Genomic DNA, 56,255 nt, shown 5'->3' on the forward strand with positions numbered 1-56,255 from the left:
TTCGCCCCGCCGCACGCGGCGATCTTCGTGCCGCTCGGGGTCTGGCACCAGCTCCTCGCGGGGGACCGCTCGATCGTGGCGCGCTCGATGGCCGCGCGTCAGACGGTGATCGACCCCGCCCCGCCGTGGCTTCTGGCCATCGTGGGGGGCGGCGCGGTCTCCGAGGCGGCCACGCGCTCGGCGCAGCTCGTGGGAAAGTTCCTCTCCTCGACGGGGATCGGCGGTCGCCTCTTCTCGGGGGGCGCCGAGAAGCTCGTGCAGACGATGGCCAACCCGCTCGAGGCGCTCGGGCTGGACCCCTGGGAGCTCTTGCGCTGGGCGCGCGACTGGGCCCGGCGCATCCGCCTCGACCATCCATAGCGCTAGAGCGTCCCCTCCATCGTCAGCCCGTCCGCGAAGCGCAGCTCGTAGTGTAGCCGCACCTTCTCGAGGCGGGTCCGGCAGGGCGTCTCGCTGAGCGTCACGCTCCCCGAGGTGGCGCAGAGGGGCTCGTGCGGCGTGCAGTCCCGGGGAGCGTCAGTTCCCCGGACGCGGCAGGCGCGGGCCTTGCCGAGCGCCAGGTCCACCTCCACCTCCAGGACCCAGCCGTAGAGGAACGAGGTCGCGCCGACGATGGCCACGAACGTGCCGGGGAGCCGGCGCTGGACGATGTCCACCCGCTCGCCGAAGCACGGGTTGTCTCCGGCGTGGCACTCGACGCTGCAGCCCCGGCAGGTGCGCGTGTTCCCGGCCGCGACGACCACCGGATCGATCGTGGCCGGGAGCACCAGGGCCCGCTCGCGGTTCCAGGGGGCGTCGCCGTAGGCGTAGCGAAACTGCGACATCGCGCGGTCCACCTCGTCGGGCGGACAGCTCTTGCCCTGGCACGGGCAGTTCGCCGCGTTCATCGGCGTCTGGTACGCCCCGCGCGGCTTTCCGTCGGAAAACCAGAGGCAGCGGCGGGGTCCGCAGAGGAGCTTCGGCGCGACGGGGCCCGGGCAGCTCGCGAAGGTGGCGCCCACGAAGCAGCCCGCGAGGCCTTCGGGGTCGGGCGCGCACGGGCCGAGGTCGCCTATCGGCGTCGCCGCGTCCGCGCCTCCGTCGGGGAGCGGTCCCTGCCGCGCGCCGCACGCGACGAGCACGAGGCCCGCGCAGGACAGGACGACCGCCAGATGGACGACGCGCGCCGCGCGAATACGGTGCATGAGACCCCCCACGGATCGGACGACTAGACTGAGTCTAGCCGCGCGGGGAGCCTACCGGTAGTGCAGGTAGCCGAACTTGGTGCCGAAGATCGGCCACGAGGGGGGCTTGATGGGTACGAGCTCGCCGTTATCGTCCTGGATGAAGAGCTTCTGATAGTGCCGGCCGTCGGGGCGGAGGATGCGGTCGGTCTTCTCCTTTTGCGCCTGCTCGTCGGCCGTGAGGCGTCGCGGGTCGGTCTGGCGACCGCGGTAGGGCTTCACCTCGAGGGCGGCCACGACGTAGCGGAAGCTGAAGGGCCCGATGCCGATGCGCGGGCTCAGGGCCACGAGGTCCATGCGGCGCGCCTCGCCGGTCCGGCGGTCGCGGGCCCACTCGCCGTTGGCGGTGAGCAAGTACTTCTGCGTCTGCACCTTCGAGGCGAAGTAGCGCAGCCGCGTGGGGATCATGGCCCAGGCCTCGCGCCGCGAGCCGTTCAAGCGGTTGCGCTCCCGCTGCGCGCGCGCCTTCGCCTGGGGCGATGGCCAGTGGAAGAAGGTCTTCGCGTAGGAGAGCGCCCAGCCGAGCGGCCCCGCCTCGGCGGTGGCCGGCGTGCCGACGAGGAGCGCGAGGGCGAGAGTGACTCCGAGGACGCGCACGAAGGATTGCCGCATGCGAGGCGCCAGAGCACCATCCGTGCCAGGGACAACCTCAAGGACTCTCGGCCCTTACGGCTCGTGCCGGATCGCTCGTTTTGCGCGGGCCGCACGCGTGCGCCTCGCGTTTTCGGAGAGGGTGTTCTCACGCGCCGCCGCGCCGCGGGCGCGCTCCTCGACCTACCGCGTGGTGCAAACGATGTGGGTGAACTGAATGAGCCGCTTGGGCGCGTTCATCCAGGTCAGCGCGAACTTTCCCCCCACCGAGATCATGTTCGGATAGGCGGCGGTGCCGTCCTTTTCGGTGGAGACGGTCACGAGCCCGCAGTCGGGACTCTCGCTGGTCAGGCAGCTCTTGCCGTCGGGGAGGAGCGGCTTGCCGCCGTCGTCGATGAGCGCGAAGACAAGCTTCGAGCCGTCGGCGCCGCACCGGTCCTGCCAGGCCACGGCGTAGCGCTCGCCGTTGAAGGCCACGGTCGGCGTGCAGGGGTTGCCGAAGGTGGTCACGGTCTGGCTGGCGAGGAGCTCCCCGGCCCGCGTGACCCGCGCGAAGCGAATCGAGCCGTTGTCCTTGTCGGGGTTGTCGGAGTAGGCGACGCCGAACTCCGGCCCGGCCCACACCAGGTCCGGCGCCGAGGCAGCGAGACCGCGGTTGACCGCCAGCGTCTTCTCCTCGGTGAGCACGCGGCCGTCCGCGGCCACGAGCGCGAAGAAGAGCTCGCTCGCGCCGAGGTCGGCCAGGTCGCGCCACACCATCGCGTACTTGGTGCCGTCGAAGGAGGAGACGGGGGTGGCCGGATGGGGCCGCGACGTGTCGGTGGTGATGCGCTGCTCGGGGAGCACCTGCGTCCCGTCCAGCTTCACGACCTTCATGAAGACGTCGTAGCGCCCCTCCTCGGGGCCGCCGGGGAAGGTCGGCGGCTTCACGTTGCGCCCGTCGCGCCAGGTCACGGCGAGCGAGGTCGTCTTCGCGCGCCCCTCGAGGCCCAGGAAACCCGGGCGCACGAGGTGCGGCGAGCTCGCGTACATCGCCGAGAGGAGGTGCACCTCGCCACACCCCGGCGCGGTGCACGGGGCGGTGCCGGCCAGGCGCTGGCCCTTGGCGTTCACTCGCGCGAGGACGAGCGCGCGCTTGTCTCCCGACTGCCGCCGGTCGGCCCATACCACGGCGAAGCCGTCGGGCACGCCGGCGATCCCCACCGGGTCGGCCGGGTTGGCGGTCCCCTTCTCGGTGAGGGCGAGCGGCTTGCCGACCGGTTCCCCCTCCGCGTCGAAGAGCGCGAGCATCGGCTGCGTGGCGTATTGGCCCCCGTTCGCGAGGTCCTGGGCCCAGGCGATCCCGTAGACCCCCTCCGACCAGGCCAGGCGCGGCATCCAGCCCGCCCGACCGCTCGCTTCCTGGTGCACCACGCGCGTCCCGACCGGCTTGCAGTTCGAACCGATCTTGCCGATGCGGTAGTCGCGCCCCGCGCCTCCGTCGCGTGCGCTCCCCCAGTCGCCGGTGCCGCTGTCCCTGAGCGGGAGGGTCTTCTCCGCGCAGCCCAGCGCGAGCAGCAGCGTGGCCGCCCCGACGAACGGCAAGGAGCAGCGAAGTGGTCGGGCGCGTCGCATGTGCTATCCCTTGGCCGCGTGAGACGCGGCACCCGAGTACCAGAGAGAACGGCGTCGGGCGGGGAACTCATTCCGGACCGCTGCCCCGCGTTCGCGCCACCCCTACCCTACGGCTTCGGCGGGGCCGGCTCAACTCCGGTCGCGCCGCGCTCCGCTGGCAGCGCCGTCGCCGTCCTCGGCTCGCCCGGGCTCTGCGCATGGCGTATAGTGACCGACCCATGACCCAACGCGCGCGCTCCGAAGAACCGATTCAGCACGTCCGCCTGAGCTCCGGCATTCCGCTCCTCGCCCAGCCCCTGCCCGGCTACCACACCGCCAGCCTGAGCCTCCGCGTGCTGGGCGGGCTGGCCAGCGAGCCCGAGGGCCTGCAGGGGCTCGCCCTGGTGCTCGGGCGCACGGTGAACAAGGGGACCACGCGACGCGACGCGCGCAGCCTGGCCGACGCCTTCGACGCTCTCGGCGTGCAGCCCGGCATCTCGAGCAACACGCAGAGCTGGGTCTTCAGCCTGAGCGCCCTGCCGGAGCTCCTTCCCGACGGCGTCGCGCTCGTCGGAGAGATGCTGCGCGAGGCCACCTTCCCCGACGACGCGGTGCAGACGGCGATCTCCCTCACCCGGCAGGAGCTCGCGAGCATGGAGGACAACGGCCGCGCGCTCCTGCGCCGGCAGATGTCGTTCCAGACCTACGGGCCCGTGCTCGGGCGCCACAGCCTCGGCACCGCCGAAGGGCTCGACCGCCTCGACCCCGCCCTCGTGCGCGCGCACTGGGGGAAGGTGCTCTGCCGCTCGGCGGTCGCCGTCTCCGTCGCCGGCGCGTACGACCTGCCGCGCGTCGTGGCCGCGCTGGAGCGCATGCTGGCCGACCTGCCCGAGGGAGAGGCCTACGGCCAGGACGCCGTGCAGACCTTCACGCCGACCTGCTCGCACATCCAGAAGCCGCTCGAGCAGACGCAGATCGGCATCAGCTACCGCGGGGTGCCCTACGATCACCCCGAGCAGCCGGTGGAGCGCGTGATGCTCTCGGTGCTCTCGGGCGGGATGGGGGCGCGCCTCTTCACCGAGGTGCGCGAGAAGCAGGGTCTCGTCTACTGGGTCAGCGCGTGGCGCGAGCACCTGCGCAACGTGGGCATGATCCACCTCGGCGCGGCCACCACCCCCCAGCGCTGCCAGCAGACCTACGACACGCTGCTGCGCGAGGTCGCGCGCCTCGAGGAGGACCTGACCGAGGAGGAGCTCGAGCGGGCGAAGATCGGCATCCTCTCGAGCGCGGTGACGAGCGGGGCTACGGTGGCCCGGCGCGCCGCGGAGCTGCTCTCCGACTACTTCCTGCTCGGCAAGGGGCTCAGGCTCGAGGAGAAGAACGCCGCGGTGCGCAAGGTCACGCTCGACGACATCCGAGGCTACCTCCGCAACCACCCGCGCGACGCGCTGTCGGTGGCCACCGTCGGGGTCGAGCCGCTGAAGGTGACGCCGTAGCCATGGAAGCCTTCATCCAGCGTCGGCTCGCCAACGGGCTCCAGGTCTGTCTCGAGCCCTTGCCGCACCTGCCCTCCGCGGCCTGCGGGTTTCTGGTCCGCACCGGGTCGCGCGACGAGGTGGCGGGCGAAGAGGGACTGAGTCACTTCCTCGAGCACATGTGCTTCAAGGGGACGCGCACCCGCAGCGCGGTCGAGATCAACCAGGCCTTCGACCGGCTCGGCAGCCAGTACAACGCCTACACGAGCGCCGAACGCACCATCTATTACGGCTGGGTGCCGGCGGAGAACCTTCGCGCGCAGGCGGCGCTCCTGGCCGAGATGATGCGCAGCACGATGACGGCCGAGGACTTTGCCACCGAGAAGGAGGTGATCCTCGAGGAGATCGCGCAGTACCGCGACAGCCTGATGAGCAGCCTCTACGAGAAGGCGATGGCGCAGCTCTTCGCCGGCTCGCCGCTCGCGCACAGCGTGCTCGGCTACCCGGAGACCATCGCTCCGCTGCCGCGCGAGCGCATGCTGGCCTATCACGCGCGGCGCTACGGGGCCGAGAACCTCGTCTTCGTGGCCGCGGGCCAGTTCGATCCCGAGCCGCTCATCGCGCACGTCGAGGCGCTCACGGCGGACTGGGGGCGCGGCGAAGGGGGGCGCAACCAGCCGCGCCCGACGCCCAGACCCGGGCGGCTCGTCGAGGAGACGACGCGCTTCACCCAGCAAGGGATGACGCTCAGCGTGCCGGGGCCGGCGGGGCGGGGGGGCGACCTGCGGCCGGGGATGCTCTCGCGCATCCTGTCGGGGGACAACAGCCGCATCTACTGGGAGATCCAGCAGCGCGGGCTCTGCCCGAGCGCGGGCATCTATTACCAGCCCTTCTCGGACGCCGGGCTCTTCGTGCTCTACGGGCTGGGGGATCCGGAGCGGATGCCGGCGGTGCTCGACGCGCTCCGCGAGCAGGCGCGGCGCATGACCGTCGACGGACCGACGGACGACGAGCTGCAGCGGGTGAAGAACAACGTGCGCACCTCGCTCGCCACGGACGGCGATTCGCCGATGAGCCGGCTCCTGCAGCTCGTCGAGGATCTCGAGACGCTCGGCACCCCGAAGACCCTCGAGGAGCACCTCGGCCGCGTGGAGGCGATCACGGTGGAGTCGATCCGCGAGCTCCTCGCCGAGTACCCCCTCACCGCCGAGGGCTTTCTGGCCACGATGGGGCCCCCGGCCGCCGGGGCGGAGACGCCTCCGGCGTAGCGGAGAGGCGCGAGCGGAGACGCGCGGCCTCGGCCCTGCGTCAGAGCTCCCGGCACCCCGAGCGCATCCAGCGCTCCAGCAGCACGAAGAGCGGCGAGCTGACCCCCTGCGCGCGCAGCGCGACCAGCGGGGCGACCGCGTCGATGGGCGTGAGCGAGAAGCGCCCCTCGTGCATCAGCGCCAGGTGTGTGGCCCACTCCTCGAGGCGGTCGAGGATGTGCGTGGCGTAGACGATCGTGGCCCCGCGGAGCTCGCTCTCCTCGCGCAGCAGCGCGAGGAGCTCGGCCCGACCGAGGAGGTCCAGGTCGCGCGTGGCCTCGTCGAGGAGCAGCACCTCGCTCGGTCGGAGGAGCGCGAGCAGGAGCTGCACCCGCCGCCGCTGCCCGTCCGAGACGCGGTGCATGCGCCAGCCGCGGTTCACGTCGAGCAGGTGCAAGAGCCGCTCGCAGCGCAAGGGGTCGAGGGCCCGCACGCCGTCAAGGATCTCCTGCACGGTGATGTCCACGTTCAGCGGGAAGGCCCCGCCGATCCAGGTCAGGTGCGCCGCGAGGCCGGTGTCGTGGAAGGCCGGCCGCCCGAGCACGCGGACGAGCGCCTGGGGGACCATGTGCTTGCCGCCGAGGATGCGGAGCAGGGTGCTCTTGCCGGCCCCGTTCGGACCGACGAGCACGCAGCGCGCACCGCGCTCGAGCGAAAACGAGACGTCGCGCACGACGGGGACCGGGACGTCCGGGTAAGCGTAGCTGAGGCCGGAGACTTCGATCGCGGGGTCGGACATCGGTGCGAGGCTCCCCTGGTTAGGGTCCTTAGCCGAGGTCTTGGCGGATGCGCACCAGCCGGATGCTGCCGGGCTGCGCGAGGAGCGTGTCCTCCCACTGCGCCTCCTCGGCGCGGTAGCGCACCCGGACACCCTTGACCTTGCCCGTCTGCAGCAAGCGCAGGGCCTCCTCGAGGTTCAGGCGCGCGGGCGCGTCGGCCTCGCTCAGCATCCCGCCCGGGCCGAGTCGGAGCGTGATGTCCAGGACTTCGGCACTGGCGCTCAGGTCGCGATAGAGCGCTTCGAGCGTTTCGTCGTCGAGATCGGCCGAGTACATCGGCGCGCGGGGAGGAGCTTCGGTCATCGATGCCTGTCTGCCAAAGAGAATGGGTCACCCTCCCCGACCCGCTGCGGGTCACGCGGTGTAGCACCGTGCGAGAGGTAAGGCAGGTATCTTCGCACACCCTCGGCCGATGGCAAGCGCGCAGGGATCGAGAGAGAGCCGACCGTGACGGAGGGGTGAAAGGTCGTGGGCTCTCGCGCGTATCAGGTGTAAGCGGCCAAGGGGCTCCGGAGCGGTCCGGCGGAGCGGCCCGGTCCTTCACAGCGCAGGCGAGGTGCCTCGGATGGCGCGCATCCATCGATGGAGACGAGCGGGTGGCGCGGGCGTGCTGCTCGCGCTCGGAGTGGCCGGGGCGGGCCTTCCGCGACCGGCCAGCGCCGCGGCCGAGGCGCCGATCGTGCAGGTCGTGGTCTACGGCGACCGCGCGCAGGTCACGCGGAGCCAGGGCGTGAGCTGTGCCGCGGGGGTGGCGGAGTTCTCGGGGCTGCCCTCCACGGTCCAGCCCGAGAGCCTCGCCGCCGAGCTCTCGGGCAGCGGCGCGCTCCTCGGCCTGGCGCACGAGGAGGAGGCCTCGGGTCCGCGTTCCGAGGCCGAGTCGCTGCAGACGGAGCTGCGGGCGCTCGATCAGCAGCTCGCCGCCTGCCGGGCCCAGGTCGCTTCCAGCCAGGCCGTGACCCGCAAGCTCGTCGCCTACCGCGAGCACCTGGCGCGGGTCTGGGCGCGCCAGGCCACCCTGGCCCGACCTCCGCTCGCGAGCTGGGACGCGGCGCTCGATCTCGTGAAGAGCCAGGCGCTCGCCGCCAGCCGGCGCCAGCGTGAGGCGGAACGGCGGGCGCGCGGGCTCGACCGCGCACGTGAGGCGCTCGCGCGGGACCTCGCCCGGCTCGAGGCGAGTCGTCGCCGCACCACCTTGCGGGTCAAGGTCCACCTGCGCTGCACGGGGCGCGCGACGGTGCGGCTCTCGTATCTGGTGCCGAACGCGACCTTTCGCCTGGCCTACCAGGCGCGGGCGGACCTCGCGCGCGGCACGGTCACGCTCTCGACGCTCGCGCTCGTGCAGCAGGGGACCGGCGAGGTCTGGCGCGGCGCGGAGCTCTTCGTCTCGACGGCGAACCTCGGTCGCAGCAACCTGCCGCCGAAGCTCGGTCGGCTGCGGGTGTCGGTGACGGAGGCCGACGAGACGCGCAAGGTGCTGAGCCGTCGGACGGAGCTCCGCGAGCACCTGCGCAGCAGCGTCGGCGATGGGGCGGAGGCGGCGAAGACCCTCGGGGGCGTGGGAGACAAGAAGCGCGGCGGCGACGGAGCACCCCGCGACGCCGAGCCGGCGCTCGCGCTCAAGCTGCGCGCCGCCGAGCGCGCGGAGGTTCCCCCCGACGGGCGCCAGGTGGCGGTGCTCCTCGACCGTCGGAGCCTCAAGGCCGAGCTCGGCCTCGAGAGCGTGCCCAAGCTCTACCCCTTCGTCTACCGGCGGCTAGAGCTCCACAACCCATTTCCGTTCCCCATGCTGGCCGGCACGGTGGAGCTCTATCGTGGGCGAGCCTACGTCGGGCGCACCGAGCTCCCCTTGCGCGCGCCGAAGGAGCCCTTCGCGCTCTCGCTCGGGGTGGAGAACGACGTGCAGGTCCGGCGCTACGTCAAGCGCGAGGCCCACGAGGGCCCGGGGACCTTCGGGGGAGAACAGAAGCTCGTGCACCACTACCGCATCGAGGTCGGCAACTGGAGCCGGCGCGCGGTGCGGCTGCGCGTGCGCGAGAACCTCCCCGTGCCGCAGGTGAAGGAGCTCCGCGTCGCGCTCGACGGGCCGACGACGCCGCCCTCTCGACGGAACGAGAAGGACGGCGTGCTCGACTGGGAGCTGAGCCTGCGGCCGCGCGAGAAGCGGGTCATCGACCTGGCCTACACCGTGACCTTGCCGCGCAGCTACGAGGTCACGGGGTATTGACGGCCTTCGGGCGAGGAGAAGAGATGATACGAGCCAGACGAGTCGTCGCCCCGGTCCTGGCGCCGGTCCTGGCCCTGGCGCTGAGCCTGACCTCGGCCGCGAACGGCGCTCCGGCCCCGAGCCCCGCGGCCGGATCGCGGGTCGATCGGGTGGTGGTCTACAGCGACCAGGCGCGCGTCGTGCGGCGCGTGGCGGTGAAGCTCGACGGGTCGGCGACGGAGGTGCTGCTCGCCGACCTGCCCGGGAACGTAGATCCCGACAGCGTCCGCGTCGCGGGGAGCACCATCGAGGTGGAGCGCGTGACGCTGAGTCGCAGCCGCGAGCGCTCGGTCGAACAGAAGCTGGCCAAGGAGCTCGCCGAGCGGGCGGAGAAGGCGCAGGACGCGCTCGAGCTGGTGCGGGACGAGGAGCAGGTATACGAGCTCGAGCGGACGGACCTCGACGGGCTAGGCCTCCATTCGCCGAAGAGGGGGCCGCGGGACCGGGTCCCCGACGCGCTCTTCGCCGGAGCCTTCGCGCAGGTGCTCCGCTGGATGGAGGGGCGGCTGGAGAAGCTCGAGCGGCGCCTCGTCGAGCTGCGCGCGCAGCGCAAGGGGTTCGAGGCCGAGCTCCACCGGCTGCGCGTGCAGGCGCGGGGGGCGAAGCTCGACGCGACGGACGAACCGGTGGTGCGCGTGGCGGCCGCCCTCAAGGGGGCCGCGGGGCGGCACGAGCTCGAGGTGTCGTATCGCGTGGAAGCCACGAGCTGGGTGCCGTCGTACGACCTGCGCTACGACGCGCGTCGCCGGGAGGTCGAGGCCACCTACTACGCGGTCGTGCGGCAGCGCTCGGGCGAAAGCTGGCCCGCGGCCCGCCTGCGCTTCTCCACGCTGGATCCCGAGGAGCGCCTCGCGGTGCCCGAGCTGCCGACGCTGCTCCTCGGGCACCACCGCCTCTTCGTCCCCACGCCGAGGCCGCGAAGCGAAGAGGTCGCGCCGCGCTGGAGCCCACCGGAGGCGGTCACCGAACCGGCCGCCGAGCACCGCGAGTGGCCCCGACGCGCGGTCGACGGCAAGCCCGACGCTGCCGCCCGCACCGACGACGATCGGCAGCGCGCGGCGCAGGCTCCGAGGCCGGCGCCCGCGCCTTCCCCCCCGTCGGCCCCGGGTGGCGCGTTCAGCGGCAAGGCCGAGGCCTCCGGCGAGGTCGAGGCGAGCTCGCGCCGCGCCCCGGCGCGCGAGAGCGTGGGGCTCCTGCGTGAAAGCGTGTTCGCCGGCCGCGCCTCCAGCACCGGCGCCTCCGCTCCGGCGCAGACGCTGCCCTGGGACGACACCGGCTACCGCCCTCGCGTCCTCGACCGGGACCTGCCCGCCGCCGCGGCGCGAGGCTACCGCTTCACGCTCTACGCCCCCGGGCAGCACAGCGTACCGGCCACCGGCGAGCCCCGGCGCGTGCCGCTCCTGACGCGTCGCTTCGCCGTCCGGCCGGTCTACCGCATCGCCGCCGCGCTCGCCCCGCGGGCCTACCTCACGGCCGAGGTCCCGAACCGCACCGGGCAGCCCATCCTGCGCGGCCACGCCCACCTCTTCTCGGGCAGCCTCTTCTCGGGCCGCACCTGGCTCAACACCGCGCTCCCCGGCGAGTCGGTTTTCTTGCCCTTGGGGGTGGACGACCAGATCAAGATCGTGCGGCGCGTCGAGCACCGCACCCTCACCAAGGGGCTGGTCTTCAAGGACGACGTCACGGAATACACGGTGGAGGTCGAGCTGGCCAACCACCGCGGCTACGGCGTGGAGGTGCTCGTCGAGGACCAGGTGCCGGTGAAGCTCGGCCGACGGGTGGAGGTCACCGATTTCGCGTCGCCATCCGGCTTCAGCGCCCCTGACGCGCGCGGTCACGTGCGCTACCGCGGCACGGTCCCGGCGGGGTCGGTGCGGACCTTGAGCTTTCGCTTCCGCCTGGTGCGCCCGCGGGACTGGCAGGTCCATCAAGTGGAGGACTGACCGCCGAACCGGCGCTCCGCGGGAAGCCTCGCCCCCCCTTTCCCCGTTGATCCCCCTGGTGACCCCGGTAAGACCTTGTGCTAGGAAAGGGCAGTCTTATCGGAGCCGCCCCGGCACTGGGGCGATGCAGCAACGGAGCAAGAGACGAATGTGTAGCTTGAATCGGTTCGTGTGGGTGCTGGCTCTCGGGCTGGTGGCGTGTTCGTCCAATAGTTCTTCACCCGACGCACGCGGCGACGGCGGGGCGGTGAGCGAGGCGGGGGGCAAGCTGTGGCCCTGCGACAACCCGGGCAAGACCTGCAACGCGCACAGCTCGTGCGCCATCAACCCGGTCTGCGCCGAGGACTTCATCTGCCGGCCCTCCTCGTTCCAGGAGTGCGACGACGGCCTCGAGTGCACGGACAACGTGTGCGAGGGGGCGGGCCTCTGCCGCTTCGCGCCCAAGGCGGGCTTCTGCTCGCTGCCGGTCAGAGATCAGAAAACGAAGAAGACCGCCAACAAGTGCTTCAAGGCCGAGGAGCGCAACCCGAACGACGCCTGCCAGGTCTGCGCGACGGAGGGGGACCGCACCAAGTGGGCCTCGGCCAACGGGGGCGCGTGCGATGACGGCAACCCGTGCACGAAGGACGACTACTGCCAGAACGGCCGCTGCACCGGGACGAGCTACCAGGACCAGTGTGCGGACAACCTGAGCTGCACCGAGGACGTCTGCGACGGCAAGGGCGGCTGCGGGGAGCACAAGCTCCGCCCGACCTCCTGCCTCATCAACGGCAAGTGCTACTCCAAGGGCGAGACCGACGCCAACGGCTGCAACGTCTGCGACCCGTCGAAGACCCAGAGCGCCTGGACCTCGCTCGGGGACCACTGCGAGATCGGCAGCAAGTGCTACAAGCCGGGCGACGCGGACTCGACCGGCTGCGGCGTGTGCGATCCGGCGACGAAGATCGACGGGTGGACGGTCAAGAAGGACGCCTGCCTCATCGGGGGCAAGTGCTACACGCCCAAGGAGCTGGACACCACCAAGTGCGGCGAGTGCGACCCGTCGAAGAGCAAGACCGACTGGACCTCTCTCGCCGACAAGTGCCTGATCGGCGCCACCTGCTACGACAACGGCAAGACCGACGACTCCGGCTGCCTGAGCTGCAACTACGCGGCGAACGCGAAGAGCTGGACGCTCCTCGCCGGGGCGCAGACGCAGCTCTACGACTTCGAGGGGGGCGCCGTGACCGGGTGGACCTTCGAGGGGTCGAGCACGGCGGTGAAGTGGCAGGCCTCGACGCGGCGGCCCGGCGCCGGGACGCATTCGCTCTACTACGGCGACCCGGCCAAGGGGAACTTCGACACGGGCTGGCTCGACTCGAACGACGGCAAGGCCGTGAGCCCGTCGGTGGCCATCTCCGCCGGCAAGAAGGCCGCCCTTCGGTTCATGCTCTACATGGATACCGAGTCGGGGGCCTACTCCGACGTGCTCGAGGTCTCCGTGGTGGACGGCAGCACGGCCACCAAGGTGTGGACCAAGACCTACAGCAACGTGAAGCTCAAGGCCTGGCAGGAGATCGTGGTGGACGTGACCAAGTACGCCGGCAAGTCGGTCAAGATCCAGTTCGTCTTCGACACGGTGACCTCCTACACGAACAGCGGCGAGGGCGTGTTCATCGACAACGTGCAGATCCACCACGGCTGCTGAGCGCCGCGTCGCCGCCTCGTCCTCTCACCCGCAGGTTCCGTTCGCCGTATCCTTGCACGTCAGGCCGGGCTTGCAGCAGACCGGGAAGCTCCCGGCCCGGCACTGCTGCGAGGTAGGGCAGCAGCACCCCGCCGCGAAACACAGCCCGCCGGTGCAGCCCTTCATGTAGTTGGCGGAGGTGCATTCGCTGTCGGCGCTGCTGCACTGGACGGGGGCCACGCAGGTGGTGCCCGAGCAACTGCTCCCCGAGGCGCACTCGCAATCCCCCTTCTGGTCGCAGTTCTTTCTCCCGCCCACGCAGGTGGCGCACTTGCCGTCAGTGCCGCAATAGGCGGTCGTGCCGCCGCACGAGCCGGCGGTCGTCGTGCTGCAGGGGGGCGGTGGCTTCTGACAGGTCGTTCCCTGGCACAGGCCCGTCGTGCACTCGCAGCCGTCGTCCCACTTGCCGTTGCAGCTCTCGTAGCCGCTCTCGCAGGCGCAGCTACCGTTGCAGGTCGCGTGCGCCCCGCACGGTCGGTCGCAGCCGCCGCAGTGGCTGCGGTCGGTCTTGGTGTTCACGCAACGGGTGCCGCAGAGGGCGAGCGGGGCCTGGCAGGTTCCCTCGCCCCCCGCTCGTCCGTCGGGTGGCGGTGTCGAGCCTCTATCGGCTGTCGGCGCGCCGCGGTCGGCCTCGGTCCAGGGGAGCGCGCTATCGCGTCGTACGGGGGGAGGGGTCTGCCCCGGCTCCACGCAACGCCCGCGCTGCGGGTCGCAGACGGCATCGGGTCCGCACGGGTGGTCCGAATCGCACGGGCGGTCGAGCGAGCTCACGCGCGAGGTCATGGGGCAGGCGAGCGCGACGGACGCCGCGAGACAGAGCAGCGCCGTCCGACCGATTCCCGGCCCCCGGTAGCTCGCGCGCATGATCAGCTCGGTCCGTGGCGTCCGGCCTCGTCCGCTTCGCGCGCGAGATCGAGCAAGAGCGCGGTCGTGCTCGTGCCGATACGGTCGGGGCGGTCGACCGCCTGCAGCGTGAATTCGAAGGTGCCCTCGTCCCAGGCGAGCAGCCGCGTGGCGAGGGCCCTCGGCGCCGCGCGACCCTGGCCGTCCTCCACGTCCACCACGCGACCGTCGCGCACGAAGAGCCGAGCTTCTTCGCCGTCGCGCGAGATGAGCAGCGCCCCGGACATGCGCTCGAGCTCGAACATCGTGAGCAGCGTCGGGATGCGGATCCGCGACAGGAGCCCCACCAGGTGCTCGCGCCGGGGCGGCGTGCCGGAGAGCGGCGGCACGATGAGGTCCGAGAAGACGCGGTCGAGCGCGTCGGTGAGCGACGAGCCTCCGACCCGGAGCTGCGATGCGCTCATCGAGCCGCGCGCCTTGGGCCGGTCGTAGATCCGCACGTCCACGTTGTAGTGCGTGGACCCGTCCGCGTGGTGCCCGGGGACCGCCTGCAGCACCTCTCCGTCGAAGCGGAGGCTGCGGTGCTCGGACGGGGACTGGATCTCCACCGCGACGGGGTCCCCCGGGTCGACGGGCCAGCTCGTCTGCAGGCGCATGCGGTGCAGGCTGTGGCGCGAGGTGGCGCCCGTCTCGACCGGGCGCAGCGGGCCCGCCGGCGCGTGCTGGAGCGTCTCCACCTCGATCTCGATCTCGCGGTCGAGCTGCAGCCCCACCACGTAGCGCACCACGCGTTCGAGCGCCTCGCGGCTCGCGGCGCTCTGCGGCATGAACTCGAGCGCGACCCCCGCCGTCACGCTGCCGGCGTGCAGGTCCTCGAGGCTGATGGTGCGGATCACCCGCGCCAGCACGTCCACCTGCTGCTGAAAGTCGCGCGAGGCGAGGCGCAGGAACTGGACCGAGCCCACCTGTCCGACGGGCCGCTCGCAGCGGAAGTAGAGGCCGCTCACACTCAGGTTCCCCTGGCGCAGGCGGGGCTCGTGGTCCACGCCCTCGAGCCGAATCCAGAAGTCCGCCGATACGCGGGCTCCGCGACGGTGTTCCATGGGGTGCCCCCTTCGTTCCCTCAGTCTATGATAGGAGGACCTCGGGTCGCTAGCCGCGCTCGCGGGACGGCGCGCGCTCATGACGAGGCCAGCAGAAGGACGATCAAGCATGTCTAAGCAGACGGTGCGGTGTTTCGGTGTGGCGATGGTCGCCCTCTTGGGCGGGTGCAGCACGCAGCTCCCTCCCTTGCCCGACGGTGCGGCACCCGCGGCCGACCGAGGCCTTCGCCCCGACGGCGCGGCGACGGACCAGCGAACGCAGGACCTCTCTCGCCCCGACGGAAGGCTCGCCGACGGAAGGCCTGCCGACGGAAGGCTCGCCGACGGGGCCCCGCCGCCGACGGTGACCGTCACCACCGACAAGGCCAAGTACGCCGAGAAGGAGGCGATCGTGGCCACGCTGCGCAACCGGACCGCTGCGCCCGTCTTCGTGGACGGCTGCACGGCGTTCCGGCGCGAACGCCAGGCCCTGGGCGGCAAGTGGGACGACCAGGGCGTCGACACCCAATGTGCGACGAACCCGCCGCAGGCCCGCGTCGTGGCGCCGGGGGCGACCTACAGCGAGACGCTCCTGCCCCGCTACGGAGGCACCTGGCGCGTCTCGGCCGACTATGCGGCGAGCTGCACGGCCGGTAAGCCCTTCAAACCGGTGAACTGCACCGGGATGCAGCAGGCCGTCTCTGCGCCCTACGACGTGGAGGTGGGGAAGTACACCGTCTGCTTTCTGCTCAACCTGGACTACGTGCTGCAGCTCGAGCCAGCCAAGAACTGCGCGCCGAGCCTGCCGGTGCTCCAGTGTCAGCGCGAGGTGCCGAACCGGCTCGACTGCCCCTGTCCGCTCTATGTCCAGGACGACACCAAGCTGCGCGCGATCGAATCGGCCTGGGTCAATAACGGGTGCGCCGGTCTGACGTGGCCCTGTCCGGGCTTGCCCTGCGTCGGCTGGAAGAAGGGCAACTGCGTCGCGCAGACCACGGGCCAGCAGGGGAAGTGCTCGCCGTAGACTCCGAGGACGGCCGCAAGGCGCGTGCCCGGACCCCGCGAGCTCTTGCAATCCCGGGGGTCGTGCGCTAGTCCTTCGGCATCCTTAGCAGTGTGCCACCGGGAGTGGGGGACAGCATGCAGCGACGGCGATACCTAGGGACCTCCGAGCTCGAGAGCGAGGAGGCGCAGGAGTCCTTGGCCCAGCGGCTCGTCGCCGGGCTCGGCAAGGTGAGCCTGGCCATGAAGAGCCAGGCCTGGCAGGCCGCGGGGCCGCGGGGCCTCTCGCCCACGCAGGCGCAGGTGTTGATGCTCCTCCGCGTGCGTCACCCGCGGCGCCTGTCGCAGCTCGCCGAGGAGCTGGCGGTCACGGCTCCCACCGCGAGCGACGCGGTGGCCACCCTGGTGCGCAAGGGGCTCGTGGGCAAGGAGCGCGAGCTCACCGACGCGCGCGCGATCGCCATCTCGCTCACCGCCAAGGGGCGACGCGAGGCCGAACGCCTGGCCGACTGGCCCGACTTCCTGCTCGATGCGGTGGCCGACCTCGAGCCGAGCGAGCAGGACCTGCTCCTGCGCGTGTCGATCAAGCTCGTGCGGTTCCTGCAGCTTCACGGGCAGATCTCCACCTCGCGCATGTGCGCGACCTGCCGCTTCTTCGTCCCCTATGCGCACGACGAGGCGGAGCGACCGCACCACTGCGCCTTCACCGACGCGGCGCTCGCCGAGTGCGAGCTGCTCTTCGACTGCCCCGATCAGGAAGCGGCCGAGCCGGAGCACGCGGACCGCACCTGGAACCGGTACGTGGCCGGCGCGCGCGTGAGCTGACCGCATGATCCAAGACTACGCGCGCTGGCGCGACGACCCGGAGGGCTGGGCGCGGCGGCTCGGCATCTCGCGCGAGGCGATCGACCTCTACGCCGCGTGCGACAGCATCGACCTGCACGTCGAGTCGTTCCTCTGGACGCGCCTCACCGGGTATCGCCTCGACCGCCGTCACGACGAGGGGCTCTTCAACGCGCGCTTCTACTCGCACGTCGACCTGCCGCGGCTCCTCGAATCAGGGATGACGGGGGCGGTCTTCAGCATCGCCACGAACCCGTTTCGTCGGCAGGCGCGGCGGACGCCGATGGCGCTCGCCAACCTGGCCCGACTCAAGGCCGAGCTCGAGGCGCACCCCGAGCAGCTCGCGGTGGTCAAAGACCACGCCGGGTACGTCGCCGCGCGCCGGGCGGGGAAGGTGGCCTGCTGGCTGGCGATCCAGGGCGGCAACGCCTTCGACAGCGGGCCCGACGACCTCGCGCGCATTCCCGACGACTGCGTGAGCCGCATCACCGTGGTGCACCTGTCGAACTCGACGCTCGGTGCGACGAGCGCTCCCTCGGGGGCGAAGCGCGACGGGCTCACCCCGCTCGGGGCGGACTACATCCGTCAGATGAACGCGCGGCACATCCTGGTGGACCTGGCGCACATCAGCGCGGACGGGTTCTGGGCGGCGCTCGCGGTCCACGACCGGAGCCAGCCCGCGATCGTCTCGCACACCGGCGTGCGCGCCGTGCACGACATGTGGCGCAACCTCGACGACGCGCAGGTTCGCGCCGTCGCCGAGCTGGGCGGGCTCGTGGGCATCATCTTCCACACCATGTTCCTCGGCCGGGAGTGGTGGAACGGCCGGTCCGAGCTGATCCTCGACCACATGGAGCACGTGATTCGCGTGGCCGGCGACGAGTTCGTGGCCCTCGGCAGCGACTGGGACGGCCTCATCGTCACGCCGCGCGACATGAAGACCGTGCTCGAGCTGCCGGTCCTCGTGCAGGGGATGCTCGAGAGGGGCTGGAGCCCCGACCGCGTGGGTCGCATCCTCGGGGGAAACTACCTGCGCGTGCTCCGGGCCGTGCGCCCCGGGGCGTGAGCCGCCGAGCACCGCTCGGGCTGAAACGCCTGCTGCGCCGCGACCCGCGCCCGCGCTTCCGCATCCCGTCCCGAATGAGTATGCTCCGGGCCTCTTTCAGCGAGAGCCCGAGGGCATGAACCCACTGCCGACCCGCATCGAACCGCGCTCCGAGACCTACCGTCAGAATCGCGCCGCGAACCTCGAGGCCGTGGCCAAGCTCGAGGAGTACCTGGCGCGCGCGCGCGCGGGGGGCGGCGACAAGTACGTGAAGCGCCACCTCGAGCGCGGCAAGCTCCTGCCGCGGCAGCGCATCGACCTGCTCCTCGACCGGGACAGCCCCTTCCTCGAGCTACTGCCGCTCGCCGGGCTCCACGAAAACGAGCGCCAGCCCGGCGGGGCGACGGTGGCCGGCCTCGGCTACGTGATGCGCACCGAGTGTCTCGTGACCGCCTCCGAGTCCACCGTGCAGGGGGGAGCGATCGGCCCCGTGGGGCTCAAGAAGGGGGCGCGCCTGGCCGAGATCGCGCGCGAGAACTGCCTGCCCACCGTGCACCTCATCGAGAGCGCGGGGGCCGACCTGCCGAATCAGGCCGAGATCTTCGTGCCCGGCGGCGCCGCCTTCCGCGAGCTCACCCAGCGCTCGGAGGCGCGCCTGCCGACGGTCTCGCTGGTCTTCGGCTCGTGCACCGCGGGCGGGGCCTACATCCCGGGCATGTCCGACTACGTGGTGATGGTGAAGAAGGCCGCCTTCATGTACCTGGCCGGGCCGCCGCTGGTGAAGATGGCCACGGGCGAGATCGTGACCGACGAGGAGCTCGGCGGGGCGGAGATGCACTCGCGCCTCTCGGGGGTCTCGGACTACCTGGCCGAGGACGAGCGGGACTGCCTGCGCCTCGGGCGCGAGATCGTCGGGCGTCTCGGCTGGCGCAAGCAGGGTCCCGCGCCGACGGGGCCCGGGGACGAGCCGCTCCACGACCCCGAAGAGCTCCTCGGCGTGGCCTCCGCCGACGTGCGCGTCCCCTTCGACTGCCGCGAGGTGATCGCGCGTCTGGTGGACGGCAGCCGCTTCTCCGAGTTCAAGCCGCTCTACGGGCCGACGCTCGTCTGCGGCTTCGCCGAGCTCGGCGGGTATCGCGTCGGCATCCTCGGCAACAACGGGATCCTCTTCTCCGAGTCGGCCAACAAGGGGGCGCAGTTCATCATGCTCTGCAACCAGAGCGACACGCCGCTGCTCTTTCTGCAGAACATCACCGGCTTCATGGTGGGGCAGGCCGCCGAGGAGACGGGGATCATCCGGGCCGGCGCGAAGATGATCAACGCCGTGGCGAACAGCACCGTTCCGTCGATGACGGTGATGATCGGCGGCAGCTACGGCGCCGGGAACTACGCCATGGCGGGGCGCGCCTATCGCCCACGCTTCCTCTTCACCTGGCCCAATCATCGCATCGCCGTGATGGGCTCCGAGCAGCTCGCCGGCGTGCTCGAGATCGTCAAGCGCGACGCGGCGGCCAAGAGCGGCAAGCCCGTGAACGAGGAGGAGCTGAAGGGGTTGAAGACCATGCTGGTGGGCAAGGTGGATTACGAGTCCACCGCCTGGGCCGCCACGGGGCGCATGTTCGACGACGGCGTGATCGACCCGCGGCAGACGCGGCGAGTGCTCGCCCAGTGCCTGTCGGTGATCCACAACGCGCCGGTGCGAGGCAGCACCTCCTGGGGAACGTTCCGCCACTGACGGTCCACTCCGAGCCGCGGCAGGCCCACCTCACGCGCACGCCACGAGACAGGCACCATGACGAAGCCGATTCAGAGTCTGCTGATTGCGAACCGCGGGGAGATCGCGCGACGCATCCTCCGCACCTGCCGCGCGCTCGGGATCGAGGGGGTGGCGGTCTACTCCGACGCCGACCGCGAGCTGCCCTTCGTGCGCGAGGCCGACCGGGCCGTCCGCCTCGGGCCACCTCCCGTCGGGGAATCGTACCTGAAGGTGGAGGCGGTCCTCGCGGCCGCGGCGCGCGCCGGGGTGGACGCGGTGCACCCCGGGTACGGCTTCCTCTCGGAGAATGCGGCCTTCGCCGAGGCGGTGGTGCAGGCCGGCCTCACCTGGGTGGGTCCGCCGGCGGCGGCGATCCGCGCCATGGGGGACAAGGCGGCGGCGCGGCGCCTGGCCTCGGGGCACGGCCTGCCGGTGGTCCCCGGCTTCGACGACGCCGGCGCGAGCGACGCCGAGCTCACCGCGGCGGCGGGGCGCGTCGGGTACCCGCTGCTGGTGAAGGCCGCGGCGGGGGGCGGCGGGCGCGGCATGCGGCGGGTCGACGGGCCCGAGGAGCTCGCGGCGGCCCTCTCGTCGGCGCGACGCGAGGCGCTCTCGGCCTTCGGCAGCGACGCCGTGCTCCTCGAGCGCTACGTGGAGAGGCCGCGGCATGTGGAGGTGCAGGTGCTGGCCGACGCGCACGGTGGCGCGGTGCACCTCTTCGAGCGCGAGTGCTCGATCCAGCGGCGGCACCAGAAGATCCTCGAGGAGGCGCCGTCGCCCGCGGTGGACGAGCGGCTGCGCGCCAAGATGGGCGAGGTGGCGCTCGAGGTGGCGCGGCTCGCCGGCTACGTGGGCGCGGGCACGGTGGAGTTCTTGCTCGACGCGCAGGGGAGTTTCTACTTCCTCGAGATGAACACGCGGCTCCAGGTGGAGCACCCGGTGACCGAGCTCGTGACCGGGCTCGACCTCGTGGCGCTGCAGCTCGCCGTGGCCGAGGGGAAGCGGCTCCCCTTCGCGCAGCGGGAGCTCCGCCTGCGAGGGCACGCGATCGAGGCGCGGCTCTACGCGGAAGACCCCTTGCGCGACTACCTTCCGTCGAGCGGCGAGCTGGTGCGCTTCGACCTTCCGCTGGAGGAAGGGGTGCGCGTGGACGCCGGTTACGAGGGGGGCTCGCACGTCGGGGTCTTCTACGACCCGATGCTCGCGAAGCTCATCGCCTGGGGGGAGGACCGGGCGCAGGCCAGTCGGCGCCTCTTGCGCGCGCTGCGGCGGGCCTGGGTGCCCGGGCTGGCCACGAACCTGCCGCTCCTGCGCGAGGTGCTCGCGCACCCGGCCTGGAACGCGGGCGAGCTCGACACGCACTTTCTTCCGCGGCACGGGCTCCCCACTGCCCCGCCGCTGAACCTGGCCGAGGGGACGATCGCCGCGGTGGCTCTCGGCTGGCACGAGCGTCGGGCGAGCGCCCCCTATCCGGCGCAGATGCAGCCGGGCTTCCGTCTCGGGGCCACGGGCGTGGAGCGGGATCGCTTCGTCAGCTTCGACGCCGAGCTGCTCGCCGAGTGGCGTACCGTCGGAGCGCGGGAGCTCGCGTTGCGGCTCGTGCAGGGGGAGACGCTCCTCGGGGAGCACGCTCTCGAGGTGCTCTCGCGCGAGGGGGACGAACTGGCGGTGGTGCTCGATGGGGTGCACCAGCGCTGGCGCGTGGCCTGCCGGCCGGCCCCGGGGGCGGCGGGGGTCGAGGACGGAACGACTGTTTACGTCCACCTCGGCCACGGCGAGGCGATGGTCACGCTCGTGCCGCGCTTTCCGCTGCCGCAGCTCGAGGTGGAGCCGGGGAGCTGCGTCGCGCCGACGCCGGGGAAGGTGGTGCGCATTCACGTCCGCCCGGGGCAGCAGGTGGAGCGCGGTGAGACGCTGGTGACGCTCGAGGCGATGAAGATGGAGCACCGGGTGAGCGCCCCCGAGGCGGGCGAGGTGCTCTCCATTGCGGTCGAGGAGGGGGAGCAGGTGGAGCAGGGCAAGGTGCTCCTGCACCTCGCGCCGGCCGAGGAGGGCTAGAGGCGGCGGGTCCGGGTCGCGGTCAGCCCTGCGGCTCGGTGGGCAGCTCGACGCAGAAGAGGCTCCCCTGCGGCTCGTTCGGCTCGATCCAGATACGCCCCTGGTGCGCCTCGGCGGCCAGCCGACAGTAGAGGAGGCCGAGCCCCCGCCCTCCGGCACCGGTGGGGCGCTCGAGCTGCACGTACTTCTCGAAGACCCGTTCGCGCAGGTTTGCCGGGACACCCGGCCCCTGGTCGCGCACCTTCAGCGTCCAGTGCGCCTCGTTCGTGGCGCCGAGCTCGAGGCCGACCGTGCTCCCCTTCGGGGCGTAGCGCAGGGCGTTGTCGAGGAGGTTTTCCGCCACGCGGCGCAGGAGGTCCCGGTCGCCGGTGACCTCGAGCCCCTGCGCGACCTGCACGGAGAGCTCGACGTTGCGCAGCGCGGCCCGGCGCGCGGTCTCCCGGACCACCTCGTCGACCAGCTCGCGCACCGAAAAACGCGTCGGGTGCGTGCGGAGGCTGCCGTCCTCGCCGCGGCTCACGTCGAGCAGGTTCAGCACCATGCGGTGGATGTTCTTCGCCGCCGAGCCCGCGTCGAGTAGCGCCTCGCACCCCTCCGCCGACACGCCGGTCTCCAGCTCCAGGAACTCGAGATTCGAGAGGATCCCCGCGAGCGGGTTCTTCAGGTCGTGCACGATCAGATCGGTGAGCTGCTGCTTTTGGGCCTGCTCGTGCTCGAGCGCCGCATTCTTGGCCACGATCGTTTGCACGGAGGCTTCGAGCTCTCGGCTGAAGCGCCGGATGCGGAGCAGAGACTTCACGCGCAGCAGGAGCTCGGTCCGGCGGATGGGCTTGGTCAGGTAGTCGTCGGCCCCCGAGGCCATGGCCTGCTCGTGCGACTGCAGGTCCTCGAGCGCCGTGAGGAAGCAGATGGGGGTCTCGGGCCCGGCGGGGAGAGCGCGCAGGCGCTGACAGGTCTCGAACCCGTTGAGCCCCGGCATCAACACGTCCAGCAGGACCAGGTCGGGGGCCTCCTCGGCGAAGCGCTCGATCGCCTGCGCTCCGCTCTCGGCTTGCAGCACGCGGTAGCCCACGCTCGCGAGGTGTCCCTCGGCCACCAGGCGGTTCTGCAGGTTGTCGTCCACGACCAGGATCGTCTCGACGCGAGGACTCGCCTCGCCGCTAGCGTTCGGTTCGGTCATCTCCATCCCCCGTGCGTGGTCTGAAAAACGATTCGACGTAGGGACCGAAGGCGCGCGTGTCGATGGGCTTGGGCACGTACCCGTCGAACCCGAGCGCCAGGAGCCGCGCCTCGTCGGTAGGCATGGCGAGGGCGGTCACCGCGATCACCGGCAGGCGGGCCCAGTCGGGGCGCGCGCGCACCTCTCGCAGCAGGCGCTCGCCGCCGCCCCCCGGGATCTGGACGTCGAGCAGCACCACCGCCGGCAGCCGCGCCGCCAGGGCCTCGCGCGCCGTCTCCACGCTGTCCGCCTCGCGCACCTCGTGCCCCCGGCACTCCAGCACCGCGCGGACCAGATCCCGGTTGAGCTGGTTGTCCTCGACCACGAGAATAGACGCGGCCATCGGAACCTCGCTCCTCGAGGGCGTTCGATGCATGACGGAATGATCGGCTGACACCAGCGCGTCCCGCCCTTTCCCCCCACCCCGCTCCTGCAAAAGCAACTGTACCGCCGGCCAGGGGGATCTACAATGGGGCCCGGATGTCGCGGGGTCCCGGGGCCGACGTGGGGCCCGAGGTTACGGCGACCGTCTAAGCCGGCGCAGCACCAGCAGGACCAGCGGCGGGAGGGCCAGGGTGAGGGCCATGGCCAGAAGCCCGACCCGGGGCATGCCGGCCAGGCGGTGGTCGGGGAGCTCCCGCAGGAGCTTGGCCGAGAGAAAGGCCCCCGCCGCGGCGGCGCTGTGCTGCACGGCTGACTGCAGCGACATGAAGCGCGCCCGTTCGGCCGGGGCCGGCACGCGTGAGGTGAGCGTGTTCCAGGCCACCCCGCGCAGCCCTCCGCCGAACATGAAGCCCGTGAAGAGCAGCATCGCCGGAATCACCGGCGCGTCGCCGAGGAAGCTCGTGCCGAAGACCGCGAGCTGTACCAGCGTGCCGGCCGTGGCGAGCGGGGTGGTTCCCAGCCGATCCACCAGCGCGCCGCTCACGCGCACGGTGAGGAGGCTGATCACGCCGCCGATGAGGTAGAGCAGGCCGAGGCGCGAGCGGGGATAGCCGGCGTTGTACTGCAGGTACGACGCGAGCGTCGGGACGAGCAGAAACGAGGCGATGAAGGCCGTGGCCGTGCCGACGAGCGTGAGGAGCACCTCGGGGCGCAGATAGAGGCTCGAGCCGCGCGGCGCGTCGCGCTGCCCCGGCGCGAGGTGGTCGCGCATGGGGGGCATGCGCAGCATCGCGAGGACGACGACTACCAGGCCGAGGGCCGCCACCGAGAAGAGGGCGCTCCGCCAGCCGGCCAGGCGGGCGAGCTCGAGCCCCGCCGGCACGCCCAGGATCGAGGCCAGCGAGAAGGAGGCCATCACGGCGCCGAGCGCCTTGCCCCGTCGGGCTACCGGGACGAGGTCCGCCACGATGGAGAGCGAGAGCGCCGATGCCGGGCCACCGAAGGCGCCGGCCACGACGCGCGTGAAGACCAGCTCGCCCAGATTACGGGCCAGACCCCCGGCGGCGGTGGCCAGCACGAGCCCGGCCATGATCGCGGCCAGCGCCGCGCGGCGGTCGAAGCGGTCGAGGAAGAGGGACCCGAGGAGCCCCGCCACCGCGGCGGCGGCGGTATACGACCCACCCACGAGGCCGAGCTGCTCGGCGGGGATCCCGAGCCCCGCGGCGAAGTCGGGCCCGAGGGGCATCACGATCATGAAGTCGAGGATGTTCACGAACTGCACGGCGGCGACGAGGAAGATGATCGTGCGCTCGCTCGGCGCGTCGGGACGGAAGGGGGGCGAGGGAGCGGGTGGCGACGAGGAGGTCAAGGGCACAGCACTTTGACGGAGGGCACGCGCCCGGGGGGTCGGCGTTCTAGTTGTTGAAGATCTGCTTCGTAGGCCCCACGAAGATGGGCGTCCCGTTCTGCATGCGCGGTAGCATGCTATAGCGTACCCGCCGCGTGGTGGAGGTGCAGGACTGATAGCGGTCGGCGTAGATCTGCCCGCTCAGATAGTTCGGGTTTCCGTTGAGGCTATCCAGGTGATAGTAGTAATAAAAGCGCGGTTTATCCCCCGGCTCGAAGAGCAGCATGGACCAGATAGGCGCATAGCTTCCGGTCCTGAAGTTCGTGAGCTGGGCGGCGGTATAGGGCCCCCCTTGTGTGCATGCGGTATAGGCGCTCGTGCCGGAGCTAATGGCCGACCCGTGGCACATCCCGCCGAAGGTGTTGGTGCACGAGACGGAGCTGGCGACGGCGGGAGCCTGCCCCTCGTGCCCCTCGATGTAGGCGCGGGCGCCCGAGGCCAGCTTCTGGATGTTGTGCACCCCCTCGAGGTCCCGCGCCGACTCCACGTAGCGCAGGTAGGCGGGGATGGCCACCGTGGAGAGGATGCCGCTGATGGCCACGGCGATCATCAGCTCCACCAGCGTGAATCCCGTCTCGGTGCGGGGGCGTGCTCGGCTACGACTCATGAGCGACCTCCTTGGGCTGAGATGCCTATCGACGTCTCGGCGGCGGAGCGGGCTTGTAGGCCACCTCCGCCGTGGTGAGCCGGGTGCTGCGCTGCTGTCCGTCCGACGCGCGGACGGAGGCCTTGTACTTCGCGCCTTCCTGTAGCAGATCCTGGGGGAGCTTCACCACGAGCTCGCCGGCGCAGGGCTCGGTGGTCTCGCGAATCACTCCGCCGTTCTTGTACCAGGTGATCTCCACCCGCAGGTCGCGCCCGCGCGGGCTTCGGGCCATCACCACCAGCGCCAGGCCGCCGGCTTCGTTCGCCAGCTCCACTGCGTCGACGGCCGGCTCGTCTTCCTTGGGCTCGCTCTTGTTGTGGACCGCCGCCGCGTGCTCCGAGTGGACGTGCTGCTCGGGCACCGCGGCCGCCGGCGGGCTGTCGTCCGACAGCTCGAAGGGCAGATACGCGAGGCGCGCCACGACGAGCACGGCGAAGACGATCAGCATCGTCTTGCGCCGGTCCGGGGCCTCCGACCGGGGGGCCGCCGGGCGGAGCTCCTCGGCCGGAGCGGCCTTGGGAGCCAGGGTGCTGCGCTTCGGCGCGAGCGTGGCGCTCACGGCGGCCTGGAGGCCGCTCACCGTCGGAGAACGCTGCGCCAGGTCCAGCAGGCGCTGCAGGCGGAAGAACGCGTCGAGGAGCTTGTCGCGGGCCTCGCCTCCGCCCGTCGCGGCCCGGGCCACGTCCACGAAGGGGGTCTCGTGCTCGAAGACCGCCGCCCCATCGTCGATCGCCTGCCGCAGCTCCGCCTCGTCGTTGAGCTTGCTCGCGCCGACCAGGCGCTGGATCGCGCGTTCCAGCCGTTCGAGCCGCTGCGCCGCGATCCCCTCGTCGATCGTCGTGGGGGGCGCCACCTCGGTGAGCGGGGTCTCTCCCGTGGTGAGTCCGCGCGCCTCGTCCTGTGTTTCCTCGAGGTCGAAGAGCAGGGCCGCGTTCAGGCGGCTCGGGCTCGGGGCCAGCGGGCCGGTCGCGTCTCCCGGTTGGAAGGTGTCCTCAGCCTCGGGGGCCTCGGGGGCCTCGGGGGGCTCCGTCGCCGCGCGGCTGGTTGCGCGGATGGCCGGGAGGGCGGGGCCGGTGCGCAGCGCCTCGAGCCCGCCTTGGTGTGGCTGACCTGCGCCCCCCGCCTCTTCGTCGAGCACCGGAACGATCTCGTCCGACGCGTGATGATCTGTCGCCATAGCGTAATCCAGTCTACCAAGTAGTTTGCGCACCCGTCGAGGGCACGGCAAGTTCTGCGGTCTTCTGGTTTTGGTCCCTCGTGGCGGAGCGGGGGCCGAGGCCCCCTGCGTTCTCGAAGGCGCTCCGCTTCGTGCTAGCCTGCCCGGGCATGACCGTCGCGCTCGTCACCTGCCGGGACTGGCCCCTTCTGACCGACGATGACCGCCTGCTTCAGCGGGCCCTCGGCCGGCGCGGCGTCGCGACCGAGCCCGTCCTCTGGGACGAGCCTTCCATCGACTGGTCGCGCTACGCCGTGAGCCTGATTCGGTCCACCTGGGACTACGTCCGCCGCCTGCCCGACTACCTGGCCTGGGCCGAGCGGGCCGGCGCACGCACCAGGCTCGAGAACTCCGCCTCTCTCGTGCGGTGGAACACCCACAAGGCCTACCTTGCCACCCTCGCCGAGCGCGGGGTCCCGGTCGTGCCCACCGTCTGGCTTCCCGCCGGTGCGCCGGCGAAGCTCGGCCCATTGCTCGCGGCGCAGGGCTGGCCGGCGGGCGTGCTCAAGCCGGTCGTCTCGGCGGGGGCCTGGGAGACGGTGCGGGTCGACGCGCACGAGGTGGCCTCGGGCCAGGCGCACCTCGACCGCCTGCTGCCGGGGCACGAGCTGATGCTCCAGCCCTACCTCGACAGCGTGGCCGCCGAAGGCGAGCTCTCGGCGATCTTCTTCGACGGCGCGCCCTCGCACGCCGTGCGCAAGCTCCCCGCCGGGGGAGATTTCCGCGTGCAGCCCCAGCACGGCGGCAGGGTCGTTCCCTGTCCGCTGGACGGCGAGCTTCGCGCGGCAGGCGGCCGCGTCCTCGAGGCGCTCGAGAGCTCGCCGCTCTACGCCCGGGTAGACCTCTTGCGCGACGCGGACGGAGTCCTCCGCCTCGTGGAGCTCGAGCTGGTCGAGCCCTTCCTCTACTTCGAGGGGAGCGGCGGCGCCGAGGAGCGACTGGCCGACCTCCTGGTGCAGCGCGTCGCAGAAACGGAGCCAGGCCAGTGAACGAGCTCGGCGTCTACCGCGCGCTCCTCCTCGGCTGGCTCGCGCTGGCCCTCGGGACCTTCGTGCTCCTCTTCTTCGTCGTGGCCCCCTACGGGCGACACAGCCGGACCGGCTGGGGTCCCTCCGTCTCGCAGCGGGTGGGCTGGATCCTGATGGAGGCGCCGGCCTCGCTCCTCTTCGGGCTCTTCTTCGTGCTCGGCCAGTGGCCCGCAGCCCCCACCTCCTGGGTCTTTCTCGGCCTCTGGGAGCTCCATTACGTCTACCGCGCGTTCGTCTATCCGGCGGTGATCCGGCCGAGCCCCAAGCGCACCCCGGTGGTCGTGGTGGGGATGGCGATCCTCTTCAATAGCGTGAATACCTATCTCAACGGGCGCTATCTGTTCACGCTCTCGGGCGGCTATCTGTCTAGCTGGCTGCACGACCCGCGATTTCTCGCGGGCAGTGCGCTCTTTCTCCTCGGCATGGTGGTCAATCACCGAGCCGACGCCATCCTCCGCGGGCTGAGGCGGCCCGGGGATGCGGGCTATCGCATCCCCGAGGGGTTTCTTTATCGCTATATCTCCTGCCCCAACTACGCGGGAGAGATCCTGGAGTGGACGGGCTGGGCCCTCGCCACCTGGAGCTGGGGGGGCGTCTCGTTTCTGGCCTGGACCGTGGCGAACCTCGCGCCCCGGGCCTGGGCCCACCACCGCTGGTATCGCGAGACCTTCCCCGACTACCCCCGCACGCGGCGCGCGCTCATCCCGGGCCTCTGGTAGCGGGGCGTCGCCCCGGGCTATGCTGCGCGCCATGCGCACCTTCTTCGACGGCACCCGCCCCGGACGCCCGGTGTCGGTGGGCTCGGCGAGCTTCGAGCTCCCGATCCAGTACTACCGCGACGACGCCTTCGTGCTCTTCTTTCCCGCCCCCCTCGCGGCGCTCGAGCGGGCCCTTCCCACGCCGCGGCTGAAACCCGTACCGCTCCTGCCCGGCCGGGGGGCGGTGGCCATCGCGGCCTTCAACTACCTGAACACCTCGATCGGTCCTTACGGCGAGGTGGCGGTGGCCATCCCGGTGACCCTGGATCGCCGCGCTCCGCCGCTCGTGGGGGCGCTACTCGAGTCCCGCTTCCCGAGTCTCGGGCTCTTCGTCTGTCACCTGCCGGTCACGCACCTCGTGGCGCGTGACGCGGGGCGCGGCATATGGGGCTATCCGAAGTTCGTGGCCGATATGCGGTTCGAATACACGCCCGAACGGCTCGGGTGCAGCCTCTCCGAGGAGGGCCAGCACATTCTCAGCGTGGAGGTGGCGCGCGGAGGCCTGTGCGTGGAGGAGCGGCGTCCCATCGTGACCTATACCGTTAAAGGACGCGAGCTCGTGCGCACCATCATCCCGGCGCGCGGCACGGCCCGCCTGAACCTCGGGGCGCGCGGCTGCTCTCTGCGCCTCGGAGAGCACCCGGTGGCCGAGAGCATCCGGGCGCTCGGCCTCGGGGCGAGACCCGTCTTCGCCCGCTACTACGTGGAGCGAGCGGCGATCCTGCCGGTCGGGGAGGTGGTGGACGGCGACGTGGCGCCGCACGAGGGCTACCGGGGGCGCGAGCGCCAGGGGGTCCACGACACCGTCTATCTCGGTGGGGAGTAGGCGCATGGAGCGCGAGGCGCTGGAGGCGGCGCGGGGGAGCGCGGTTCGCTTCGCCCGGCAGGAGGTGGCGCCTCTGCTCGCGCGGGAGGGACGCGACGGGGACCTGACCCGGCTGCCGGGCGTGCTCGCGCGGGCCGAGGCGGCCGGGCTCCTCGGGCAGGGGGAGGACGCGGCCTTCGCTCTGTGGGGCAGCGCGTGCGAGCCGCTCGCGGCGGTGGTGGCGCTCGAGGCGGTGGCCGAGGAGTGCGCGGGCGTGGCGCTCTGCCTGCACTACGCGGCGGTGGCCCAGGCGGTGTTCTCCGCGCTCGGGGACGAGGCCGAGGCGCGTGGAGCCGGCGAAGGCGCGGTGGGTCTCTTCGCGCCGCCGGCCCTCGGGTGGCCGCTCGCGAAGGGGATCCGGGTTCGCGCCACCGGCGACGAGGCGCGCGTCGAGGGAGAGCTCTGCTTCGTGCACGGCCCGCCGGACGCGGCGCGCTACGCGCTCTTCGCGGACGACGGGTTTGCCACCGCGGTGGTGGTGCGAGCCGGCGCGGAGGGCCTCTACGAGGGGGCGACGGAGGAGAAGGTGGGCCTGGCGGCGCTCTCCACGCGCGGCCTGCGCCTCGAGCAGGTGCTGGCGCTTGCCGTGGGGCCGTCGCCCTGGCCGGATGCAGCGGGCGTGCTCGGCCGGATCTGGCTCGGCGTCGCGGCCGCCGCGGTGGGGAACGCGCAGGGGGCGCTGACGGCGGCCACGCGCTACGCGAGCGAGCGCTATCAGGGAGGGGGGCTCATCCGCGACCACGCCGCGGTAGAGGAGCTCCTCGCCGAGGCGGGTTCGCGCGTGGCGTGCGCGCGGGCCTTCCTCTACGCCGCGGCCGAGCGGTGTCCCGCGGGCGGGCTGCGCGAGCTGGCGCAGCTCAAGCTGCGGGCGACCCTCGACGCCGCGCAGGCCGTCTCGGACAGCCTGCAGGTGCTCGGGGGCTATGGGTACATGGAAGACTATCGCCTCGAGAAGCGGCTGCGCGATGCCCTGGCCCTGAAGGTTCTCGCGGGCCGTCCCGCGGACCTGCGGCGCGCGACGCTCTCCGAGCGCACGTGAGAGGCGTTCCGATGAACCCCTTGCACCCGCGCGACGCCTCCGGACGCCTCTCCTCCCTCGGTCGCCTCCTCTTCGACACCGAGGCGCGCACCCTCTGGGAGCGGGACACGGAGACCCTGCCGGCTCCCTTCCGCACGCTCCGGCGGCACTACCGCGCCTTCGCCGAGGAGCACCTCGCGCCCCGCGCGCTGGCCGCGGACCGGGACCCGCACGGCGTGGACGGACGCGCTCTCTTTCTCGCAGCGGCGCGACACGGGCTCGAGACGGAGCTCCTGCCTCCCCCCTTCGGCACGATGCCTCCGCGGGCCCTTACCTACGGCCTGGTCTTCGCCGCGGCGCTCAAGGCGGAGGAGCTCTCCTCGGCCTGCGCGGGTCTGGCCCTGGTGCTCCTCGGGCACGACCTCGGCATCGCGCCGCTCTTTCTCAGCGGAGATCCCCGCGCGCTCCTCGGCTGGCAGCGCCGCATCTACCGGGAGATCCGGCGCGGCGAGCCGGCCCTCGCGGCCTTCGCCATCACCGAACCCGGCGCGGGCTCCGACGCCGAGGAGACCGAAGGCGCGGCGCGGGCCCGCGTCTCCGCGACGTATCGGGCGGTCCCCGGCGGCTACCTGCTGAACGGGCGCAAGTGCTTCATCAGCAACGGGGCGATCGCGCGCTGGGTGACCCTCTTCGCCGCCCCCGAAGGGGGAGGATTTTCGGACTGGACCTGCTTTCTCCTCGACGAGAGCCTCGCCGGCCTCTCCCGCGGACGGAGCGAGCGCAAGCTCGGACAGCGCGCGAGCGACGCCACGGAGCTCCTGCTGGAAAGCGTCTTCGTGCCCGAGGAGCGGCGCATCGGGCCCCTCGGCGGCGGCTGGGCCATCAGCCGCAACGTGCTCAACTACTCGCGCCCCTGCGTGGGAGCCATCGCGGTGGGGATCGCGCGTGGCGCCCTCGCGCACGCGGTGGCCTTCTGCCGCGAGACGATGCTCTCTGGCCGCTCGCTCCTCGCGTATCCGGAGGTGCAGCTACGGCTGGCCGAGCTGCTGACCCAGGTCCAGGCGGCCCGCGCGCTGGTCTGGCAGGCCGCGCGCTACCGGCGCCCCTTCCAGACGGCCGGCTCGATGGCCAAGACCTTCGCCTCGGACACGGCGTGGGCCGTCTCGAGCGCCGCCCTCGAGCTCCTCGGCGAGCACGGCTACCTCCCCGGCCACGGGGTAGAGAAGGCCGCGCGCGACGCGCGTCTGACGCAGATCTACGAGGGCACGAACCAGATCAACCGCCTGGCCATCTTCGAGGGCCAGCTCGGCGCGGAGTTCTGAGCGCCGTCACGCGTCAACCTCGTTGACGGCGGGTGTCGAGGACGGTCGGTAGAGCCCGATCGTCCGCCGTTGGGCGTTCGGCGTCTTGCGGCGCGCTGCCCCAGGCGTCATGCTGAACGCACGTCCTCGGGGGACTTCGCGACAGGGGGAAACGAACGCATGGGGATGAAGCTCGTCGGAGCAGGCCTGCTGGCGCTCGGCCTCGCCTGTGGGCGCCCGGCGCTGCCCGAGGCCGAGCTGCCACCCGCGACCGGGTTGCGGATTCGCGTGCGGAACGACGCCGCGAGCCCGATCTATCTGGACGGCAACGCGCGCTGGCTCTTCTCCGTCACCGACGCTGCGGGCGGCCCGCTCATGATCGATCATCCCGACCTCTCCGGCTGCGATCGGTGCAGGACGATCTGCGAGCTGGGCCGGACGGTGAGTGACTCGGGGATTGGCTTCGTCGAGCTGGCTCCGGGCGCGTCCGTGGTGGAGGAGTGGCCGGCGGAGGTCTTCACGCGTGGCGCCTGCGCCTGTGGGCATCCCTGCGTGTCGGCGGCCTCCTTGGCTCCGGGGCGATACGGTCTTCGGGTTCGCTACGCGCGCGATCTGCCCAAGGAGATCTACGGGCGCCCCGCCCGCTTCGACAGGTTCTCGTTTCACGACCGCACGTACCGCACCAGCGAGCAGTGGGGGAGCTGCGAGAGCTATCTCGATCGGACGCTCGAGCGGCCGTTCGATTTCACGGGCCCCGGAATCGTCGAGCTCGTGTTCCGGTAGCGCGGTCGCGGCGCCGGGGCTACTTCGAGCCCTTCTTCCCTTTGCGGCCCGCCTTCGGCGTCTTGCTCCTCGCCCTCGAGCTCCTCCACTCTTTCTATGCACGCATCTATGCATATACTATGCATGATGCCGACCCTCGAGCGCCTTCTCGAGCTCCTCGCCCGCGGCCCGTGCTCCTCACGAGAGCTGCAAGGGCGGCTTGGCGTGAGCCAATCGACCGTCTCCCGCCTTCTTCGAGACGCCGGGAAACAGGTGGCTCGTCTCGGTCAGGGCCGGGCCGTGCGCTATGCAGGAGTTCGTCAGGTCTTTGGCCTGGCGGAGTCGCTCCCGCTCTACTGGGTGACCGCTTCGGGCCAGGTGGAGCAGGTGGCGTCGCTCCGGGCTCTGTCCGGGGGGCGCTACCTCGTGGAGGGTGGGGGCCTGCCGTTCTGGCTGCGGGGCGAGGCGGGCACGGGGCTCTTCGACTCCCTCCCCTACTATCTCTACGACCTGCGGCCCTCCGGGTTTCTCGGGCGGCAACTGGCGCGGAGGGCCGCGTCCGAATGGGGCTGTCCGCCGGACCCGCGCCTCTGGTCGGACGACCACATCGGACAGTATCTCGTGCGGCGAGGAGACGATCTGCCGGGGAATTTGATCGTGGGAGAAGCGGCGGCCGAGCGGGTGAACGCCCGGACGGTGGACCCGGCAGGGGCGCGGCGCACCGCGTATCCCGGGCTCGCCGAGGCGGCGTGTCGGGACGAGGCGCCGGGATCGTCCGCCGCGGGAGAGCAACCGAAGTTCGCCGTCCGACATGCCTCCGCGGGCCCCGTGATCGTGAAGTTCTCCCCCAGGGGCACGAGCGAAGAAGCCGGGCGCTGGCGCGATCTGTTGCGCGCGGAGTACCACGCCCTCGTCTCGGTCTCGAAGACGGGGATCGCGGCCAGCGCGGCCACGCTCCACGACCTGGGTGGTCGGCTCTTTCTGGAGGTTCGACGGTTCGATCGGCAGGGGCCGTGGGGGAGGCTTCCCGCGCTATCTCTCACCATGGTCGATGCCGAGTTCGCCGGCCAGGGAGAGCGCTGGAGCAAGGTCGCCCAGGCGCTGCGCGCGCGAGAGCTTCTGGACGATCGGTCGTGGAGGGCCATCCGGTGGCTCGAGACGTTCGGCACCTGGATCGGCAACACGGACATGCACCTTGGAAACCTCTCGCTCTCTCCAGTGGCAGAGGGCTTCCGGCTCCTGCCGGTCTACGACATGCTGCCGATGGCGCTCGCCCCGGTTCGTGGCGAGGTACCGAGGCCGAGCGTGCGCCCGCCCCTGCGGACGCTGGAGAACCGGGAGCTCTGGGGAGCGGCGGGAGAGGCGGCTGCCGCCTACTGGTCGAGCGTAGCGGACGATGGGCGCTGTTCGATGAAGTTCCGCGAGCTGGCGCGCGCGTTGCGGCTACAGACGGAACGCGCACTCCGGGATTGACCGAGGGAAGAGGAGGCGACGAGGTCGGCCTACCGCACGGCGCGCTACCTCGGGACGGCCTTCCCCTTGCGGGACCGCTTGGCACCGCCCGCCGACGGGGGCTGGGTCGCGCTCGCCAGCGCCCGCTCGAGCCAGGTGAGCTTGGCCTCCTCGAGGAGGATGCCGAACTCGAGCGCCTGGAGCTTGGGCTCGGAGAGGCCCTTCTCGCGCATCCTCTCGCGCGTCGAAAGGTAGCCCTCGAGGCGCTGGCGGTGGAGCGCGAGCTGAGCCTGGAGCTTTCCGGCCAGGGCCTTGCGCCCGAGCGGCCGGAAGAAGGGGTACTTGGTGAGAAACGGGAAGGCGCGGAAGAAGTCGAAGGGGGGCCGGCCTTCGTAGTCCTCTCCCTCGGAGCTGGTGAGCCAGCGCAGAAACTCCGCCCTGCCGGCCTCGGTGACGTGCACGACCTTGCGTGCGGGGCCCGTGCCGGTGTCCTCGAGCCGCTTCTCCACCAATCCCTGGCGCTCGAGCTCCTTCAGCAGCGGGTAGAGCTTCGCGTCCCCGAGCTTCTCGTCGGGGTTGATGAACTCCCGGTAGCGCTTCTTCAGCTCGTAGCCGTGGGTCGGCGAGGCGGCGAGCCAGCCCAGGATGTAGTGGGGCAGGGACACGGGTCAGGCGGCGATCGCTCGGCCTCCGCTCATGCGGGCGGGGCCTCGTCGAAGGAAAAGGTGTATTCGCGCGCGCACGCGCCGGTCTGGTGCATCAGACAGCCCTCGAAGGCGGGGGCCACAGTGTAGCGGACCCCCAGGGTCTCGAGCCAGGTCTCCATGCGCGGAAAGATGCCGCAGTGGTACTGCGCGGCTGCCCCGAGCTGGCTCACGCCGTCGAAGGCGAAGCAGCGATCGGTCTCCCAGCGCAGCACGTTCGGCCGGGGATAGGTCAGCCGGAAGCCCATGAAGTCGGCGCGGATGAGCTGCCAGGCGCCGTCGAGCAGCGCCCTGAGCGCGTTCATGTCCCGCACCTCGCCCAGCCCGAGAGCCTTCACGAGCCGGCGGATCTCGACCGCGGCCATGGAGCGCACGGCCTGCAGGTTGAGCTGGTTCGCCCGTTCGAGGCCCAGCGCCTCGGCGCAGTGGCGGAACCACATCGCGTCGTGGGTCAGCCAGGACTTGATCAGGAGCTCCTTGAGCTCGGCCGGCTCGAGGGTGCGGACGGGGGATGCGGGGGCGATGGACATGGCCTTCCTCCTCGAATCAAACCATGCAAATAACTATATCCGATACGATATAGCTCGGTCAAGCGCGAGCGGAGGCCGGAAGGCCGCGCATCTGCAAGACCTCGGGCTCCGGGCGAGGCACCGGTCGGGGTGGTATTCTACGGACCGGCATGCGGCGCATCGCGCTCCTCACGTTGACCCACGACCGGGGGAAGATGGCCGCGGCGCTTGCGGGGGTGGCCTTCGCCACGACGCTGGTGCTGGCCCAGATCGGCCTCTACGTGGGCTTCCAGCAGAACGCGTCCTCGCTCATCGCCTACGCGGGGGGCGACCTGTGGGTCATGCCGCGCGGGACCGAGGTGCTCGAGACGGCGGACAAGCTCTCGGCGGTGAGCCGGACCGTCGTGGCCAGCCAGCCCTGCGTGGCGCGCGTGCGCGGCCTCACCATCACGTTCGTCTTCAGCCGCAAGGGGAACGGCACGCAGGACGCCGTGATGGGGATCGGCATCGAGCCCGCGAGCTGGCCGCTGCTCCCCTGGAGCCTCGGCGTGGGACTGCCGCAGGACTTGCTCGCGCCGAACCGCGTGGCGGTGGACCGCCTGGACCTCGCGAAGCTGCAGATCGTGGGCGACCCGCGCAAGGCCACCCTCGAGGTAGGGGGCGAGACGGTGCACATCGCCGGGGTCACCGAGGGGATTCGCTCCTTCACCCTCACGCCTTACGTCTTCATGACGCTCCAGAACGCGCGCCGCCTGATGAGACTGGCCGACGACCAGGCGCACTACTGGCTGGTGGACCTCAAGGATCGCCGCTGCGCGAAGGACGTGGTCGCGGCGCTCGAACAGCGCCCCGACCTGCAGGTCCGCACGAACGACGAGTTCCGCCAGATGACCGAACGCTACTGGGTCACGGGCTCGGGAGCCGGCACCGCGCTCGGCTTCGCGGCGCTCCTCGGCCTCATCGTGGGCGTGGTGATCGTCGGGCAGACCCTCTACACGCTGACCAAGGAGCACATGCGCGAGCTGGCCACGCTCAAGGCCGTGGGCGCGACGCAGCTCGAGATCGTCCTCTTCGTGGCCTGGCAGGCGCTGTTCCTGGCCGTGATCGGTGGCGCGGTGGGCGTCGGGATGGCCAAGGGGATGGAGCACTTCATCGCGCAGGCGGGGCTCAACATCGCCATCGACGGCGGGGTGCTGCTCCTCGGCGCCGGGTCGATCCTGCTCATGTGCGGACTGGCCAGTCTCTGGAGCATTCGCGCCGTGCTCAAGCTCGAGGCCGCCGAGGTCTTCAAATGAGCGCGCTTCCGGAGGTGCTGGTCCGCGCCGAGGCGGTGACCAAGGTCTACCGCGAAGGGAAGGTCGAGACGCCCGTGCTCCACGGCGTCAGCCTCGAGGTGCGGGCGGGTGACCTGGTGCTCATCATGGGGCCCTCGGGCTCGGGCAAGACCACGCTGATCTCGCTCCTCGCGGGGCTTCTGCGCCCGACCACGGGGCAGGTCGAGCTCTGCGGCGTGCCGATCACCGAGCTCGGCGAGGCGCGCGCGACGCAGGTGCGGCGGACGCACCTCGGGTTCGTCTTTCAGACCTACAACCTCTTTCCGGCGCTCTCGGCGCTGGACAACGTGGCCGAGGTGTTGCGCATGAAGGGGATGACGAGCCGGGCGGCACGCGAGGCCTCGCAGGTCGCGCTCGCGCGGGTGGGGCTCGCCCACCGGCTGCACCACCGCCCGGGGGAGCTGTCGGGCGGACAGAAGCAGCGGGTCGCGATCGCGCGGGCCATCGCCGGCGAGCCGGTGCTGATCCTCGGGGACGAGGTCACCGCGGCGCTCGACACGACCACCGCGATGAGCGTGATGCAGCTCCTCCGTCGGCAGCTCGGGCCGGAGAAGGGGATCGTGATCGTGACCCACGACCGGCGGCTCGAGCAGTTCGCCGACCGCGTGATCGATATCGAGGACGGAAGGCTGGTGCGCGACGAGCGGCGGCAACCCGCGACGATGGCGACCTCCGTGGCCGGGGAGGCAGGTTGATGTCACGCGGACGACGCTACGCCCTCGTCGGAGCGGCGCTCCTGGCGGGGATCTGGGGGGGGCTCTGGGTGCGGGGGCGGCTCGCGGCCCAGACCACGGAGGTAGTGGCGGGGGAGCTGCGCCTCGAGCTCATCGCGCGCGCCATGGTGGTGCCCATCGACGGGATCGCCGAGCTGCGGGCTCGCACCGACGGACGGGTGCTGGCCGTGCACGTGCGCGAAGGGGACCGGGTCAAGGCCGGTCAGCTGCTGGCCGAGCTCGAGGGGGACGCGATGCAGGCGGAGGTTGCGCGGCGAGAGGCGCAGCGGCAGGCCTTCGCGGCGAGCGCGCGTGTGGTGGCGGAGGGCTCGCGCCCCGAGCAGCGGCAGGCCCTCGCGGCGCAGGCGGCGGCGGTGCGGGAGCAGGTGGCGCTGGCCGAGGATCGCGCGCGGCGCGTGCGGCGGCTGCGCGAGAGGGGGGCCGTGGCGGAGGCGCAGCGCGAGGAGGCCGACCGCGAGCTGGGGGTGGCCAAGGCGCGGCTCGAGCTGGCGGAGGCGGAGCTGCGCCTCGGACGCGCGGGGGGGCGGGCGACGGAGGTGAGCGCGGCGCGGGCGCGGGCGACGGCGGCCGAGGCGGCGGTCGCGCAGGCGAGGAGCGAGCTTTCGCGCACGCGGCTCGTGGCGCCGATCGACGGCGTGGTGCTCGCGCGGCGCGTGGATCGCGGCGACACCGTCTCGGGGGTTCAGTCGGGGGGCAACACCCCGCTCTTCGAGCTCGCGGACACGACCCGCGTGGAGCTGCGCGTGGAGGTCGAGGAGGGGGAGGCAGCGCGCCTCGCAGTGGGGCTCGCCGTGCGGATCTCTCTCCCCGGGGGAAGGACGACCCTCGGGCGCGGACGCCTCGCTCGGCTCGGGCATCGCCTCGAACGGCCGACCATCGGGGCCCACGACGGGCGCGAGCGGGCGGAGGGGTGGATTCGCGCGGCCTGGGTGAACCTGGAGCCCGGCTGGAACGCCGCGGGGAACTTCCCCGTCGGGCAGCGGCTCGAGGTGGCGATCGAGCTCCCGCCGCGCAAGGTGGCGGCGATGGTGCCGCGCGAGGCGGTGCGCGTGGTGGGTGGCCACGCCGAGGTGGAGCTCGCCAAGGGGCCCTTCTTCTCGGCGCTGACCGTGGAGCTCGGCGCGGCGGACCCGCGCTTCGTCGAGGTGCGCGGCGTGTCGGCGGGGCAGAGGGTGCGGCTGGGCAGGTAGGCTGCGGCCGACCGGGTGGCGGCGTGCGGGCGCTGACCTACTTGCCTGGCGGCCAGTACCCCGCGATGCCGTCGATGGCCTTGCCGAGGGCCGTCACCTCGGCCTGGGCGCTCGACTGCTTGGTCTTCATCGCCGCGACGAGGACCGCGTGGTGTCGGGCGAGGCGCTCCACGTAGTCCGCCTGTGCCTTCTTGTCCCCGGGCGGCGGCAGCTTCACCTTCTGCGCCAGGAAGTAGTCGGCGACGATGCGCATCGCGCGCTCGGCGTGCTGCTCCTTGGTCATCACCCAGCGCACGAACTGCTGCTGGCTCTGCACGTCGCGCTTGCCGGCCAGCGCGGCCAGCTCCGTCACGGCCTTCCGGATGGTCGTCAGATCCTCGCGGAGCTGCTCGACGCGGGCGTGGTCGGAGAAGATGCCGCAGGGCACCTGGCAGTGGGCGGAGGCAGCTCGGGCGCCGAGGATCGTTCCGAGCACGAGGACGACGAAGGACGAGATCGTACGAGTGGGCATAGGGTGCCTCCTTTGAGGGTCGCGTAGCTAGGCTGCGTCGGGCGACCGAGGACAGTCCGCCGGCGCGGTTGCCGCGGCAAAGGGTGCGCCCACCTTGCCGGTCTGGCAACTGAGGAGCAGCTTGCGTTCGGGGGAAGGGCTGGTTTCGCGCGGGAAGCGGGAAGCGGGAAGCGGGAAGCGGGAGCGTGGAGCGCGGAGCGTGAGAGCGTGGAGCGTGAGAGCGTGGCCCGGCGTGGTCTACTTGTCGTCCAGCGCGCGCTCCATGCCGACGTCCACGAGAGCGCCCACTCCCGCAGCGGTCGCGCCGGCCTCGGCGCCGCCGCGCGCGCCGTTGATGGCACCGCGGAGCCATCCGGTCGCGAGGCCCCAGCCGGCCCGGACGCTGGCCCAAAGGAGCGGACCGGCTACGGCGGCCTTGAAGGCCGTGCCGACCCAGGGAGCGATCTCGGTTCCCTTGTCGCCCACCCAGCCGATGGCCTGGCCGATGACGGGGAGCTGCTCGGGCTGGCCGGCCATGAGGGCGGTGGTCAGCACGCCGAGGGTGAGGATCTTCGCCCCGGGGTTCTTCAAGAACTTGCCCTTGAAGGTCACGGACTGCTTGAGCCCGCCGAACCCGTCCTTGATGGCGTAATAGGGAGAGCCGAAGACGAAGCCGACGAGCCCGCCGACGAAGCCGCCCTTCTTGGCGCCGCCGATGAGCGAGCGCTTCACGTGGGCTTCCTCGGTTCTCGAGAGCGCCGGTTGCTTGGCGACAGCCGGCTGCGCGGCGTGAACGAGGAACAAGGCAACAAAGGACCCCATCAATGCGTGGCGCATCGCTTCATCTCCTGACTGCGTGGTGTCCGCAGACAGTGCAAGGCGAAGGCCAAGCCGCCTCGGGGCCTAACTCCGCGAGATGCGTGGGGCGAGGATCCGGCGGGGGAATGAGCCAGACTGGCTAGCCTGGCCGATGGGGAGGTGGCAGCCCGCAGAGGCTACTCGCCGAGCTTGAGGTGCGCGCTGGCCGAGGCCGTCGTGGTGGAGGACTTCTTCAGCTCCGCCTTCACGGACTGGATGAAGTCCCGGCCCCCGAGGACGACCTTCGTGCCGAACTGGCCCATGACGCCCGCGAAGCGGCTGCCCACCCCTTGAACGGCAACGAGCGCACCGGCCTGAAAGATGTGGCTATTGAGGTTGTGGAAGAGCCCGGCGAGGCCCGCCGACAGGAGCGTTCCGCCGCCGATCGAGGCTGCTTCCCGAATGACCTCGCCGCGCGTGAGGCGGCGGGATCGCGTGATGGTGAGCTGATTCACGGCTTCGCCCGCGATGTACGAGCCGCCGCCCGCAATGGCCGGGTTCACGCCGTTGGCCGTGAGGTAGCCGTAGGTGCCGATCGTGGCGCCCCAGCGCGCGGCGAACTTCACGACCCCGGGGAGCCGCTGCGGGGAGGTCACGACCGCGTGCGTGATGCGTCCTATCCCGTCCCCGACCTGCTTCAAGCCCGCGCGAAACCCTCCGCCTTTTCCGTCGGCGGCGAAGGCCGGCGAGCTCAGAGCCACCATCACCGTGAGAGTTCCCGTCATCAGCGTCGTGCGCATTGTGTCCTCCGTGTGTTCGAAGGCCGACGAATGCAACGGCAGGGCCAACAGTCGCTGGCGCGCAAGCCGCCGAAATGACGGAATCGGCCGCGCTGGCCGGGCTGGCGCATCGGTTGGCCGCTAGCGTTCGCAGCAGCGCGAACGCATGTGGGCAAGGGACCTGGGCTTCAATGAAGGAGCGAGCGACGAGCCCCCGAACGCGCCGACGCTGAAAACGCGTCGACGCGACGAACGCGCCGACGCTACGGACGCCCCTGATTCATGCGGTTGCCGAAGCGCTTGGGCCAGCCGGTCGTGGCGTGTCCGGCCACGGCGCCGGTGGTCACGGCCCAGAGCGACTTGGCTGCGCCGACCCACAGGATGCCGTCCTTCGAGAGCGAAGGAGACGAGGCGAAGGCGTCGGCCACCTGCAGCGTCCAGAACTCCGCCCCCGTGCCGGAGTCGAGCGCCTTCACGCTGCCGTTGCAGCCGTTGACCGCGTAGAGGCTGCCGTCCGAGCCCACGGCCACGGAGGAGTGGTAGCAGCCGTTCGGCCCGTAGACCCAGTTGGCGTTGCCGTTCGAGGCGAACGAGCGGATGCGGCCGTCGGAGAGCGCGACGATCACGCTCCCGTCGGGGGCCACTACCGGCGCCGCGTTGGTGATCGTGACGCCGAGGGGCTTGCTCCAGATGATCGTCCCGTCGGCGGAGTTCACCTTGTAGAGCGAGTTCGACGCCGAGGTGACGGCGTAGACGTGCCCGTCGGTGCCGAGCGCCACGGCCACGTTGTTCGTGCAGCAGCCGAGGTCGCGCGTCCACTTCTTCAGGCCCGTGGAGGTGATGCCGTGCAGAAGCCCCTTCGTGCCGAGCGCGTACACGCTGCCGTCCTTGGCCACCGCCGGGCCGCCGGTCCGCGTGTCGCTCCCCGTCCCGTCGGTCAGGTCGAAGCGCCACTTCTGCGTACCCGTCGAGGTGAGCGCGTGGACCGACTCCCGGTAGGCCCGGTCGAAGTGCGGCACGCCCCAGGCGTAGACCGTGCCGTCTGCGCCGATCGCGCCGTTGTTATAGGCCGACCAGCCGTCGCTGACCTTGAACTCCCACTGCTTGGCGCCGCTCGCGGTGTTGATCGCGTAGACCGCGGCAGGACCGGCCGTGGTGGTGACGTAGACGACGGTCTCGTCGTTCGAGAGCATCGGGCTCGCCGAGGTGTAGTGGAAGAGAGACAGGGTCCACTTGATCACGCAGTCCTTGCTCACCGCGCGGAGCTTGCCGTCCGTCGTCGTGGCGTACACGGTGCCGTCGGAGGCCACCGCCGGCGTGGAATAGATGTCCGCCCCGAGCGAGACGCTGCACTTCACCTTCGCGTCGCAGAGGGAGTTGTTGCAGAAGGTGGAGCAGCCCTTGCCGCAGGCGCCGCAGTTGTCCTTGCTGTTGTTCAGGTTCACGCAGCCCGAGGCGATGCTGCAGCAGGTCTCGCCGCTCTTGCACGCCGCGCAGGTCGTGCCGCAGCGGGCGGCCTTGTCGCAGGGGACGCAGGCATTGCCGTCGCAGTCGTAGCCGAGCGGGCACTGGCTCTTGGTCAGGCACTGCACGCAGCGCTCGCCGTTGAAGCAGTAGGGAGTGCTCCCCGAGCAGGAGGCGCAGGTCAGGCCGCAGTGGTCGTTCCGGTTGCACGCCGCGCACGAGGTCCCGTTGCACCACTGCCCCGGCTGGCAGATCGCGCACGAGGGCCCGCAGCACCCCACGCAGGCCTGCCCGTTGCAGAAGAGGTTCGACGCGCACTTGATGCAGAAGGTGCCGCAGTACGCGTCGGTCGTGCAGGGGACGCAGCTCCCGGCGTTGCAGTACTTGCCGGACCCCTGGCCGCAATGCAGGTTGTCGGTGCACTGCACGCAGGTCGTGCCGGCGGCGTTGCAGTACGGGGTGTTCCCCGAGCAGGTCGTGCAGGCCTGGCCGCAGTGGTCCGCCGTGTTGCAGGGGGTGCACTTGCCGTCCTTGCACCAGTTCCCCGACGGACAGTGCGCCGTGGCGCGGCACTGCACGCAGGCCGTCCCGGCGTCGTTGCAGTAGGGGGTCGGCGTCCCCTGGCACTTGGTGCAGTTCTCCCCGCAGAAATCGTCCGTGTTGCACTGCACGCAGGTCCCGGCGCTGCAGCGGCGGCTCTTCGGACACTGCGTGGAGTTCAGGCACTCGGCGCACCCCGATGGGTCGCAGTAGGGCATGGCGGTGCCGACGCACTTGGCGCAGAGCGGCCCGCAGTGGTCGGGGGTCGTGCAGGCCGTGCAGGTGTCGGCCTCGGAGCAATACTTGCCGGCCGGGCAGTGGTTGTCGTTGCCGCACTCGCCGCACGAGCTCCCCGAGGCGTTGCAGTGCGGCAGCGCCGTCCCGGTGCAGGTGGCGCACTTCGCGCCGCAGTGGTCGTTCGTGTTGCAGTCCTTGCACTTGCCGCCGTCGCACCACTTGCCGCTCCCGCACTCGGGGTCGGTCTTGCAGGTGATGCAGGTCTGCCCGTTGCACGAGAGCCCCTCGGGACAGGTGATGCAGGTCGGCCCGCAGTGCAGGTCGTTGGTGCACGGCGTGCAGACGCCCTTGTCGCTGCAGAACTTGCCCGCCGCGCAGTGCTCGTGGCGCGAACACTCGGCGCAGGCGCTCTTGAAGCAGCGAGGCTTCGACCCGCCGCACGGCGCGCACTTCGGCCCGCAGCGGTCGTCCTCGTCGCAAGGGAGGCACTGACCCCCTTTGCAGCGGGTCCCCTGCGCGCACTCGTTGCCGCAGGTGCCGCAGTTCTTCTCGCTGTGCTCCATGCAGCGGCCGAGGCAGCAGAGCTGTCCCGGCGGGCACATGCGATTGCACGCGCCGCAGTTCTGCGGGTCCGAGGCCAGCGCCGTGCACAGCCCCCCGCACTCGGTCTCCGTGGCGCGGCAGACGGCGCCCCCGGCGCACCCCGCCATCCCGAGGGCGAGCGCGGCCAGCGCCATATATAGGTAGAGCCGGGGGGTCGAACGGGGAGGGACGGTACGTCTTTGGCCGGACAGCCACCCGGCCCGAGCACAATGCTTCATGCGTCCTCGCAACGACCGACATTGCCATCCGTCGGCGCGGGGCGTCAAGTTCGGACGGGATCCGGCTCAGGGTGATCGCGTTCTCCGGATGGAAGAGCCCAGGGAGGTCGTAGGGCGCTCGTGACGCGGGCCCTGGCGGACGCCGCCGCTTGCATGAGCCGGCAGCGGCGCGAAGTGGGCCGGCGCAAGCGGCGGCTCGGGCCCTCGCGCCAGCCGCGGATTGGGGAGAGGGAGGGCGGCTGGCACTCGGGACGCCGCCCGGGCCTCGCGTCACCTCGCGCCCCCCGTGGCTCGAGTGATCGCGGCGTTGGCGCGGCCGGTGGACCGCGAGCGAGGGCTCGAGGGAACCGAGGGGTGCCAGGAGTAGCGGTCGCCTTGATACTTGGCGACGGTCTGTGGCTGCGAGGACGCGGAGGCGATGGAGCTGTGGGCAGAGGCCAACGCTACGCGCTTGGCCTCGTTCGCCCTGCACCTCCTCATGGGTGGTCACGCCTAGCTGCTTTCCTCGGCCCGTCCGAGCTCGCCGCCCCCTCCATACCCCAATGTCCGAGAACTCGACCGCCCCGGGATCCGTCCTGCGGGCACCTACGGCGCGCGGGCCCTGACTTACTTGAGGTGGCGCGCGACCAGCGTGCGGAGCTCGTGCGGGGTGAAGGGCTTCTCGAGCAGCGGGTTCGGCACCGACTCGAGGAACTGCCGGGCCCGGATCCAGTCCGCCGCCCCCGAGACGAAGACGAAGCGCTCGGCCTGCTCGGGGGCGAAGGCCAGGACCGCCTGGTAGAGCTCCACCCCCGTGAGCTCTGGCATCGCCAGGTCGGCGATCACCAGATCGAAGCGCTCGCCGCCGTGGAGGCGGGCGAGAGCCTCGGTGGACCGGGTGAGGGCCACCACCTCGTAGTCCTCGACGAGCAAGCGCACCACGACCTTGCCCACGCCCACCTCGTCATCCACCACCAGGATGCGCGGCTTGTGGGGCAGCGCGATGACCGGGTCGCTCGACTCGTGCTCCTCCATCTGGTCCTCTCCTTCCGTCTCGATGGCCGGCAGACGCAGCTCCACCGTCGTTCCGACCCCTTCTTCGCTGCGCACCTGGAGCGTGCCGCCGAGCTCGGTCACGAACTGCTGCGCGATGGGCAGCCCGAGGCCGGTCCCCACGCCGGGCGGCTTGGTGGTGAAGAAGGGCTCGAAGATGCGCGGCAGCACCGCCTGGGCGATCCCGAGCCCGGTGTCCGTGACGGTCACCGTGACCCAGCCCGGCTCCGCAGAGAAGACCGCCAGCCGCACCTCGTTCTCCTCGGGAAAGCCCGGTGGAATGGCCTGCGCGGCGTTCACGAGCAGGTTCACCAGCACCTGGCCCAGGCGAAGCTCGCTCCCTCGCACGAAGAGCCGCGTCCGGTAGTCCCGGACCACGTGTGCGCGCCCCCGGAGCTCGCTGCGCACCACGCGCAGGGCGGACTCGGCCACGAGGTCGACGAGCAGAGGCCGCTGGATCTCCGGCGCCTCCGCGTCGGAGCGCTTCAGCGCGCCGAGCAGCTCGCGCGTGCGGCGGGCGGCTTCTTTCGCGTCGCGGACCGCCTCCTGCACCTGCTCGAGCCGCACCGAGGGACCGATCTGCGCGGCGAGCGCGGCGAGGGCCTCGGTGACCAGCTCGAGGTTGCCGAGCAGCAGCGAGAGCGGCGTGCCGAGCTCGTAGGCCGTCCGCGAGGCGAGCGCGGAACCGTCGGGGCCCGGATCCTGGCGTTCCGTGGAGAGCATCATCCACCCTGCCTCGTCGGGGCCACGACGACGCGCGCCCGCCCCGCATCCTTGGCCGCATAGAGCGCCCGATCGGCGACCGCGTAGAGGCTCGAGAGGTCCGCTCCGTCCGCGGGGAACTGGGCCACTCCGGCGCTGAAGGTCACGCTGAAGGTCGTGCCGTCGGGGGCGAAGAAGTGCTCGGCCGACAGATCGTCGAGCGCGTGCTCCAGGCGCACCGCCGCCTGCTCCTTGGTGGCCGGGTAGAGGCCGACGAGGAACTCCTCGCCCCCCCAGCGCGCCACCACGTCCTCGCTCCGGAGCGAGCTGCGCAGGAGCTCGGCCAGTCGCTGCAGCACCTGATCCCCGGCTGCGTGACCGAACCGGTCGTTCACCGACTTGAAGTGGTCCAGGTCGAGCAGGCACAGCGCCATCGGCTGACCGTGCCGCCGCGCCAGCCCGAGGTAGCGCTGCAAGAGGTCCCGGCCGCGCCGGCGGTTGGCGGCGCCGGTGAGGGGATCGGTGTCCGAGACGGCGCGCAGCACCTGCAGTCGGCGCAGCCGGCCCGTCACGCGCGTGACGAGCTCGCCCGCCACGATCGGCTTGGAGATCACGTCGTCCGCGCCGGCGGCGAAGGCCTCGCGCACGGTCTTTCCCTCCTCGTTGGCCGTGAGAAAGAGGATCGGGATCGACCGCGACGAGGGGTCGGCGCGCAGCACGCGGCAGAGGTCGATCCCGCTCACCTCGGGCATCGTCACGTCCAGCACCACGAGGTCGGGCGCCACGTCGGTGAAGACCTCCCAGAAGCGCATCGGGTCGGCCAGGGTCGTGATCTTGACCCCGTACGATTCGAGCAGGCCGCGCACCACGGAGAGGATCGCCGGGTCGTCGTCCACCACCAGCACACGGTTCGCGGCCGGCTGCTGCCCGGCGTGCACGGCGGAGACCTCGTCGAGGACCTGCCCCGGGGCGAGCGGCTTCTGCAGGAAGCGCTGCACGCCGAGGCGCGTGGCCTCCACGCGGGCCGAGAGGTGTCCGCTGGCCGTCAGGGCCAGGACGGGGATCGGGGGCTTGGCGGCGGCGAGCTCGCGCAAGAGCTCGAGGGCCTCGGGCAGGCCTTCAGTGAGGTGCAGGTCGAGGACCACTACATCGGGGCGCTCGCGCGCGATGGCGTGGCGCGCCTCCTCCGAGCCGCGGGCCGCGCGGGCGAACATCTGGCGGCTCGTCGCCTCGGCTACCAGGAGCTCTGCGGCGGTCTCGTCGTCGTCCACCACCAGCACGCTCTGCGGCACGATCGAGCTGAAGGCCGCGGCGGGGCGGCGGGGCTCGACGGCGCCGTTGCGACGCCCGCGGCCGATCTCGCGCCGCACCTTCCCGACGAGCTCGAGCAGGCGCGCCCGTTCGGTCGGCCCCGGCCCCGCGCGCAGGAGCTGCTCCATCTGCCGGGCCAGAGCCGTCCCCTCCGGCAGCCCGAAGGTGCCGAGGCTCCCGGCCAGGCTGTGGGCCTGTCGCAGCGCGCGCTCCCCGAGCTGGGGTTCCAGAGGACCGAGGCCGAGGGCCTCCGCCGCCTGCTCGAGCACGGCCAGGCGCTCGGGGAGGGTGCTCTCGAAGCGCGCCCAGCCCTCGGCCAGCACGGTGCGGATGCGCTCCTGGGCCTCGTGACGGTCGGGTCGCGTGGGGTGCGGCATGGTCAGGTGTCCTTTCCTTCCCAGCCGAGCTCCTCGGCCAGCAGGCGCGGCAGCTCGAGCGGGTCGAAGGGCTTGGTGATGCGGTGGGTCACCCCCAGCTCCTCGAGCGCGCGGCGGGCGGCCAGCGCGGGCGTGGCGCTGAGCAGGACGACCGGGATCTCGCGCGTCGCCGCGTCGGCGCGGAGCGCGGCCACGACCTGGTAGCCGGTCATCTCCGGCATCATCACGTCGAGCAGGATGGCCTCGGGCCAGCCGCTGCGCGCCACGAGCAGGCCCTCCTCTCCGCCGCCGGCGGTCCGGACCTCGTAGCCGCCGATGGCCTCCAGGCTCACGCGGGCCACCTCGCGAATGTCGGTCTCGTCGTCGACCACGAGTACCCGGCGCGCATTCGGGCGGGGCATGGGCTCAGGCATGGGTGTTCTCCTTGGTGGACCGCGTCACGTGCTGCACGAGGTCGCGGAGCTGGCGTTCGAAGGCCCCCGGCGCATCGACGGCGCGCTGGGCCGCGGGCTTGGTCAGCCAGCCCACGACCTCCTCCGCGTGCGGGTGCGCGAGCTGCGGCTCGAGGGCCGAGAGGATCGCCACCGGAATGTGGCGCGTCACGGGGCGCGAGCGGAGCGCGGCCAGCGTCTGCCAGCCGTCCATCTCGGGCATCATCATGTCGAGCAGGATGATGGTCGGCTGCTCGCGACCGGCCAGCATCACGGCCTCGGCCCCCGACGAGGCGGTGAGCACGCGGTAGCCCCGGTGCTCGAGGAGCGCGCGCATGGCCATGCGCGTGGTCGGGTCGTCGTCGCAGATGAGGAGCGTGACGGACTCCTCGGGCACGGTGGCCTGCGCCCCCAGCTCGCGGGGTGGCGCGGCGGGGAGGCTGAAGGTGAAGGTGCTTCCCTGGCCGAGGACGCTGTCCACCCACATGCGCCCGCCGTGGAGCTCCACCAGGCTCCGGCTGATGGCGAGTCCGAGCCCCGCCCCCCCTTTGCCCCGGGCGTCGCCCTGGTCCACCTGCTCGAAGCGCTGGAAGAGCATCCCGAGCTTCTCCTCGGGGATGCCGCGCCCTTCGTCGCGCACGGAGAGCTGGAGCTCCCCCTCGTGCTCGGCGGCGGAGAGCCACACCCGTCCCCCGCGCGTGGAGAACTTGATCGCGTTGCCGATGAGGTTCGTGAGCACCTGCCCCACCCGGTCCGCGTCTGCATAGGCCCACGCCGGCTCGCTCTCCACCACGAGCTGGATGCCCGCCTGCTCGGCGAGGGGAGAGAGCGACTCGGCCGCCTGCTGGAGGAGGGACCCGACCTCGTAGGGGGCGAGCACGAGGGTCACGCGGCCGGCCTCGAGACGCTCGAGGTCCAGAATGTCGTTGATCAGGCGCACCAGGCGGTCCGTGTTGCGCGCGGCGATCTCCATCATCTTCTGGACGCGCTCGGGGAGCTCTCCGAGCGCGCCGCTCGCGGCCAGCCCCACGGCCCCGTGAATGGAGGTGAGGGGGGTGCGCAGCTCGTGACTCACGAGCGAGATGAACTCGCGCTTGGCGCGCTCGAGCACGTGGCGCTCGGTCACATCCTCGATGGTCAGGAGCACCCGGGCCGGGGGCGGGGCCATGAGCGGGAGCGAGCCGTTGTAGGCGCCGAGGATCGGCCGGACGCTGGGCTGCTGCGGTCCGGTGCGCGGAGTCTCTGGCTCCTCGCACTCGAGAGGGACGATGGTCACCTCGAGGTGCCGGAGCCCGTCGGGGCGCGGCAGCTGCACGGGGATCTTGGCCGCTGCAATCTGCCCCCGCAGGCAGGACGCGATGCCGTTCGCGAGCCCCTCGTCGCCGATGAAGGTGCCGAGCTCGTGACCGAGGAGGCGGTGCTCCGGCACCTGCAGGAGGCGCGAGAGCGCGGGGTTGACGCTCAAGATGCGCGAGTTGCCGTCGAGGGTCAGGATCCCCACGGGGAGGCTGCTCACGATGGCCTCGTTCAGGGCCGTGGCGTGCGCGAGACCCCGCACGAGGTGCTCGAGCCGCTCGGCTTGCCGGCGCACCTCGCGCTCCATGGCGTGGCGGTGCAGCGTCATCTCGATGGCCGCCAGGAGCTCGCGTCGCTGGAAGGGCTTGAGCAGGTAGGCGTGCGGGGCGGTGCCGCAGGCGCGCTTCAGCGTCTCCTCGTCGGAATGCGAGGTCAGATAGACGACGGGCACGTCGAAGCGCCGGCCGAGCTCGGCGGCGGTCTGGATGCCGTCCATCGCGCCGTCGAGCACGATGTCCATCAGGACCAGGTCGCAGCGCTCTTGCTCGACCTGGGCCAGGGCCTCCTCTCCCGAGGCGCAGGTGCCGGCCACCTGATAGCCGAGGCGCTCGAGCGTCAGCTCCAGGTCCATGGCCACGATCGCCTCGTCTTCGACGATGAGGAGGCGCCGGGGCGGCTTCTCGCTCCCGTTGGCTCGCTTGGGCTCGGGCGAGGCTGCGCCGGGATGCGCCTCGGCTTCCATGGTCGTGGTCATGCTCCCCTCCGTCTGCCTTCCGCGGGCCGGTCCGGCAGGCGCACGCACACCCGCGTGCCGCCTTCGCAGTGCGTCTCGCTCTGTCCGCGAAGCTGCCGCACCAGCACCTCCACGAGCCGCAGGCCGAGCCCCGTTCCGTGCGCGTCCCGCGCCGCGGGGTCGAAACCTGGCCCCTCGTCCGCGACCTCGAGCAGCCGGCCGTCCGTGGAGCGCCGGGCCCCGATGCGCACCGTGCCCGCGCTCTCCGCGCGCCGGCCGTGCTGGAGCGCGTTCGCCACCAGCTCGCGCAGGATCAGCGCCACCGGCGCGGCGGAGTCGAGGGGCAGCGTCATGCCCGGCTCGACGTCGAGCTCCACGCGCGCCGCGGAGGCCGAAAACGTGCGGCGCAGGTCGGTCACCAGCCCCTCGAGGAACGCCTCGAGCGGCGCCTCCTCGAGCGTGCTCGATTGATAGATGAGCTCGTGCACTAGCGCGAGGGTGCGGACCCTCGAATCGCTGCTCTGCAGGGCGCGGTGGGCGGGACCGTCGCCGCGGGGGTCCGTCTGCAGGTGCAGCAGGCTGCAGACGAGCTGCAGGTTGTTCTTCACGCGGTGATGGATTTCGCGCAGGAGCACGCTCTTTTCGGCCAGCTCGCGCTGCAGCGCCGCGCGGCTGGCCTCGAGCTCGGCGGTGCGCTCGGCCACGCGCGCCTCGAGCTCGGCGTTGGCCCGCGCGATGGCTCGACCGGCGCGGCGGGCCTCGGTGACGTTCACGAGGTAGCCGACGATGTGCAGCGGCCGGCCGTCCGGGTCGCGGCAGAGCTTCTGCTCGTCCCGAAGCCAGACGTACCGACCGTTCGCCGCGCGAAGGCGGTACTCGGTCACCTGCTGCCCCGACGCGAGGAGCTCCTGCACGCTGCCGAGCACGGCCGGCAGGTCGTCCGGGTGGACGCGGGAGATCCAGAAGCCTCCCCCGCGCAAGAAGAGCTCGGGCGGGTAACCGAGGAGCTCGGCGAGGTTTGGCGTGACGAACGAGGGCTCGTGCGCCCCGAAGGCCTGCAGCGCGTAGATCACGGCCGGGCCGTGGGTCAGGAGCTGCTCCAGGCGGGTGCGCTGCGAGGTCACGCGCGCGAGCTCTGCACCGAGGCGGTCGCATTCGGCCCGCAACGGGCCGAGGTCGTCGTCGTTGCCTTGGCTCGGCTGCGCGGAGCCGTGGCCCGGCTGGGCGACAGAGGCAGCCCGGGTGAGGGCGGTGGCGTCGACCGAGGCGGTCATGGGAGTCCCGCCGGCTCGTCGAGGGGGGCGGCCGGGATGCACAGGTGGAAGGTGGTCCCCTCGCCGCGCTCGAGCGTCACCGTGCCGCGGAGCTGGCGCGCGAGGCTGCGCACGAGACGGAGGCCGAGGCTGCGCTCCTCGAGCACGGCGAGATCCTCCGGCAGTCCCACCCCCCAGTCGCGCAGGAGCAAGTGGAGCTCGCTACCCTGCCGCCAGCCCACGAGCTCGGCCCTCACCGGCGTGCCGGCTGGGAAGGCATGCTTGACCAGGTTCGTGAGCAGCTCGCTGACGAGGAGCGCCACCGAAACCGCGGCGTCGATGGGCAGGACCACGCCCTCGGGGACCACGACCGGGATCCTCCGCGGGTCGATTCCCGACGAGCGACTGACCTGCTGCACGAGCGCGCGGGCGTACTCGGCCAGCGAGATGCGACCCAGCTCGGGGTTCTGGTAGAGCAGCTCGTGCACGAGCGCCATCGAGCGGATGCGCGTCTCCGTGTCGGCGAGCATGGCGCGCTGGGCCGGGTCTTCGAGCCGGCCGTACTGGAGCTTCAGCAGGCTCGAGACCACCTGCATGTTGTTCTTCACGCGGTGGTGGACCTCCTTGAGGAGTGCGTTGCGCTCGGCGAGCTGGGTCTCGAGGGCGGCGCGGCTCTCCTCGAGCGAAGCGGTGCGCGCGCGCACGGTCTCCTCGAGCTCGGCGTTCAGCTTGGCCACGGCGAGCTCCGCTTCCTTTCGCGCCGTGACGTCGGTCCAGTAGCCGACGAGCTCCTGCGGCTCGCCCGCCTCGTTCCGGTGCAGCACGAGCTCGTCCCGCATCCAGCGGTAGCTCCCGTCGGCGCACAGGAAGCGGTACTCGTGCATGTGGTGGCCCTCGGCGAAGAGGCGGGTCAGCTCGTGGAGCACGCGCGGGCGGTCGGCCGGGTGCACGCGGTGGAGCCAGAAGCCCGCGTCCTCGGTGAAACGCTCGGCCGGGTAGCCGAGCTGCTCCTTCACGTTGGCCGTGACGAAGGTAGCCCCGAAGTCCCCCGCTGGGCGACAGGCGTAGACCATGGCCGGGCCCTGGGAGAGGACGCGCTCGAGCCGCTCCACCTGTTCGCGCCCCGCCTGCAAGGCCACCTTCAGCCGCGCGAGTTCGTCCCGCAGCGCCTCCGCCTCGGCGTTCGTTGCCACGCGGGTGGTGCCGGCAGGTTTGCTTCGTTCCGATACGTGCATCTGCTGCTCCCTTCGGCGCCCTCGGCCCCGTCGCGGGCCGTCACGCGCGGCCCTCCTGCTCTCGACGTTGCATGGCTCGGGCCAGGGTTCGCACGGGGCGGGCCGAGCGCGTCCGACGGGCCAAGAAAGCTTCGATCCCCGCGATTTTGGACCGCGCCGGGGAGGGCCGGCCGGGGAGGGCGAGGGGAGGGCAGGGGCGAGGGTGCGGGGGCGCTTTCGACCTCCGGAGGTCGCGTTTGACCCCCCGAGGGGGCGGGGCGTAGGCTGCGGAGATGGCGAGCGGTGAGCGGGAGCCTCTGCGGGCGCGCCGGGGCGTGGTGGTGGTGGTGGACGACGACGAGGACCTGCTCCTCACGATCGCGCGCATTCTTCAGATCCATCACTTCGAGGTGCTCCCTTTCCTGAGCGCGCAGGAGGCGCTCGAGACCCTGGAGCAGCGCCGCGACGAGGTGGACGTGGTGCTGAGCGATCTGCGCATGCCCGAGATGGACGGCCTGACCCTCATGGCGGCGGTGCACGAGCGCGCCCCCGGGGTGCCGGTGCTGGTGATGACCGCGCACGCCACCGTGGAGTCGGCCGTGGAGGCGATGCGCCGGGGCGCCTACCACTACCTGCAGAAGCCTCTCCCGCACCCCGAGGAGGTCGCGCTCACGGTGGCTCGCGCGGTGGACCACCGGCGGCTCCTCTCCCGCACCCGCCAGCTCGAACAGCGGCTCGTGCTGAGCGAGCGCTTCTCGGGGATCGTGGGGGTGACGCCCGCGATGCGCGAGGTCTACCAGCTGGTCGAGACGGTGGCCGGCACGGACGCGACGGTGCTGGTGCTCGGCGAGAGCGGGACGGGCAAGGAGCTCGTGGCGCGCGCCATCCACGAGCGCTCTCCGCGACGCATTCGCGCCTTCATCGCGGTGAACTGCTCCGCCCTGAGCGAGAGCCTGCTCGAGAGCGAGCTCTTCGGGCACGTGAAGGGGGCCTTCACGGGGGCCATCGCGGCGCGGCGCGGCCTCTTCGAGGAGGCGAGCGGCGGCACCCTCTTTCTCGACGAGATCGGCGACGTCTCGCTGGCGCTGCAGGTGCGGCTCTTGCGCGCGCTGCAGGAAGGCGAGGTCAAGCCCGTCGGGGCCTCGGAGGCGCGGAAGGTGGACGCGCGCGTGATCGCCGCGACGCACCGCGACCTGCACGCGGCCATGGGCGCGGGGACCTTTCGCCAGGACCTCTACTACCGCCTGAACGTGCTCTCCATCGAGCTGCCGCCCTTGCGCCGCCGCCCCGACGACATTCCGCTCCTCGTGCAGCACTTCATCCAGAAGTACGCCGCGCGGCACGGGCGCGCGGTGAATCGCGTCGAGGATGCGGCGCTCGAGCGGCTCCTCGCCTACGCCTGGCCGGGGAACGTGCGGGAGCTCGAGAACGTGGTGCAGCGCGCGGTGCTCCTCGCGCAGGGGGAGGCGATCACGGCCGAGCTCTTGCCGCGGCCGCTGCGGGGAGAGCTGCCGCCGATGGAGGTCGCCGCCTCGGACGAGGCGCTCTTCACCGAGGCGCGCGCGCAGGCGCTGGCTAGCTTCGAGCGACGGTACCTCGAGCGCGTGCTCGCGGCCGAGCAGGGCAACCTGGCGCGGGCCGCGCGGCGGGCGGGGCTCGACAAGTCCAACTTCAGGCGCATGGTCCGGCGGCACGAGGTGGACCTCGGTCGCTTCCGCGGAGGCTCGGGCTCGGGCGGGCCGGGCTCGGGCGGGCCGGGCTGAGCGGGGGCGAGCCGCTTCATGCCTGCGCCGCGGCGCCGCCTCGACGAGCGCTACACCGAGGAACAAGCTCGAGCTTACGCGCGGCACCGCCCGCTCCCCGAGGCGATCGGAGAGCGAATCGCGTCCGAGGCTGGGATAGAGGCCGAGACGTCCGTGCTCGATCTGGCTACCGGGACCGGCGCGCTGGCGCTCCAGCTCGCGCGCAGAAGTCGCCGCGTGGTGGGGGTGGACCGCGCGCCCGCCATGCTCGAGGCCGCGCACGTGCGGGCGACGGAGCTCGGCCTGCCGCTCGTACTGCGCGCCGCGTGCGCGACCGCGGCGACCGAGCGAGGAGAGAGGTACGCCGTCGTCACCGTGAGCGAGGCTTTTCACCGGCTGGGCGGGCTTCCGGCGGCGCGGGCGGTCTACCGGGCCCTCTGCCCCGAGGGGTTCTTCTTCGTCGTGCTCGGCAAGCGGCGTTACCCGGAGGCGCATCCCCTGCGCGCGCTCGCTCCGCGGCTCAAGGGCGAGGCGGCGGCGCTCTTCGAAGGCCTGGATCGGCACCTCGACTGGCTCACGCGCACTTTCGCGGCGTCGGCTCCCGCGGGGGAGGAGCCCCTCGCCCCCGTCGAGAGCTGGCTCTACGCCTGGCGGCGTCCGCTCGACCTCGGGTTTCTGCGGGCCTTCTTCGACGACGCGAGCCTCGCGCGGCTCGTCGGCGCGAGCCCTCCGTGGCCGCTCGTGGAGCGCGCCCTCGCGGCGGCTTCGCCCGAGGACCTCCTCGGCGAGGAGCTCTTCGCGCTCTGGCGCTTCGAGCGCTGCGGCGCGGGGCGCGAGCCCCTTCGGCGCACGACGCGGGAGGCGCTCGAGGTCCCATTCGTTGAGCCCTCGACCTGAGGCCCCGGCGCCGACCGGAGGGTAGGGCCGCCAGCAGAGGCTACCCGGCACGCCGCCGACGCGGTGGTCCGGAGAAGCGCGTCGGAAGGATTCCCGCCGGTTGGCGGCGTGGGGTCTCCAACGTCAGTTGGCATACTCCCTGCTCTGTTGCTCGCGACGTGAGGAACGCCGCCCGCTCCGTCCGCTCGTCTGCCGTCCTCGCGCTCGGGGCTCTGCTCCTCGCGGCGTGGCCCGACGCGGCGCTGGCTCGCGGCCCCCGCCTCACGGTCCTCGAGACCGTGGGCGAGGGGATCTCGTCGCGCGTGTATCGCGTGCGGGTGGACGACCCGGCGCTCCGGCACCTGACGATTGCCAAGGTGGTGAAGCGTTATTCGCTCACGCGTGCGCCGCAGCTCGCGAAGGCCCGGGTGCGGAAGTACCTGGCCGACGACGCGGTGGCCACGGCGCAGGTGTTGCGGGGGAGCGAGACCTTTCGCCGCCGCTTCGGGCAGATCGTTCCCGACGCCGTCTCGCCGCGCCCCGGCGTGATCTTGCAGGAAGAAGCCCGCGGCACGCCGTACGAGCGGCTCGCCCCCGCGCAGCGCGCGGTCGCGCGGGCCGAGATCGCCGAGGCGGCGCGGATGGCCGAGGAGCTTTTGCCCGGACGCACGGCCAGCCGCGCGACGGTCAACTTCCTCTTCGACCGCGACACGGGGAAGATCTCCGCCTGGTACGATCATCTCTCGAGCGGCGACTACGGCCAGAACCGCCTGCGCCGTCTCGGCAGCGGCGCGGTCTCCACGGCGTGGCGCATCGGCGACTGGGTGGTGAAGATCGTCAAGCCGCACGGCATGTGGATGCCGGAAAACGACGCGGCGAAGCGCGGGGCGCTCGCTGCCGACGAGGTCCAGGTGATGCGGACCCTGCGCGAGAGCCCCGTGCTCCGGGCTCGCTTCGGCGCCATCTTCCCCGAGACCTATAGCCCCCGGCCCGGGGTGATCCTTCAGCGCTTCGTGAAGGGGCGGCGCTTCGCAGAGCTCGGGGCGCGCGAGCAGCTCTCCGCGATCCAGCAGATGCACGACATCTATCAGGCGGCGAGCGCCCTCGTCCCCGGGCACACGCTGGACGCCTTCAACGGCTGGAACGACAACTTCGCCTTCGACGCGCGGGGCAAGGTGGTGGCCTGGTTCGACGTCACCCATCCGGACTGGATCGTGAACTGGCGGCCAGGCCTGCCCCTCGGCCTCGGCGGTCGAGGGCGAGACGACCTGCTGGGCTACGCCGCCAACATCACGCGCAAGCTGACGAGCGCCCCCACCTTCGGGCACCGCACGGGCGTGCTTCACCGCCTGCTCGACGGCTTCGCGCAGGCCTACACGGCCAACGCGCCCGACTGGGGGACGAAGCTCCTGGTCAGCAACCCGCGCACCGGCAAGGCGTGCCTCGTGCAGTGGGGCTTCGCCGCGAAGTACGTCTCCACGACGGAGCCGCGCTCGCAGGGACGCCCGCTCTACGAGCTCCTCGGGCTACCGCTCGACGATCAACAGAGCGACGGGAGCGGCGGGGCCTACCAGCGCTTCGAGCGAGGCGAGCTGACCTGGACGCGCGGGCGCGAGGTGCAGGTGCGCCTCGACGGCGAGTGAGAGCCCGGCGTCGTCGCACCGGGCCCGCAAGCGAAAGCGCTACTTGCCCCCGGCGAGGAAGAACATGACCAGCGCGGTGCGGCGCACGCGCTCGTCGGGGTCGCGCACCGAGGCCAGCTTGATCACCGTGCGGGCCATCGGGTCGCCGATGCGGGCCAGGCCCCGCAGAGCCGCGGCGCGCACCTTCGCGTCGGGGTCGCACATCCCCGCGCGCAAGAGCACCGGCAGCACCTTGCCCGAGGCGCGCAGCGAGAGCGCGTCGGCGGCGTCGAGCCGGGTCTGCGCGTTGCCCCCGAGGAGCTGCTGGGCGAGGTCGTCCTGGCTCACCTTGTCGATCACGAGGTACTTGCGGGCGGCGGCGCGCACGCGCTCGCTCGGGTCCTTGGCCGCGGCGCGCTTGAGCGCGGCCTCGCCTCCCTCGCTGGCCATGAGCACCAGCGCCCACGCCGCGGCGAGGCG

General features: G+C 71.8%; 49 protein-coding genes (2 of these 49 running past the window's edge). 24 read left to right on the forward strand and 25 right to left on the reverse strand.

The window, feature by feature from the left end; translation table 11 throughout:
- Nucleotides 1–360: the 3' end of a hypothetical protein gene (locus IT371_28460; GenBank protein ID MCC6751618.1), read on the forward strand. The gene continues 708 nt to the left of window position 1, outside the view; 360 of the gene's 1,068 nt are visible here — the last part of the coding sequence; its start codon lies beyond the left edge, outside the window; it ends in the stop codon at nt 358–360.
- A 2-nt stretch (nt 361–362) separates the two neighbouring features.
- Here the strand turns inward: IT371_28460 and IT371_28465 are convergent, their stop codons facing one another.
- The 3 genes from IT371_28465 to IT371_28475 all read right to left on the reverse strand — a co-directional run bounded on the left by IT371_28465 (nt 363) and on the right by IT371_28475 (nt 3,428).
- The gene (locus IT371_28465; GenBank protein MCC6751619.1) at nt 363–1,184 is read right to left on the reverse strand and encodes a hypothetical protein; all 822 of its coding nucleotides are present in this window, start codon (nt 1,182–1,184) and stop codon (nt 363–365) included.
- Between the two features lie 51 nt (nt 1,185–1,235).
- Nucleotides 1,236–1,835, reverse strand: coding sequence for a hypothetical protein (locus tag IT371_28470; protein MCC6751620.1), 600 nt, complete (start codon nt 1,833–1,835; stop codon nt 1,236–1,238).
- Nucleotides 1,836–1,997: 162 nt separating this feature from the next.
- Entirely contained in the window at nt 1,998–3,428 is a 1,431-nt protein-coding gene (locus IT371_28475) for a hypothetical protein (protein MCC6751621.1), read from the reverse strand.
- Nucleotides 3,429–3,646: 218 nt separating this feature from the next.
- Here IT371_28475 and IT371_28480 point away from each other — a divergent pair, with 218 nt between their 5' ends.
- Nucleotides 3,647–4,903: an insulinase family protein gene (locus IT371_28480; protein MCC6751622.1), complete on the forward strand. Its 1,257-nt coding sequence runs from the start codon at nt 3,647–3,649 to the stop codon at nt 4,901–4,903.
- 2 nt (nt 4,904–4,905) lie between these two features.
- A complete protein-coding gene (locus IT371_28485; protein MCC6751623.1) occupies nt 4,906–6,150 on the forward strand; it encodes an insulinase family protein in 1,245 nt (414 codons plus the stop codon).
- Between the two features lie 40 nt (nt 6,151–6,190).
- Here IT371_28485 and IT371_28490 read toward each other — a convergent pair whose 3' ends face one another.
- Both IT371_28490 and IT371_28495 read right to left on the reverse strand, forming a co-directional pair.
- Nucleotides 6,191–6,928, reverse strand: coding sequence for an ATP-binding cassette domain-containing protein (locus IT371_28490; GenBank protein ID MCC6751624.1), 738 nt, complete (start codon nt 6,926–6,928; stop codon nt 6,191–6,193).
- Nucleotides 6,929–6,956: 28 nt separating this feature from the next.
- Nucleotides 6,957–7,271 (reverse strand): hypothetical protein, encoded by a 315-nt coding sequence (locus IT371_28495; protein ID MCC6751625.1) that lies wholly within the window; start codon nt 7,269–7,271, stop codon nt 6,957–6,959.
- Between the two features lie 262 nt (nt 7,272–7,533).
- On the opposite strand from IT371_28495, the gene IT371_28500 reads away from it, so the two are divergent.
- From IT371_28500 to IT371_28510, 3 genes are all read left to right on the forward strand, one after another.
- A complete protein-coding gene (locus IT371_28500; GenBank protein MCC6751626.1) occupies nt 7,534–9,192 on the forward strand; it encodes a mucoidy inhibitor MuiA family protein in 1,659 nt (552 codons plus the stop codon).
- Between the two features lie 23 nt (nt 9,193–9,215).
- Entirely contained in the window at nt 9,216–11,174 is a 1,959-nt protein-coding gene (locus IT371_28505) for a DUF4139 domain-containing protein (protein ID MCC6751627.1), read from the forward strand.
- Nucleotides 11,175–11,331: 157 nt separating this feature from the next.
- Nucleotides 11,332–12,861 carry a choice-of-anchor J domain-containing protein gene (locus IT371_28510; protein MCC6751628.1) on the forward strand — a complete coding sequence of 510 codons (1,530 nt, stop codon included), beginning with the start codon at nt 11,332–11,334 and terminating at the stop codon, nt 12,859–12,861.
- Nucleotides 12,862–12,885: 24 nt separating this feature from the next.
- On the opposite strand, the gene IT371_28515 is transcribed toward IT371_28510, so the two are convergent.
- Both IT371_28515 and IT371_28520 read right to left on the reverse strand, forming a co-directional pair.
- Nucleotides 12,886–13,764, reverse strand: coding sequence for a hypothetical protein (locus IT371_28515; GenBank protein MCC6751629.1), 879 nt, complete (start codon nt 13,762–13,764; stop codon nt 12,886–12,888).
- Between the two features lie 2 nt (nt 13,765–13,766).
- Nucleotides 13,767–14,846 carry a DUF4388 domain-containing protein gene (locus IT371_28520; GenBank protein MCC6751630.1) on the reverse strand — a complete coding sequence of 360 codons (1,080 nt, stop codon included), beginning with the start codon at nt 14,844–14,846 and terminating at the stop codon, nt 13,767–13,769.
- 109 nt (nt 14,847–14,955) lie between these two features.
- On the opposite strand from IT371_28520, the gene IT371_28525 reads away from it, so the two are divergent.
- The 5 genes from IT371_28525 (at nt 14,956) to IT371_28545 (ending at nt 21,529) form a co-directional block, all read left to right on the forward strand.
- Entirely contained in the window at nt 14,956–15,849 is an 894-nt protein-coding gene (locus tag IT371_28525; GenBank protein MCC6751631.1) for a hypothetical protein, read from the forward strand.
- Nucleotides 15,850–15,965: 116 nt separating this feature from the next.
- Nucleotides 15,966–16,652, forward strand: coding sequence for a winged helix-turn-helix transcriptional regulator (locus IT371_28530; GenBank protein MCC6751632.1), 687 nt, complete (start codon nt 15,966–15,968; stop codon nt 16,650–16,652).
- Between the two features lie 4 nt (nt 16,653–16,656).
- Nucleotides 16,657–17,736, forward strand: coding sequence for a membrane dipeptidase (locus IT371_28535; GenBank protein MCC6751633.1), 1,080 nt, complete (start codon nt 16,657–16,659; stop codon nt 17,734–17,736).
- A gap of 115 nt (nt 17,737–17,851) precedes the next feature.
- Complete coding sequence (locus tag IT371_28540) at nt 17,852–19,450, forward strand: acyl-CoA carboxylase subunit beta (GenBank protein ID MCC6751634.1); 1,599 nt, start codon at nt 17,852–17,854, stop codon at nt 19,448–19,450.
- Nucleotides 19,451–19,507: 57 nt separating this feature from the next.
- Nucleotides 19,508–21,529: a biotin/lipoyl-binding protein gene (locus IT371_28545; GenBank protein MCC6751635.1), complete on the forward strand. Its 2,022-nt coding sequence runs from the start codon at nt 19,508–19,510 to the stop codon at nt 21,527–21,529.
- 22 nt (nt 21,530–21,551) lie between these two features.
- On the opposite strand, the gene IT371_28550 is transcribed toward IT371_28545, so the two are convergent.
- From IT371_28550 to IT371_28570, 5 genes are all read right to left on the reverse strand, one after another.
- Nucleotides 21,552–22,709 (reverse strand): hybrid sensor histidine kinase/response regulator, encoded by a 1,158-nt coding sequence (locus IT371_28550; GenBank protein MCC6751636.1) that lies wholly within the window; start codon nt 22,707–22,709, stop codon nt 21,552–21,554.
- The gene (locus IT371_28555) at nt 22,690–23,091 is read right to left on the reverse strand and encodes a response regulator (GenBank protein ID MCC6751637.1); all 402 of its coding nucleotides are present in this window, start codon (nt 23,089–23,091) and stop codon (nt 22,690–22,692) included. The genes IT371_28550 and IT371_28555 overlap by 20 nt, the downstream gene beginning before the upstream one ends.
- Nucleotides 23,092–23,265: 174 nt before the next feature.
- Nucleotides 23,266–24,387: an MFS transporter gene (locus IT371_28560; protein ID MCC6751638.1), complete on the reverse strand. Its 1,122-nt coding sequence runs from the start codon at nt 24,385–24,387 to the stop codon at nt 23,266–23,268.
- A 160-nt stretch (nt 24,388–24,547) separates the two neighbouring features.
- Nucleotides 24,548–25,147, reverse strand: a complete 600-nt coding sequence (locus IT371_28565) for a pilin (GenBank protein MCC6751639.1) — start codon at nt 25,145–25,147, stop codon at nt 24,548–24,550.
- Nucleotides 25,148–25,172: 25 nt separating this feature from the next.
- Nucleotides 25,173–26,363, reverse strand: coding sequence for a hypothetical protein (locus tag IT371_28570; GenBank protein MCC6751640.1), 1,191 nt, complete (start codon nt 26,361–26,363; stop codon nt 25,173–25,175).
- Between the two features lie 131 nt (nt 26,364–26,494).
- Between IT371_28570 and IT371_28575 the strand changes: the two genes are divergently transcribed.
- The 7 genes from IT371_28575 to yjjJ all read left to right on the forward strand — a co-directional run bounded on the left by IT371_28575 (nt 26,495) and on the right by yjjJ (nt 33,607).
- A complete protein-coding gene (locus tag IT371_28575) occupies nt 26,495–27,391 on the forward strand; it encodes a hypothetical protein (protein ID MCC6751641.1) in 897 nt (298 codons plus the stop codon).
- Nucleotides 27,388–28,149, forward strand: a complete 762-nt coding sequence (locus tag IT371_28580) for a DUF1295 domain-containing protein (protein ID MCC6751642.1) — start codon at nt 27,388–27,390, stop codon at nt 28,147–28,149. Before IT371_28575 ends, IT371_28580 begins: the two co-directional genes overlap by 4 nt.
- A gap of 31 nt (nt 28,150–28,180) precedes the next feature.
- Nucleotides 28,181–29,014, forward strand: a complete 834-nt coding sequence (locus tag IT371_28585) for an acetoacetate decarboxylase family protein (protein MCC6751643.1) — start codon at nt 28,181–28,183, stop codon at nt 29,012–29,014.
- A gap of 4 nt (nt 29,015–29,018) precedes the next feature.
- Nucleotides 29,019–30,092, forward strand: a complete 1,074-nt coding sequence (locus IT371_28590; GenBank protein ID MCC6751644.1) for an acyl-CoA/acyl-ACP dehydrogenase — start codon at nt 29,019–29,021, stop codon at nt 30,090–30,092.
- 11 nt (nt 30,093–30,103) lie between these two features.
- Complete coding sequence (locus tag IT371_28595; protein ID MCC6751645.1) at nt 30,104–31,393, forward strand: acyl-CoA dehydrogenase family protein; 1,290 nt, start codon at nt 30,104–30,106, stop codon at nt 31,391–31,393.
- Nucleotides 31,394–31,558: 165 nt separating this feature from the next.
- Nucleotides 31,559–32,155 carry a hypothetical protein gene (locus IT371_28600; protein ID MCC6751646.1) on the forward strand — a complete coding sequence of 199 codons (597 nt, stop codon included), beginning with the start codon at nt 31,559–31,561 and terminating at the stop codon, nt 32,153–32,155.
- A gap of 123 nt (nt 32,156–32,278) precedes the next feature.
- Nucleotides 32,279–33,607 (forward strand): type II toxin-antitoxin system HipA family toxin YjjJ, encoded by a 1,329-nt coding sequence (gene yjjJ, locus IT371_28605; protein ID MCC6751647.1) that lies wholly within the window; start codon nt 32,279–32,281, stop codon nt 33,605–33,607.
- A gap of 44 nt (nt 33,608–33,651) precedes the next feature.
- Here yjjJ and IT371_28610 read toward each other — a convergent pair whose 3' ends face one another.
- Nucleotides 33,652–34,251 carry a PadR family transcriptional regulator gene (locus IT371_28610; GenBank protein MCC6751648.1) on the reverse strand — a complete coding sequence of 200 codons (600 nt, stop codon included), beginning with the start codon at nt 34,249–34,251 and terminating at the stop codon, nt 33,652–33,654.
- Nucleotides 34,252–34,280: 29 nt separating this feature from the next.
- The gene (locus IT371_28615; GenBank protein ID MCC6751649.1) at nt 34,281–34,820 is read right to left on the reverse strand and encodes a hypothetical protein; all 540 of its coding nucleotides are present in this window, start codon (nt 34,818–34,820) and stop codon (nt 34,281–34,283) included.
- Between the two features lie 149 nt (nt 34,821–34,969).
- On the opposite strand from IT371_28615, the gene IT371_28620 reads away from it, so the two are divergent.
- From IT371_28620 to IT371_28630, 3 genes are read left to right on the forward strand one after another with little or no spacing between them, the layout of a single operon-like run.
- Nucleotides 34,970–36,094 (forward strand): ABC transporter permease, encoded by a 1,125-nt coding sequence (locus IT371_28620; protein MCC6751650.1) that lies wholly within the window; start codon nt 34,970–34,972, stop codon nt 36,092–36,094.
- Nucleotides 36,091–36,828 (forward strand): ABC transporter ATP-binding protein, encoded by a 738-nt coding sequence (locus IT371_28625; GenBank protein MCC6751651.1) that lies wholly within the window; start codon nt 36,091–36,093, stop codon nt 36,826–36,828. Before IT371_28620 ends, IT371_28625 begins: the two co-directional genes overlap by 4 nt.
- A complete protein-coding gene (locus IT371_28630; protein MCC6751652.1) occupies nt 36,828–38,057 on the forward strand; it encodes an HlyD family efflux transporter periplasmic adaptor subunit in 1,230 nt (409 codons plus the stop codon). The genes IT371_28625 and IT371_28630 overlap by 1 nt, the downstream gene beginning before the upstream one ends.
- A gap of 37 nt (nt 38,058–38,094) precedes the next feature.
- On the opposite strand, the gene IT371_28635 is transcribed toward IT371_28630, so the two are convergent.
- The 10 genes from IT371_28635 to IT371_28680 all read right to left on the reverse strand — a co-directional run bounded on the left by IT371_28635 (nt 38,095) and on the right by IT371_28680 (nt 51,556).
- Nucleotides 38,095–38,568, reverse strand: a complete 474-nt coding sequence (locus IT371_28635) for a superoxide dismutase (GenBank protein MCC6751653.1) — start codon at nt 38,566–38,568, stop codon at nt 38,095–38,097.
- 237 nt (nt 38,569–38,805) lie between these two features.
- Complete coding sequence (locus tag IT371_28640; GenBank protein MCC6751654.1) at nt 38,806–39,279, reverse strand: hypothetical protein; 474 nt, start codon at nt 39,277–39,279, stop codon at nt 38,806–38,808.
- 263 nt (nt 39,280–39,542) lie between these two features.
- Nucleotides 39,543–40,145: a hypothetical protein gene (locus IT371_28645; protein ID MCC6751655.1), complete on the reverse strand. Its 603-nt coding sequence runs from the start codon at nt 40,143–40,145 to the stop codon at nt 39,543–39,545.
- 242 nt (nt 40,146–40,387) lie between these two features.
- A complete protein-coding gene (locus tag IT371_28650) occupies nt 40,388–43,186 on the reverse strand; it encodes a PQQ-binding-like beta-propeller repeat protein (GenBank protein ID MCC6751656.1) in 2,799 nt (932 codons plus the stop codon).
- Between the two features lie 606 nt (nt 43,187–43,792).
- Nucleotides 43,793–44,944, reverse strand: coding sequence for a response regulator (locus tag IT371_28655; GenBank protein MCC6751657.1), 1,152 nt, complete (start codon nt 44,942–44,944; stop codon nt 43,793–43,795).
- Entirely contained in the window at nt 44,941–46,608 is a 1,668-nt protein-coding gene (locus IT371_28660) for a diguanylate cyclase (GenBank protein ID MCC6751658.1), read from the reverse strand. The genes IT371_28655 and IT371_28660 overlap by 4 nt, the downstream gene beginning before the upstream one ends.
- Nucleotides 46,609–46,610: 2 nt before the next feature.
- On the reverse strand, nt 46,611–47,009 hold the full coding sequence (locus tag IT371_28665) for a response regulator (GenBank protein MCC6751659.1): 399 nt from the start codon (nt 47,007–47,009) through the stop codon (nt 46,611–46,613).
- 4 nt (nt 47,010–47,013) lie between these two features.
- Complete coding sequence (locus IT371_28670) at nt 47,014–49,089, reverse strand: response regulator (protein ID MCC6751660.1); 2,076 nt, start codon at nt 49,087–49,089, stop codon at nt 47,014–47,016.
- Nucleotides 49,086–50,342, reverse strand: a complete 1,257-nt coding sequence (locus IT371_28675; GenBank protein ID MCC6751661.1) for a PAS domain-containing protein — start codon at nt 50,340–50,342, stop codon at nt 49,086–49,088. The genes IT371_28670 and IT371_28675 overlap by 4 nt, the downstream gene beginning before the upstream one ends.
- On the reverse strand, nt 50,339–51,556 hold the full coding sequence (locus IT371_28680) for a PAS domain-containing protein (protein MCC6751662.1): 1,218 nt from the start codon (nt 51,554–51,556) through the stop codon (nt 50,339–50,341). The genes IT371_28675 and IT371_28680 overlap by 4 nt, the downstream gene beginning before the upstream one ends.
- Before the next feature lie 272 nt (nt 51,557–51,828).
- Here IT371_28680 and IT371_28685 point away from each other — a divergent pair, with 272 nt between their 5' ends.
- From IT371_28685 to IT371_28695, 3 genes are all read left to right on the forward strand, one after another.
- Nucleotides 51,829–53,298: a sigma-54-dependent Fis family transcriptional regulator gene (locus IT371_28685; GenBank protein MCC6751663.1), complete on the forward strand. Its 1,470-nt coding sequence runs from the start codon at nt 51,829–51,831 to the stop codon at nt 53,296–53,298.
- A 153-nt stretch (nt 53,299–53,451) separates the two neighbouring features.
- Complete coding sequence (locus tag IT371_28690) at nt 53,452–54,174, forward strand: class I SAM-dependent methyltransferase (protein MCC6751664.1); 723 nt, start codon at nt 53,452–53,454, stop codon at nt 54,172–54,174.
- A 158-nt stretch (nt 54,175–54,332) separates the two neighbouring features.
- Nucleotides 54,333–55,796: a hypothetical protein gene (locus tag IT371_28695; protein MCC6751665.1), complete on the forward strand. Its 1,464-nt coding sequence runs from the start codon at nt 54,333–54,335 to the stop codon at nt 55,794–55,796.
- A gap of 39 nt (nt 55,797–55,835) precedes the next feature.
- Here IT371_28695 and IT371_28700 read toward each other — a convergent pair whose 3' ends face one another.
- A protein-coding gene (locus tag IT371_28700) for a HEAT repeat domain-containing protein (GenBank protein MCC6751666.1) crosses the window boundary here: on the reverse strand, nt 55,836–56,255 show its 3' end. 1,584 nt of this gene lie beyond the right edge of the window; 420 of the gene's 2,004 nt are visible here — the last part of the coding sequence; the start codon falls outside the window, past its right edge — the gene reads right to left on this strand; its stop codon occupies nt 55,836–55,838.

It is taken from the genome of Deltaproteobacteria bacterium (genome assembly GCA_020848905.1).
Taxonomy (GTDB): domain Bacteria; phylum Myxococcota_A; class Polyangia.

Bases quoted from the DNA above. Each gene is read 5' to 3' on its own strand.
- IT371_28560 (MCC6751638.1), bottom strand. From the start codon at position 24,387: ATGATCGTGATGCCCCTCGGGCCCGACTTCGCCGCGGGGCTCGGGATC.
- IT371_28475 (MCC6751621.1), bottom strand. From the start codon at position 3,428: ATGCGACGCGCCCGACCACTTCGCTGCTCCTTGCCGTTCGTCGGGGCG.
- IT371_28650 (MCC6751656.1), bottom strand. From the start codon at position 43,186: ATGAAGCATTGTGCTCGGGCCGGGTGGCTGTCCGGCCAAAGACGTACC.
- IT371_28555 (MCC6751637.1), bottom strand. From the start codon at position 23,091: ATGGCCGCGTCTATTCTCGTGGTCGAGGACAACCAGCTCAACCGGGAT.
- IT371_28565 (MCC6751639.1), bottom strand. From the start codon at position 25,147: ATGAGTCGTAGCCGAGCACGCCCCCGCACCGAGACGGGATTCACGCTG.
- IT371_28570 (MCC6751640.1), bottom strand. From the start codon at position 26,363: ATGGCGACAGATCATCACGCGTCGGACGAGATCGTTCCGGTGCTCGAC.
- IT371_28630 (MCC6751652.1), top strand. From the start codon at position 36,828: ATGTCACGCGGACGACGCTACGCCCTCGTCGGAGCGGCGCTCCTGGCG.
- IT371_28625 (MCC6751651.1), top strand. From the start codon at position 36,091: ATGAGCGCGCTTCCGGAGGTGCTGGTCCGCGCCGAGGCGGTGACCAAG.
- IT371_28520 (MCC6751630.1), bottom strand. From the start codon at position 14,846: ATGGAACACCGTCGCGGAGCCCGCGTATCGGCGGACTTCTGGATTCGG.
- IT371_28635 (MCC6751653.1), bottom strand. From the start codon at position 38,568: ATGCCCACTCGTACGATCTCGTCCTTCGTCGTCCTCGTGCTCGGAACG.
- IT371_28620 (MCC6751650.1), top strand. From the start codon at position 34,970: ATGCGGCGCATCGCGCTCCTCACGTTGACCCACGACCGGGGGAAGATG.
- IT371_28615 (MCC6751649.1), bottom strand. From the start codon at position 34,820: ATGTCCATCGCCCCCGCATCCCCCGTCCGCACCCTCGAGCCGGCCGAG.
- IT371_28645 (MCC6751655.1), bottom strand. From the start codon at position 40,145: ATGCGCACGACGCTGATGACGGGAACTCTCACGGTGATGGTGGCTCTG.
- IT371_28685 (MCC6751663.1), top strand. From the start codon at position 51,829: ATGGCGAGCGGTGAGCGGGAGCCTCTGCGGGCGCGCCGGGGCGTGGTG.
- IT371_28525 (MCC6751631.1), top strand. From the start codon at position 14,956: ATGTCTAAGCAGACGGTGCGGTGTTTCGGTGTGGCGATGGTCGCCCTC.
- IT371_28680 (MCC6751662.1), bottom strand. From the start codon at position 51,556: ATGCACGTATCGGAACGAAGCAAACCTGCCGGCACCACCCGCGTGGCA.
- IT371_28600 (MCC6751646.1), top strand. From the start codon at position 31,559: ATGAAGCTCGTCGGAGCAGGCCTGCTGGCGCTCGGCCTCGCCTGTGGG.
- IT371_28535 (MCC6751633.1), top strand. From the start codon at position 16,657: ATGATCCAAGACTACGCGCGCTGGCGCGACGACCCGGAGGGCTGGGCG.
- yjjJ (MCC6751647.1), top strand. From the start codon at position 32,279: ATGATGCCGACCCTCGAGCGCCTTCTCGAGCTCCTCGCCCGCGGCCCG.
- IT371_28490 (MCC6751624.1), bottom strand. From the start codon at position 6,928: ATGTCCGACCCCGCGATCGAAGTCTCCGGCCTCAGCTACGCTTACCCG.
- IT371_28655 (MCC6751657.1), bottom strand. From the start codon at position 44,944: ATGATGCTCTCCACGGAACGCCAGGATCCGGGCCCCGACGGTTCCGCG.
- IT371_28480 (MCC6751622.1), top strand. From the start codon at position 3,647: ATGACCCAACGCGCGCGCTCCGAAGAACCGATTCAGCACGTCCGCCTG.
- IT371_28500 (MCC6751626.1), top strand. From the start codon at position 7,534: ATGGCGCGCATCCATCGATGGAGACGAGCGGGTGGCGCGGGCGTGCTG.
- IT371_28670 (MCC6751660.1), bottom strand. From the start codon at position 49,089: ATGACCACGACCATGGAAGCCGAGGCGCATCCCGGCGCAGCCTCGCCC.
- IT371_28585 (MCC6751643.1), top strand. From the start codon at position 28,181: ATGCGCACCTTCTTCGACGGCACCCGCCCCGGACGCCCGGTGTCGGTG.
- IT371_28470 (MCC6751620.1), bottom strand. From the start codon at position 1,835: ATGCGGCAATCCTTCGTGCGCGTCCTCGGAGTCACTCTCGCCCTCGCG.
- IT371_28590 (MCC6751644.1), top strand. From the start codon at position 29,019: ATGGAGCGCGAGGCGCTGGAGGCGGCGCGGGGGAGCGCGGTTCGCTTC.
- IT371_28530 (MCC6751632.1), top strand. From the start codon at position 15,966: ATGCAGCGACGGCGATACCTAGGGACCTCCGAGCTCGAGAGCGAGGAG.
- IT371_28550 (MCC6751636.1), bottom strand. From the start codon at position 22,709: ATGACCGAACCGAACGCTAGCGGCGAGGCGAGTCCTCGCGTCGAGACG.
- IT371_28465 (MCC6751619.1), bottom strand. From the start codon at position 1,184: ATGCACCGTATTCGCGCGGCGCGCGTCGTCCATCTGGCGGTCGTCCTG.
- IT371_28595 (MCC6751645.1), top strand. From the start codon at position 30,104: ATGAACCCCTTGCACCCGCGCGACGCCTCCGGACGCCTCTCCTCCCTC.
- IT371_28665 (MCC6751659.1), bottom strand. From the start codon at position 47,009: ATGCCCCGCCCGAATGCGCGCCGGGTACTCGTGGTCGACGACGAGACC.
- IT371_28485 (MCC6751623.1), top strand. From the start codon at position 4,906: ATGGAAGCCTTCATCCAGCGTCGGCTCGCCAACGGGCTCCAGGTCTGT.
- IT371_28675 (MCC6751661.1), bottom strand. From the start codon at position 50,342: ATGACCGCCTCGGTCGACGCCACCGCCCTCACCCGGGCTGCCTCTGTC.
- IT371_28505 (MCC6751627.1), top strand. From the start codon at position 9,216: ATGATACGAGCCAGACGAGTCGTCGCCCCGGTCCTGGCGCCGGTCCTG.
- IT371_28545 (MCC6751635.1), top strand. From the start codon at position 19,508: ATGACGAAGCCGATTCAGAGTCTGCTGATTGCGAACCGCGGGGAGATC.
- IT371_28540 (MCC6751634.1), top strand. From the start codon at position 17,852: ATGAACCCACTGCCGACCCGCATCGAACCGCGCTCCGAGACCTACCGT.
- IT371_28515 (MCC6751629.1), bottom strand. From the start codon at position 13,764: ATGCGCGCGAGCTACCGGGGGCCGGGAATCGGTCGGACGGCGCTGCTC.
- IT371_28660 (MCC6751658.1), bottom strand. From the start codon at position 46,608: ATGCCGCACCCCACGCGACCCGACCGTCACGAGGCCCAGGAGCGCATC.
- IT371_28495 (MCC6751625.1), bottom strand. From the start codon at position 7,271: ATGACCGAAGCTCCTCCCCGCGCGCCGATGTACTCGGCCGATCTCGAC.